Origin of the sequence: Nocardia aurea, assembly GCF_003123685.1 — a bacterium.
GTDB lineage: Bacteria > Actinomycetota > Actinomycetes > Mycobacteriales > Mycobacteriaceae > Nocardia > Nocardia aurea.
This window is the reverse complement of sequence record NZ_QCYJ01000107.1, coordinates 57672-98697: the sequence shown is the minus strand read 5'-3', so window position 1 is coordinate 98697 and position 41026 is coordinate 57672. Positions and strand designations below refer to the sequence as shown.

Sequence of the window (41026 nt, the reverse complement as noted above, 5' to 3'; positions counted from 1 at the left end):
CAACCGCACCGCCAACGCATCCACGACTGAACATCATGCAACACAGCCGATCTCGACGCGCAGGTACCGAATCACATCCATGTGAGACACGGTCTTAGACCGAAGAAAGGACACCGACCCCAAATTCCGCGAAGTAGACCACGAGACGGTCGAACTCACTTCAACCAACATTCGATGGATCACGCCTGAGCTGTGAGCAGCCACCCGAGACGTGGATCGCTGGTATCAGCAGGCGGCGGTTATATCCATGGAGGTGTACACCCGCGAGAGCAACGCGCGCAGTTGTTCTCGCTCTCCGGACTCGAGCGTGATGAAAAGACGGTCTTCGGCTTCGCACTGTGCTCTTTCGGCGGCGGCGAGACGTACTCCGCCGAGTTCGGTCAAAGTGACGAAATGGCGGCGTCTATCCTGAGGATCACGAGTTCGCACGATCAGCCCGTCTCCCTCCAAGGGATTCAAGTGCGTAACCAGAACACTCGCGGCCACATTCATAGAGGTGGCCAGTTCACTCTGGGGGATCGCGTTCGCCTGGTTCTTCAACAAAACCATCAGCTGGAACTGCCGAGGCGTCAATCGCTGCGCAGTGTGCGCCTCACGCAAGCGATTCATCGCAAGCTGACCTAACAGCGCCAGGAGCAACCCCGGTCGCACGTGCTCATCGACGCCGATGCGATCGACAGCTCGTTCGTGCGCCTCAGGATCCACACATCAATCATAGCGGAATATGAATCATGTAGGCTTCTACACGATTCGTCCACCGAAGGGTCAAACTGCCGACCGACGCTCCGCGTCGAGCGGACCCCTCCCACCTACTGGACGAACGGAAATCAGCGCTCGAAAAGGGAAAATGATGCGGATCACCGTCTTTGGAGGTACAGGTCCTACCGGACTGCTGTTGATCGACTACGCCCTCACCAGTGGACACGAGGTCATCGCCTTCGCTCGCACACCATCGAAGCTGCCCGACCATGACCGCCTCACCGCGATCGAGGGCCGACTCGATGACGATGCCGCCATCAACGAAGCCGTGCACGGGAGCGACGCGGTGCTCAGCCTGCTCGGCCCGGGGACCAAGACCGACGACGTCCCCCCGCTGATCACCGGCTACCGCAATATCGTGACGGCAATGCGCGATCAGAATGTCGACCGACTCGTCGCACTGGGCACGCCGAGCATGACGGACCCGTCCGACAGCAGAGACTTCAAAGTTGGATTAATGGTGAAGGGTATCCGAACCTTTCAGCCTGTTGCCTACGACGCCATTGTGAAGATCGGACAGATAGTCCGGGATTCCGAACTGGAATGGACGCTGGTGCGTGTCCCACTGCTGACCAATGGGCCCAAGACCGACACGATCAACGTGCGCGCGGTCGGCGACAGGGGCGGCGTACGTCTGTCCCGCACGAACGCCGCCGCGTTCATTCTCACGCAAGCCGCAGACCCCACCTACCTTCGCCGAGCACCATTCATCAGCGACAAATAAGGCGACACACGCTCAACACCTGTCACTCGTGGGCATCCATCGTGGCCACAGTTCGAGCATCGTCCATCACAGCACCGCGTTCGAGCGCCAGTGTGGAAAGTAGCTACCCCGACCGCAACTTCGGAATCGCGATATCGATCGTGCCGACTCGGGTGTCGAAATCGCGGTGCCGATATCCATTGCGGGAGTTGATCCTCTGCTCGCTGCGTTTCGCCGTATTCGGAGCCACACGCGGATGGTTGAGCAGACCCGCGGCGGGCGCCTCCGTACCAGCAGATCGGTGCCTGTCGGCGGAACGTGAAACTTGGCGTTCCGTTGACAGTGCCGAGGCGCCCGCCGGGTCCGCGCTCGTCCCAGCAAGCGACCCACGAGCGTCGATAGCCATACTCGGCCACCCGGCAGGATCGGGACTCGGCCTGGTTCATTTCACTTTCATGGCGAGATGGGTCGCGAAGAACTATTCGATGCGACGCCACGCGTCAACCGCGTAACGCCGCCCGCATGGTGGGCATCAGGCATCCCTGTTCCCGTCATCGGCGAACAGATCGGGTAGCAGCGCGAGATATCCTGCACGCGAGAGCCTTTCGGTCTGTCGCAGCATGATGGCGTCAACACCGGGAACGCCTCGTGCAACACCACCACACCAGGCCAGGCCAGGGCCCGTCCCCTTTCGGGCGTGGCGAGATTGCCCCACAGACGCCCCGAGCCGCCGGATTCGGCACTCGACCGGGGAAGGATCGATACGGTCCAGACCGTCACGGAAGCTCCTTGACCGAGGCGACCCATGGCGATCCCTTAATCATCTGAATAATTATATTTCCAATTACATCAATGTACGCATCGCGCGCGTCCGACCGACGACTCCAGAGGTGGGCCACCGCACCGGCATCCGACAAGGGTCTTGCGATATCCAGCGCCGGATTGATACTGACCATCACTCGACACCTGCGGCAGCGACATGGGATACCAAGGGGCACTGGTTCATTGACCAGCCCTGGCCGCCCTTCCTTATTGTCTATGCGACCTGTGTCACATACTATTCGACTAGTTAGTTGATCCCTACTGGTCCGGAGAGGAACAGCCATGGCCACGTTCTCGAGCTTCCACGAGACACGAAGTCGTCTGGAAAAGCTGATAGCCGACACCGAGGCACCGCGATGGCGGTTGGGACTCGAAGACTTCCTCCAACACTGGTGGGCCGAGGTCATCGGCGATCTCGACGCAGCGATGGCGGCGTTCGAGTCGGATGTGGTGTTTCGCACCTACGGCTCGATGGGCACCTCCGAGGAATTCACGCTGGAGCAGCGCAAGGCCGTGTACCAGGCCATACAGGATGCCGGAATGTGCGCGGGCGGATCCTGGGACAACGAGCGATTCTATTTCGGCGATGCCGGCATCTCGATGGACGCGACGTGGACCTTCGTGCACTACGGCGCGATGCTCGCGGATCATCCGGAGCCGGTGGACCCCGGCGCTCTGTACCTCGTACAGCGCCCGCTCAACCTGCAACTGCCGTTGACCGAGGAGGGCCATCTCGTGGGCGAGATCCTCTACGCCGGCCATCCGAGCTTGGTAGAGCCCATCGATCCCGCTCGCAAAGATGATCTCTTGGGGAGTCTGAAGTGACCCCCATCTCGGATCGGCTGCGTGATGACCCATCGCCCTGTCTACCCGATGGGACCGCCGTCTCCAGCCTCATCGATCCCGACCGGCGCGAAGTCTCGATGCGAACACTGGTCGACCCGGACGTGTACCGGCTGGAACTACAGCGACTGTTCGGTCGCACCTGGAGTGTTGTCGGACATGTGACCGAGGTTCCCGATACAGGCGATTTCGTTACTAGATACATCGGGGAGGACCCGGTCATCGTGGTGCGCGATCGATCCGGAGACATCCAGGTATTGTTGAACGTCTGTCAGCATCGCGGGATGCCGGTGTGCCGTTCCGAAGCGGGCACCGCCACCCAATTCCGGTGCATCTACCACGGTTGGGTCTACGACGAACAAGGCAAATTCCTCGGCTCACCCGTAGCCAAGCAGGAGATGCACGGCGATATCCTCTCCAAGAGCGAACTCGGTCTGCGTCAGGCACAGGTCGGCACGCACGCCGGGCTGATATTCGCCACTTTGGACAAGCAGGCACCGCCGCTCGACGAGCATCTCGGAGAGATGGGCTGGTACCTGGACCTTTTCTTCGGCATCAGCGAGTCGGGATTGGAAGTCGTCGGGCCGCCCCAACGGTTCACCATCCGTGGCAACTGGAAACTCGCCGCTGAACAGTTCGTCGGGGGCGACGGCTACCACGCGCTCTCATTGCATCGGTCGCAGTTCGACCTCGGATTGCTCGGCACCACGGAGGCCATCACCGCGACCACCGCACCGGGCATGGAGGGGCTCGATGTCTCCTTCGTCCACGGGCATGCCGTGCGGTGCTCGTATCTGGTCACGATGGACACCAGCATTCCAGCACTGGATCGGCTCGCGATTCTGCCTCCCGCCGGTATGACACCGGAAATGGTTCCGGCGCTGGGCCAACACCTCGACGCGGACCGGATAAGGGTCCTCGCGGAAGCACGACCGGTAGTCGGGGGCATCTTCCCGAACACCGCTCTGTTCCGCTTCCCATTCCTGAGTTCGGACGGAGAACTGGCCGGGGTAGTGGGTTTTCACACCTTTGTTCCCAAAGGTCCCGATGCGGTGGAATTCTGGCATTGGTCCTTGGTCGAGCGTGATGCGCCGCCGGAGTTCAAGGAGAAGATCCGGCGCACCACCGTGCAGACGGTGGGAACCAGCGGCCAGATCGAACAGGACGACGGCGAATGCTGGCCGGCCATGACCCGCGGCGCGCGCGGCGTTTACGCCGCTGAGCAGACCCTCAAATACCAGGCGCTACAAGGCGAAAGCAAACCGGCGGACTGGCCGGGGGGCGGCATCGTTTCGGAGGGTTTCACCAAGGACGACGGCCAGTGGTACTGGTGGCAACGCTACTTCGATTATCTGACCGGGAAAGTGTGAAACATGATGGCGACCGACACCTCGCTCGACACCCATCCGGGCATGACTGCGGACGAGCGAATCCGGGCGGGCGACCCGCTCCACGCCGAATTGCACGAATTCCTCGACGATGAGGCGGTACTGCTCGACAACGACCGGCTCACCGAATGGTTGCGCACCCTCGCCGAGGACCTGGTGTACCGAGCGCCGGTCAGGGTGACTCGCAACCGCGCCGAGGGCCCCGGCTTCTCGACCGGCATGGCTCATTTCGACGACACATACAGCTCACTCGTTCGACGTGTCAAACGCGCGACCGAATCCCCCAACGCCTGGGCGGTCGACCCGCCGTCCCGGGTACAGCGGCATGTGTCGAACGTTCGCGTCTATCGAAGCCGAGAGGCCGAGTACCGCGTCCTCAGTTACGTGCTCGCCGTCCGCAGCCACGCCGACGTCGCCACTCTCGACATCGTCTCGGCCGAACGCGACGATCTCGTGCGCCGCACGCTCCAGGGTTGGCGCCTGGCCCGACGGGACATCTATCTGGTTCAGTCGACCCTCGGAGTTCCCAATCTCGCATTCTTTCTCTGAATGACCAGACTGTCTCCGACGACGCCTACGAGACCGTGGCATCGTATACACGAACCGGCCGCCGCTGAATTTCAGCGGCGGCCGGTTCGTGTATCGTGCGGTACTCCCCGCTGGGTGGCGGCAGGGCAGCACAGCCAACCATCGATGCGTTCGGGTCCGCGGTCAGCGCCGCCTCAAAACGACCGGAACGCTCTTGTAGTCGTTGACGAGCACAGAAGGGTTGCGCGTGGGCGCGACAGGGATTTCCCAGCTCGAGAAGCGTTCGGCCAGGCCCTCGAGAGTGATTCGGATCTCGGCACGCCCCAGCGCGAGCCCGATGCAGCGATGCAGACCCCAGCCGAACGATAGGTGCTTGTGCGCATCTTTGCGGGTGATGTCGAATTCGTTCGCGTTTTCCCACACATCCTCGTCACGATTCGCTGCTCCGTAGAGCATCGCGACGAAGTCGCCCTCCGCGATCTCCTGTCCCCGGATGACAACCGGCTCGGTGGCCCGCCGTCCGAAGTGTGTGACGGGGCTGACCCACCGCAAGAGTTCTTCGGTCGCGCCTTGCGCCAGTGCCGGATTCTCGACCAACTTGGCCCATTGGCCGGGGTGCTCGGCGAAGGCCACCATAGAGCCGGAGAGGGTATTGCGAGTCGTCTCGTTACCCGCGGCCAGCACCGAGAAGCAAATGCCCAATTGGCTGGCTTCGGACAGGGGTTCGCCCTCCATCTCCAACTTTGTCACCTTGGACATCAGGTCGTCACGAGGATTCTGCTTGCGATCCGCCAGGCTCTGGATGAAGAAGGCATACATCTCCTGCATGTCCTTGGCCGCATTGGCGGTTTCCTCACCTTCGGCGAGCCCGCCCCCGATGAAGCCCATGAAGGAGTCGGTCCAACGACCCAGGTTGTCCCATTCCTCTTCCGCGACCCCAAGGAACTCTCCGATCACTTGGACCGCCAGCGGGACCGATACCGCGTCGACGAAGTCGACCGGTTCTCCCGCCGGAAGCTGGTCGAGCAGCTTGTTGACGATCGAACGCACCCTCGGTTCCAGGTCGATCATCAGCTTCGGTGTGAAGGCTGTGCCGAGAAGACGGCGAAAGGCGGTGTGGGTCGGCGGATCACTCATGAACGACACGCCGGTCTGCTGCGCCCCGCCCGGGTCCCGCTCTCCGATACGGTCCGTCCTGGCCGCTTCCGGAATGTGCAGGCCCTGGGTAGTTGTGAAGGGGGGGTTGGGCCGCAGTTCGACCCATGCGATGTCCTCGTGCTTGGACAACGCCCAGAACTGCCCGGCTTCACACCAGAAGACCGGCGCCTCCCGTCGCAGCCTCTGATATGTCGGATACGGGTCCCCCAGGAAGAACGCGGGGTCGTTCAACCGCGCCTCCGCAGCGAGATCGGCCGCAGTCGATTGAGTCTTCATCGTCTCTTATTTTCCCTTTTTCCGTGTGGACCGGCGACGAGCGGCACCGCGTGGACGCTGAGCTCGGCCATTCCGCAACTCCTGGCCGGAGATTCACCGGGGCAGTTCGAAGAACTGACACACCTGCTGCCACGTGCTCGATCCCTACGCGAGAGACACGTCACATATTGGCACGCCAATTATATACTACCGACAATGACAGAACCACCGCTCGACGACCACCGGACGAACCAGCTCGAACACGGAGATGAGCACCGCCCTCCTCCTCGATCCACAACAGACGCAAAGCATCCCATCCTCGGATAGTCTCGCTTCAAGATAATCTGCCAACTGACTAATTAACTGTATAGCGAGGTCCATATGACGAAGATCGACGACCGGAGGGTTCTGGTGGTCGGGGCATCCCGTGGCATCGGGCAGGCCATCGCAGAATATCTGGCGCGGGCCGGGGCGCGGGTCGCCCTGGCCGGACGGAACACCGAAGCACTCGTCGAGTCCGTCCGGGAGTTTCCCGAAACGACGATTGCCATCGGCTGCGACGTGCGTGACGCCGACGACTGCGCCGCGGTGGTCAGCCGAGCGGTACACGGTTTGGGCGGACTCGATGCCGTCGTCTACGCCGTCGGCGCGATCCAGTTCGGCGAGATGGCCGACGCCTCGGTCGAGGACTGGCACGCCGTCTTCGACACCAATGTCATCGGCGCTGCCTTGGTGACCCAGGCCGCGCTGCCGTATCTGACAGCCAATACAGGCAATGCCATCTACCTCTCGTCGGATTCCGCGTCGTACTCGCCGCCGTGGATCGGCATCGGCCCCTACATCTGCAGCAAAGTCGCGCTGGAACGGATGGTGCAGTGCTGGCAGCACGAACAGCCCGACGTGGCGTTCAGCACCATCGCGATCGGGCCCACCACGAGTTCGGTACGCGGCCGACAGCCGGAAGGTGCCCGCTTCGGCGCCGCCTGGCTGGAAAAGGGGCAGATGAACGGCCGCCAGCTCGATCCGTCGGAGCATGCCGCCATGGTCGCGCACGTACTGACCAGCCCCGCACGGATCAGCACGGCCACGATTGTCCCGCGGTGATCCCCTCGGACGCTATTCGAGGTGGTCGTAAGTGGAGACGGTCACTCCCTGTTCGTTTAGCGCGCGGTAGACCGGAGAGGCCCGGGAATACAACTCGGGCCTGAGGTCGCGGTTGTACGCGGTGTCGGCATACTCCCGGATACTCACGATGCGTCCGCCGACAATGCGCAGCACGAAGCAGTAGACCATGTCGTAGGACCGGCCATCGGGCAGTTTCCCGTCGTTGCGCAGTTCGACCACAACCTTGTCGCCCTGAGTCAGGAGATCGACGAGCACGAAGCCCATCGGCGTCGTGTGCACCCCTTGCTCCACCAGCCTCAGTTTCGCCTTGAAACCGATCATCGGATGCTCGCGGTAGGGGTGGGAGCTGCCCCAGTGGGTGCCGTCGTCGTCGAGCAGGTCCAGAGCTTCGTCGAATCGCCCCGCACGCAACGCGGCGAAGAATGACCACGCGATCTCACCGTTCGCCACAGCCGACAGTACAGATTCGTCGAGCCCGTCGGGGGAGGTCACCGAGCGCTCCCCTCCTCGGTCGGTTCCCAGATCGAAGACCGGCGCACATCGCGCGTGCCGAACAGCTCGTTCGAGGTCGGTGGCCGACGGACCCCACGCCCGTCGGCCACCGACCACACGGCGACTCTCACAACGGCGGCGCCGACAGCGCTTTCGCGAATCCCTGATCCGCTGTGGCTCCGAGTCCGCGTTGGGATCAATTGCCGCCCGGACCGGGCAGTACTGCCGTTGCACCTGCGCATGTTCTTTCCTCTGGCCGATCGACCCTCATTCGGGCTTACCGTCACACTGGACGATCAGGTCGCCGCCCCCTCGATCTTCAACTCGATGATCTTCTCCTCGCAGTACCCGAGTTCGCGCAACAGCTCATCGGTGTGCTCGGCGAACTGCGGCGCCCGGCGCAACGCCGGCGGCGTGCGGTCGAACTGAACCGGATTGGCGACCAGCTGGCGCGGATGCCCTTCGGCGTCATCGACGGTCACGATGTACCCGTTGGCGCGAAGCTGTTCATCCAGACCGACCTCCACACTGTTCTGGACCGGCGCCCACTGCCCTTCCAGTGTGCCGAACGCCTCGATCCATTCCGCGAACGATCGGGACACCAGTTCACCCCTCAGGATGTCGGCCGCTGCTGCTGCGTTTGCCATCAGCCCCTCGGCCGAATCGAAGCGAGGGTCATCGGCGAGATCGGCCCGGCCGATGTGTTTGCAGAAATCCCGCCAGTAGCGTCCCGGTTGGAGGAAACTGATGTTGATCCAGCGCCCGTCCGATGTGCGATAGTCACCGGCCAGCGGATTCGTCGGCGCGGTGGCCGGACCGTCACTCAGCGGCGCGATCGGCCGGGAGTTCCCGGTCAGCAACGAGATATCCACGGCCAGGCCCATTGCCCACGCTCCGACGCTGAGTAGCGATACGTCCAATTCCGAAGGCTCACCGGTCTGCGCGCGGGAGAACAGCGCCGCCGCGATCCCACCGGCAATCGTCGTACCGCCGATCGTGTCGCCGTACGCCGGCCCAGGCATCGACATCGGCCGCGGGCTGTCGGCCGGCGTCAACCCCGCGCTGCTGCCCATTCTCGCCCAGTACACATTCGAGTCGAACCCACCTCGAGACGCCTCGGGTCCGTTATCACCGAAAGCGCTGGCACGTACGTAAATGATCTGCGGATTGACCTGGCGAAGCGCATCCACATCGATATTCAGTCGCGCGCGAGAGTCCGGCAGGAAATTCGTGATGAACACGTCGCAGGACCTGGCAAGCTCATCGAGAACCTCACGCCCACCCGCCGTGCCGAGATCCAGGCCGATACTGCGCTTGCCACGGTTGGAATGTTCCATGATCGGATGGAACGAGCCGACCGACTGACCGTTCCACCCTGTTCGCAGCCCGCGTTGCGCGTCGCCGGTCTCGGCGTGTTCAACCTTGATGACATCGGCTCCCCAGTCCGCAAGCACTGCGCCGGCTACCGGCGCGAAGGTGAACTGCGAGACCTCGAGCACGCGAACACCCTCCATTGGGCGGTGGGACATGTCATCTCCTCGGTTTGCCGACGTCCGGCGTCTGAGCCGGTATACTATTTGACTGTATAATTGATTATGTCGATTAGTCCACTATGAACGGAGCAAGAGGCAGTGCACCAGTACAAGGGCCTCTACATTAACGGTGACTGGCTGGTCACACAGGGCGATGTCACCGAGGTGGTGAATCCGGCAACCGAGGAGATCATCGGCACTGTCCCGCTCGGCGGGAGCCGCGAGGCCGAAGCGGCGATCGCGGCAGCCCGCGCAGCGTTCGACAGCGGTCCCTGGCCCGATCTGACGCAGCACGAGCGATGCGACGTGCTCGAGCGATTCCACGATCTGTTGATCACGCGCCAAGACCAACTCGAAGATCTCATCGTGGCCGAATGCGGGGCGACCCGGGCCCTGGCCCGGCTCGCCCACATCGGCATCGCCATGGACCATTTCCGGTTCGCCATGGACGAGGCGCGTCGGCGTGAGGCGATCACTCCGCTATCCCCCCTGGTCAGCGCCGGTCCCGGTGGTCGCGGCATCCTCGGCTCCGCAGTTCTCGTCCGCGAGCCGGTTGGGGTGGTCAGCGCCATCACTGCCTTCAACTACCCCTTCTTGATAAATCTCGCCAAGATCGTGCCCGCGCTGCTGATGGGCAACACGCTTCTGCTCAAACCTTCGCCGTACACCCCTTTGCAGGCATTGTTCCTCGGTGATGTCGCCACCGAAGCTGGAATACCTCCAGGTGTGCTCAATATCGTCACCGGGGGCCCCGAAGTCGGCAGGGCGCTGACCTCCGACCCCCGGGTAGACATGGTCTCCTTCACCGGCTCCGAGCAGATCGGTGCCGTTGTCATGGCGCAGGCTGCGCCGACCATCAAGCGCGTGCAGTTGGAGTTGGGTGGCAAGTCGGCGTTGATCGCCTGCGACGACGTGGATGTCGAGCAGGTCGCCACCCAAGCGGCGACAGGTTTGATCGTGCAGGCCGGACAAGGCTGCGGGTTGTGCTCTCGACTCCTCGTACACCGTTCGATCCTCCCCCGGTTCATCGAGGTGGCGAAGACGGTCCTGGACGGCATCGTCGTCGGAGATCCTGCGGACCCGGCAACCCAGATGGGCCCGTTGATACGCGATGAGCAACGCGCCCGGGTCACCAGCATGGTAGACGCGGCCATCGGTGCCGGTGCCACCGTAGTCACCGGCGGTAACCGACCAGCCCATCTGGCCAAAGGGTACTTCTACTCGCCTACTCTGCTCACCGACGTCCAGAACAGCGACACCATCGCTCAGGATGAGATCTTCGGTCCGGTCGGGGTGGTCATCGGCTTCGATACCGACGACGAAGCCATCGCGCTGGCCAACGATTCCAGGTACGGCCTGTCCGGCGCGGTCTGGTCCGCGGATTCGGGGCGTGCGTTCTCGCTGGCGCGGCGCATACGCACCGGCGCGGTCCGGGTCAATGGCGGCAGTGCGGTGGAGGTTCCCTGGGGCGGCTACAAACGATCGGGCATCGGTCGCGAGTACGGCGCAGAGGGCCTGGACGAATACACCGAAATCAAATCGATCACCTACCGATCCTGATCCGAAGCGAGCAAACAGCATGCGATTAGAAGGCAAAGTCGCCATCATCACCGGCGCGGGGCAGGGCATCGGGAAGACCTATGCGCGCCGGTTCCTCGCAGAGGGCGCCAAGGTGGCGATCGTGGATATCGACGCCGAACGCGGTAAAACGGCCGTTGCCGAACTAGAGGAGTTGGGCGAGGTGACCTTCGTGGCGGCCGATGTCGCTTCGGAGGAATCCACCGAGGACTGCGTGCGCCAGGTGGTCGAGCGCTTCGGACAGGTGGATGTCCTGCTCAACAACGCGGGCCTCTACTACGACATGGACTATGGCGATCAGAGTTACGACTACCTGAAGCGCGTGTTCGACATCAACTGTCACGGTGCCTGGCTGATGAGCCGAGCCGCCACCCCTCACCTGGTCGAGCGCGGCGGCGGCTCGATCATCAATGTGTCCTCGACCGGTGCCTACCTCTATGTGAAGAATCCTCCCGCCGAGTTCTCCGGCATCAGCTCATACGCGTATGCCTGGAGCAAATGGGGCATTGTGGGACTTACCAAGATGTCAGCAGGCGAACTCGGCCGGTGGAATATCCGGGTCAATTGCATCGCACCCGGTGTCACGGTGTCGGACGCGACCAAAAAGCAAGTCCCCGAGGATCGTATCGCCGCGATCACCGCGATGAGCGCGATGAAGCGAACCCTGACTCCCGAGGATCTCACCGGAACCGCGGTGTTCTTCGCCAGCGAGGACTCGGCGCTGGTTACGGGGCAGGTGCTCGTTGTCGACGCCGGCGTCGTTATGCCAGGCTGAGAACAAGAAGTAGGATGCAATCTAATAACTGACCGCTGAATACATTCGGCCGACACTGTTCGAATGCTGTGTCGGCAGATCGGGAGTGCAGACGGTGCCACCAGGTAAACGCCCAGGCCGGCCGACCGGATCCGTAGGGGATGCTACACGTCGTCGAATCATCTCGATCACCATGAAACAGATCGGGGAGCACGGCTACGCCAAGGCGACGCTGAACGCGATCGCTGAAGATGGCGGGCTGACCAGCGGCGCGGTCTATTACTACTTCAAATCGAAGAAAGCACTGGTCAGTGCTGTAATTGCCGAAGTCACCGGCCAACTGCTCGAGCGGTTCGAACGAGCCGCCAATCGCGCGGACACTCTCCAGGGAAAGCTCATCGCCATTCTCGAGGAGACGATCGTGGTCACCGACGAGATGCCCGACCTCGCCAAATTCTCTGTCAGCGTTCGAGTGGACGGCCCGCGCTATCCGGAGTTGCGGCGCGCACTCAGCCACTCGACCAACAGCTATTACGAGTTCTATCGAAGTATCATCGAGCAGGGAGCCGAAGCCGGTGAACTCAGTCCAGGAGTCGACGCCCGCGATGTGGCGGACATGTTCGGCATCATCAGTTTCGGCGTGACGATGCTCACCGTCGAGGTGCCCGGTGAACGACATCGATCGGCCATCCGCACCATCGAGAAGCTTCTCACCGAAGGGGTTTTCGCCCCGACAACATCGGCCGTGCGTGCGGAGCCGGCCGCCAGCTGAGAGCGACTCGCTCCCGACACCCTTCCGGTAAACGGTGCTAGCACAAGGCCGAGTGCTGCCTCAGCACCGGCATTGACTTTTGCTGGTTTTCATAATTAAATTATCGTATAATTGATAATGGACCGCAGGTGAAGGACGGTGCAGATGGCCGGGGTGATCCGCAATGAGGACTTCTCCCTCAACGACGAGCAGGAGGCCCTGCGCGATACCTTCGCGTCGTTTTTTACGAAGGAATGCTCGACCACACGGGTCCGCGCCGCGGAACCGTTGGGATTCGATGCTCAGTTATGGGAGCGCTTGGTCGAACTCGGCGCGACTTCGATGGGTGTCCCGGACAAGCTCGGCGGTGACGGCGCAGACCTACTGGACCTGGTCCTGGTGGCGGAGGAATACGGCCGCGCGCTGGCTCCCGTTCCGTTCATCGAGACAACGGTCGCCGGCCGCCTCCTGGCTTCCACGGTCGATGAGCAGAGCCGACCGTGGCTGGACGCCCTGCTGGCCGGTCGACACGTCATCACTGTCGCCCTGCACGACACGCCTGCTGGACAACGCCAGTTGGTCCCGGCCGGTGCGGTATGCGACGCGGTGCTCGCTCTGGACGCGTCGACACTGGTCCTGCTCGCCGAGCCCGACCCGCCACCCCCGGTGGCCAACCAAGCGTGCGCGCCATTGGCGTGGTGGGCCACCGACGGTGAGCACACCACACGCTTGGCGCTCGCCGAGGGTGCCGACGCCCGTGCGCATTTCGGTCGCGCGCGCAGCGAGTGGAAACTGCTCACGGCGGCCGCGCTGGTCGGACTGGCCGACGCGGTACTGAGTCGGGCCGTGGACCACGCGAAGAACCGTGTCGCATTCGGCGTTCCCATCGGCAGTTTCCAAGCGGTGTCGCACCCCCTGGTCGACGTACTCGCGGGAATCGAATCGGCCCGCAGGTTGGTGAGAAAAGCCGCCTGGTTCGCCGACAACGAACCGGCCGAGGCGGCTCGACTGGTGTCGATGGGATGGGTGCACGCGACCGAGGTCGCCACCCAGGCGGTGCGGGTCGGCTTGCATGTGCACGGCGGCATCGGTTTCACGATGGAGAGCGACATCCAACTGTTCTTCCGGCGAGCGAAGGGATGGGCCACGATCGCAGGCGATCCTCGTCGCGAACTCCAGTCTCTTGCCGCGATTTTGATCGATGAAGGTGGGCGGTGAACTGATGGACTTCCGAGCGATCACCCTGGACCCCGAAACTGAGGCGTTCCGGGAAGAGGTGGTGCGATTCCTCGACAAGCACCTCACAGACGAAGTACTACAGGAAGAGCGGCGCACCGGTAACGGGCACCACCCGCTGTTCCACGCGGCTCTGGCGGCACGCGGCTGGATCCTGCCGATGTGGCCCGTCGACGAGGGGGGTGCCGGGCTCGACCCACTACGGGCACGCATCTTGGCACTGGAGCTCGCGTGGCGAGGTGCGATGTCGGTATCGATCTCCCGACTGATCACCACCACCGTGGCACTCGGACTTCGCGCGCACGCGAGTGATGAGCTGAAGCAGGAAGTCCTGCCCGCGGTCGCCCGCGGCGCCGCGCTGATGTGCTTGGGCTACACCGAACCCGGCTCGGGATCGGATATGGCCGCCGCGAACACCCGATCGATCCGCGAGGACGACCACTGGTTGATCCGTGGACAGAAGATGTTCACCACCGGAGCGCAGAACGCCGACTACGTGTGGCTTCTCACCCGCAGCGATCCGGACGCTCCGAAGAACAAGGGGCTCACCATGTTCCTGGTGCCCCTCGACCTACCCGGTGTCGAGATCACGCCGATCATCACCCTCGGCGGTGAACGAACCAATACCGTCTACTTCGACGATGTGCGGGTCTCCGATCACTACCGGGTCGGCCCGGCCGGACAAGGCTGGCAAGTGGTGGCCGGCGCTCTGGACGCCGAGCACCGAATGGGCAAGATCGAGGACCGGGGTATCGGCGATGACGGCAATCTCGGTACCTGGCAGGGACTTGTGCACCGGCTGACCGACGCCGGACTACGGTGGTCGGCCACCGCGCGGCATCCGGACGGCACCCCGGTGATCGATGACCCACTGGTGCGCGAAAGGCTGGCGCGAGTCGCGCTCGATGCCGAGATCTCATTCCTCACCGGCGGGCCGATGAGCAAGATCGTGACGGCTGAGTCGCTGATCCGCGGTGCGGCCGATCTGGTCGATCTGGTCGGGCCCGCCGGTACTTTGTCCGCCGACGCGGACGGCGCGGTATGCGACGGCGAGATCGAGTTCTTGCACCGCTTCGCGCAGGGCACGGCCATATACGGCGGCTCGATCGAGGTCTTCCACAACTTGCTGGCCGAACGCATGCTCGGACTGCCGCGAGCCCGAATGCGGCCGGCCTGAGAGCAATCGGATCAGAATCTCCCGAAAGGAGCAGGGATGGGCGAATACGAAACCATCCAATATGCCGAACGTGACGGGATTGCCTGGGTCACGCTCAACCGGCCGGCCGTGCTCAATGCCATAGATACCGCTATGCATCGCGAACTCACCGCAGTGTGGGCGGGGTTGCGCGCGAGTGACACCGTCGGATGCGTTGTGCTGACCGGAGCGGGCGACCGGGCCTTCACCACCGGGCGCGACCGTTCGGAGGCACTCGCGACCACCGAGGCGCGGTCTGCCATCGAGCCGCAACGTCGTAGCGGTTTCCAGTCGACCGTTTTCCACGCGGACGGCGACGACCATCGGATCGGACCGAAATCATCGGATCTGTGGATCCCGGTGGTGACAGCGGTCAACGGAATGGCCTGCGGTAGTGCGTCCTTCCTGATCGCCGAATCCGATGTCGTGATCGCCGCCGAAAACGCGACCTTCTTCGATCCACATGTCACCTTCGGTCTCACCGCCGCGTACGAATCCGTACAGATGGCGTACCGAATGCCCTACGGCGAGATCAGCCGAATGGCACTGCTCGGCAGTCACGAACGGCTTTCCGCTCAGCGCGCGCACACCATCGGCCTGGTCTCCGAAGTCGTACCGGCCGAGAAATTGACCGAACGCGCGAATTGGCTCGCGACGACCATTGCCTCGCAACCTCGTCTGCCTGTACAGGCGACAGTCCGGTCGCTGTGGATGGCCCAGGAGCTGACCCGCGCTCAGGCCCTGGACATGGGGTCATCGATGATCGCCCTGGGCAACGAGCCCGAAGCGCGCGAAGAGGGCCTGCGCGCGTTCGCGGCGGGCCGACGCATTCCATGGAGGTTGCGATGAATGAAACGGAAGCGACATCCGGCGGCTGGAACTTTCCCGTGGAGGCGGGTCACATCCTGCAGTTCGCCCGGGCGATCGGCGATCCCAATCCAATCTATTCCGACGCCGAGTATGCCCGTGACAGCGACCTCGGCCATGTCATCGCGCCGCCAACTTTCACCATGGCCGCAGCGCATTTCGACCCCGACTGGCCGCTGCGTCCGGTCCCCGGCCGACCATGGCTCGGTTCGGGCCGCACCCCCAGCGGGACGGCACGAGCCGATGACGACACCGCGGGCAAAGAGGTGCGTCTGCATGCCGAACAACATTACGAGTATCACCGTCACATTCGTCCCGGCGATGTGCTGACCGCGACCGAGCGTCCGGGCAGGAACTGGCAGAAGGACGGGCGCCGCGGCGGTCACATGAATTTCTCCGAAGCGGTCATCGAATACCACGATCAGAACGGTAACCTGGTGATCACCGTCCGTCGTGTCGGCGTCAGCATCGAACGATCAGGGACGGACGGCTGAGATGGTGCTACAAGCCAGCAAACTCACTGTCGGCGACACCGTCGAGCAGGTCGTAGTCGACGGACTGACCAGAACTCAATTGGTGATGTACGCCGGCGCGTCCGGCGACCTGAATCCGCTGCATACCGACGAGGTATACGCGAATCAGGTAGCCGGATTCCCGTCGGTATTCGGCCACGGCATGCTGACGATGGCCATGACAGGCCGCGCTGTCACGGACTACGTCGGCGACGGTCGGCTGCGCAAGTTCGGTGGGCGGTTCAGTGGTCAGGTATGGCCGGGCGATACTCTCACGACTCGCCTAGTCGTCGAATCGATCCACGGCAATGGCGACGAGCATGTGGCAACGCTCACCGTCGTCACTCTCAACGACCATGGCGAGACGGTCTTCTCCGGCTCCGCGGAAGCCCGCGTAGACCCCTAGCACCCCGGCGATCGGCGGATCTGGTCAGCGTGGGTCTCCGCACGCCGTCGCGTTCGAGAGGCGCATGGCTCATGCTGACCACCGCCTGCGGAGAAAGCTCCCCTGCCCGTGTTCGAACCCTAGGGTCGCGCGGCCCCCGCAATGCGCTCGATTGCGACAGGTTGCGGCGGCCGTGTCGTTTCGGAGGATGCAGAGCGTCTCGGTGATCAGCTGCGTGTGAGTCTGTCGATCCTGGAACAAGGGCAGCGAGACGGCCGACACAGGCAATGGCCACCGCGACTTGGGTCTACATCTGCGGCTCACTCTTCGGGACAACGTGGTCAACGAAGCCGGTTCGTCCGCGGTGAACTGCGCGGGGGCGACGGCAGTGACATCGTCCGGTTTGCCGGAACAAGGGATCCAGTGCCGCCCGCGGATGTCACGGAGCGCGGTTGCATCCAGCCACCGGCAAAGCCGAACATCGCCGGAGCGAGGGTGAGTGCGACCAGCACTGCGACGAGAACCGCGCTTGCGGCCGCCGGCCCCACGGTGCTCGAGAAATGGAATACCCACAGCGCATAGCGCCGCAGGTGCGATGATCACAGTGCCGCCTGCGAACACAACCGACGCCCCTGCGGTGATTGTGCTTGCTGAATTCAGCAAGCACAATCAGCGGTGCCGATAGCGATCCCGGCGGCGTCGATCCCACTGCGGCCATTCGACAGTGATCAACAGTTCCTGGCGTGAGGTCACCCGCGGTCACCAGGTCGCCCGGAGCCCGCGAGCGGCGGTGGGCTTCAACCGAGGTACTTCTCGAACACATCTCCAGATCGCAATTGTGCGGGCGTCCCGGCAAAGGTGAGTTCGCCATGAGCCAAGACATAGGCGTGGTCGGCCAGATCGAGCACCTGGCCGATGAACTGGTCGACGACCAATAGCGCGGCGCCCCGAGCGGCCAGCCGCTCCAGGAAACCGAAAACGGTCTCCACTACCTGAGGCGCCAGTCCAAGCGAAGGTTCGTCCACGAGCACTATGCGCGGATCGGTCGTGTAGGCCCGGGCAAGGGCGAGCATCTGTTGCTCGCCACCACTGAGGCTGCCTGCTGTCTGTCCCAGCCGCCGACCCAGAACCGGGAATGCCTCGGTCGCCTTCTCGACGGCTTGTGTCGCATCGCCGCGCCGGACCTGGAGCGCGAGATTCTCCCAAACCGACATCGATTTGAAGACCGCCCTGCCCTCGGGAATCAGGCATACCCCCCGCCGAGCCCGACGGGGCGGGCTTTCCGGTGTGATGTCTGTTCCGAACACCTCGACCCGCCCGTGCGAGACAGGGTTCAGTCCGACGGCCGTGCGCAACAGTGTTGTCTTTCCCGCCCCGTTCGCGCCCAACAGTGCGACCACCGATCCCGTGGGCACCCGCAGTGAGACGTCGCGCAGCACAGTAGTGCTCCCGTAACCGCTTGTGACATCGGTCAATTCCAGAGCCGCGACGTCCTCACCCATGTTCTGCCTCCACAACCAACGCCTGCGGCCGCGCCGGGACGGCGTCGGTGCCGAGGTATGCCGCCCGCACCACGGGACTGTCGCGCACCTGTTCCGGTGTGCCCTCGAAAATCAGCTCACCGAAGTCGAGGACGTAGATGTAGTCGCATAGTTCCATCACCAGCGACATGTCGTGCTCGACAAGCAGAATCGCATCGCCCCGCACCTCGTTGACCTGACGTAGCAGTCGGGCGAACCGAGCCCGTTCCACCCTGTCCAGGCCCGAGGACGGCTCATCGAGCAGCAACACGTCGAACCGCCCGGCCAGGCATCGAGCCAATTCGACAAGTCTGCGATCCCCAGTGGACAGCTCCCCGGCAGGCCGGTCGGCCAGGTGCCCGAGGCCACAGAGTTCCATGGCCCGGCTCGTCGCCATCGCGATCTGCGCGCGATCCGCCGGTCGGCTCAGGAGCTGCCATAGCGGGTTCGCTCCACCGATCGCCGCTTCACGGCCCAAGCCGACATTCTGCTGGACTGTCAGCGAGTCGCCCAGCTCGATGTTCTGGAATGTCCGTCCCAGCCCGAGCCGTCCCCTGACGGCCTGACCGCGTTTGGTGACGTCACGGCCGCGCAAACGAATTCGCCCCGAAGCGGGACGAACCAGACCGGTACAGGCGTTGAAGGTGGTCGTCTTACCCGCGCCGTTCGGCCCGATCAGGCCGGTGATCTGCCCCATTCGGGCACGCAGGGTGAGGTTGTCGATAGCGACCAGTCCACCGTGGCGCACCGTTAGCCCGGATATCTCCAGCGCGGGTTCTCCCGCGACTGCCGGGCGCACCCTGTCCGGAGTCATCGACTCGGCGCGGACCGCTACCCGCACGGCGGTGTCCGCCGCCCGGCGGAATGCGAAACGCTCGAAGAACCGCTGCACCGCCGGTGGCGTGCCGGGCGCACCACCCTGCGCAGCCACCAAGACGGCGAAACCTCCGAAGGCCACATTCAACCAGTTGGTGGCGTCGGCGGATGTGAAGTAGATGGGGACGATCGCGACTCCTGCCGCGGCGATAAACGCATACCACGGCGCCCCGAACGGCGCCAGCGCCAAGACTGCCAGCAATACCAAGGATTGGAAGGATGGATAGGATTCGGCAGTCGCGGTCGTCAACAGCACGCCGAGCAGAGCTCCGGCGATTGCGGCGAAGAACGCCGAAATACAGAACACCAATACCCTGGCCACGCGCAGATCCAGACCCATCGTGGCTATCGCGACCGGGGAGTCGGACATACCGCGCAGCAGACGGCCGAGTCGGGACTCGGTGAGTGCCACGACGATGACTGCGGTCAGGACAACGATGCCGAGAACCACGTAGTAATAGGAGCGGTCGTCTTCGGCGAACGGCGGATACGGCATCAGTCGGCCGAGAGGACTCGTGGTGAACATCCACCCCAGCGGGTACATCATGTATTCCACGGCGATGCCGAAGCCGAAAGTGGCCAGGGCCAAGAACAGCCCGGACAACCTGCTGGCCGGTATGGCGAGCAGAGCGCCCACCGGCACCGCTACCAACCCTGCCGCGAGCAGCGCCAGCAGCCATGGCCAGCCGTGGTCGACGGCGAGTTGCGAGAAGGTGACGGCGCCGACCGCGGCGAACGCCATATGCGCCAGCGAAACCTGGCCGGACGTGCGGACGAGCAGACCCAGCGACAGCAGCAGCATGACCTGGATCAGGCCGTTGGTATAGCTGGTGATGTCGTATCCGACGATCCAGGGCAAGAAGATCAGCAGCGTCAACACGGCGAGCGAAGCCACGATTCGCACGCCTGCCGGTGCCCGCCACGTCGCAGGCAGTTGCGCACGTTCCACTGCCGAAACCAATTTGCGCCGCGGCAGAATCAACAGGACGGCGAACAAGACATAGAAGGGTAGAGCCGAGGGGAACCCTGCCAGGATCGCGTCGAACGATGCCCATTTGGTGACCAGCGCGGCGGCGACGCCTATCACACAGCCGCCGAGGTAGGCCACCGGCAGGCTGGCGAACGCGCCGATCGCGGCCGCCCCGAAAGCCTGCACGATCAGGTAGGTCAGAACCACCGCGTCGAGGCTTATATTCGGCGCGATCAGCACACCTGCCAGCAGTGCGAGCATCGTTCCGATCACCCAGGCGATCCGGCGCACGGTCGCGGGGTCGCGACCGGTCAGCGCGAGCAACTCGGCGTCGTCGACGACGCTCCGCATCGCCTTGCCGACAGTCGTGCGACGCATGAACAGATACAGCACGATCGCGGCGGCCACGCCGACTGCCACGGTGATCACCTGCGCCCAGCTCACTGCCGCGCCCAGAACCTCGAACGTCCCGGTGGGTAGGAACTGCGGCACGGTGACCGAACCGGCCGGATACTTGATGGTGGCCAGCCCCTGAACAACCAGGATGATGCCGATAGTGCCCACGACTTTGAAGACGGTGCCTGCCGTGGCAAGCCGACGGGCGAGCAGTTCCATTCCCAAACCGAGAACCGGGCCGAGCACGCCGACCACGACCAGGACGGCGAGCCACCACGGCCAGTGGTTTGTGCCATAGAGCCAGTAGAAGAAGTACGCACCGGTTGCCGCCAACGCGCCATGGGCGAAGTTGAACAATCCCGATGTCTTGTAGGTGAGAACCAGGCCGAGAGCAGCCATGCCGTAAATCGAGCCGCTGGTCAGTCCCAAGACAATGTAGGGGAGATATTCGCTCATCTCAGACCGTCACATCCACACAGAGAGGGCGAATGTCATCGGGTATGACGTACTCGCCGTCATCGATACCTGCCGCGAAATAACAGTTGAGTGCAGGCTGCGGCCCCTTGCCCGCATTGAAGCCCCCCAAGGTGTTCGGGAGCAGACCACCGAGGTTCTCATCGTGCAGCGCCGCCATCGCGGCGAGCACACCAGCTGCGGTCGGCTCGGCGTCGGCCTGGGTCATCGCCTTCCGGAAAACCTCTAGCGCGGCGAACGAGGCGATCGAGGTGAATCTGCGCCAACTCTCCTGGGACACGTAGGTGTTCTCCAGTTTCTTGTACTCGTCCAGGGCGGGATGATCCGCGAACCAGGGCAACGTGTAACTGTCGCCGAAGACCTGCAGTCCGGGAATGCTGAGCAGAGCCGGGTCCCAGGCGAGGGTGTCGATACCGTATTTCGGCTGATAGCCCTGCTGCTGACAGTCTCGTATGACCCGCGTCGTCACCATCATCGGCAGACCCAGTTGCACGTAGTCGACGCCTGCCTGTTTGAAGGCCAGACACTGAGCGGCATAGCTGGGTGCTCCTGCTGCCACCTTGATCGAGCCGAAGTAGTCCAGGCCCAGTTTCGGTGACACGGTCGACCAGACATTCGTCACGTCACAGGCGGGCGATTCCGCGCAGATGAGGCCGGCCCACTTCTTGGCTCCACTCGCCTCGGCGGTCATTGCTTTGGCGATTACCGAGTTCGGGGGTGTCCGGCTCAGTGGAATGAAAACCGGGCTTTGTGTCCACTTGGGCGTGTTGGGAATCGCCGTCATACTCGGGATCTTGCGTTGCGCGAGAATCGGCTCGGCTCCATCACTGACCGAGGAGAAATTGCCGACCAGCGCGATCACCCTGTCCTTGTTGACGAGTCGGCGTACACGGGAGATGCCGGTCGCGGCCGAGGAGCCGTCGTCGGCCACGATCACCTTGACGTGGCGGCCATTGATCCCGCCCTGCGTTTGGTTGACCCAGGACGCCCACCCCTGGGCCAGCTCCGGCAGGCCCTTGGCGGTGGCGGCGAGCGCACCCGTCTCGCTCGCGACCAATCCGATGACGATATCGTCCGCGTTCTGTCCCATACCGTTTCCGCACGCCGTCAGCAGTACGGCGGCTCCAGTCACGACGGCGACGGATCCGTAGCGGCCGCGTAGCCATCGGCCTACCCGAGAGAGAGTCCCCATTCGATAACCTGCGCCTCACCGTGCCAGCTCGAGCGAGCATGAAACATACTATTCGACTTATTAATTGGTGTGCAGCAACATACTCGAGCTGTCCGGTTTCTTCGCGATACCCGGTCGGGCAAGTCACCGCGCGATCGATCTTCGACTCGACGGGCTCCTTCGGCGCGGTCCCATTTCGGCGGCCGACTCACCTCGTGTCCCAGAGCAGCAAGGGCCCGACACCGTCCGCTGAGCAACGGTCAGATCCCCATGGCACGCGGTTGATCCCCGCGGCCACAAGTTCTCCGGTACTCAGGCCTCACTTGGTCACTGACGGTCGCATCTACGACTCGATCTCCGACGCCCGAAACTTATACTCGGACAACATCTTCAACACCACGATGGCCGGAAGGCCGTCGGCACGCCCAGCCGAACAGGGCCTGTATCACGCCGTACGACGGCCTGTATCGCGCCGTACGACGTCGCCCCTGTGGATCGCGCTGAACGTGTCAGACTTCAGCCCCGGCGGACGCACCGAATTCTGCCCGCGGCGATCCATGGGCGTCCAAAGCCGCTTGGGCACTGTCGATCAGGTCTGCGATCTCCCCCATCCTGGACGTGAACCCGGGCGAACAAGCCGCGAACAACTCTTGGCCACGCGCCTGCAACTCCTCGATCTGCCATTGCCCCGGCTCGGCCCGTTGGATGACCTCGGCGGGAGTCCAGCCCTCGTAACGCTGCACAACGCCGCCGAACACTCCGAACACCTGTCCGGTGATGTCGGCCGCCGCGTCACTGCACAGGTACGCCACGAAGGGCCCGATGTTGTCGGGATGTTTGAGATGCCACCCGTCCGGCGCTTCCTGGTCGCCCAGCCGCCCGCCCGCCTCGGTGAGCCTGGTCCGAGCCGTTGGGCACACTGCGTTCACGCTCACTCCGTAGCGCGCCATTTCCATGGAGGTCACTTGAGTCATGGCCGCGATACCCGCTTTGGCCGCAGCGTAGCTGGTCTGTCCGACCATACCGAAAGCCCCAGAGGATGACGAGGTGTTGACGATGCGGCCCACTACCGGCCGGCCCGCCTTGTGTTCGCCACGCCAGTAGGCGCACGCATGTCGAGTCGTCCAGAGGTGTCCGTAGAGGTGGACCCCGATCACCGCTTCGACATCCTCAGGAGACAAGTTGTAGACCATCCGGTCCCGAAGGATGCCCGCGTTGTTGACCAGGATGTCCAGTCGGCCGAACTCATCGATGGCCTGACGAATCAGGTCGCCTGCTCGGTCGAAGTCCGCGATGCTGTCGTAGTTGGCCACCGCCCGTCCACCCGCCGCGACGATCTCGTCCACGACTTGCTGGGCCGGACGCTGATCGGTGCCGCCACCGTCCCCTGCCGCACCGACGTCATTGACTACAACCGCCGCGCCGTGGCCGGCCAGCGCCAACGCCTCGCCGCGTCCGATACCGCGCCCCGCACCGGTGACTATCGCCACCTTGCCGCTCAGCATTCCCATTGCCGTCTCCTTATATGATCGGGTCAGCCCGTTACATTCACGGGAACGTGGGAGTAGCCACTGACGTTGGCGGCGGTCACCCGCTTGCATCCGGCCTCGTCGACCGTGTGGTTCGGCCAGCGGCGGGCGATCTCCTCGAACGCGATTCGGCTCTCCAACCGGGCGAGCGCCGCACCGAGGCAAGCATGGATGCCGTGCCCGAACTGCACCGAGACCGGATGTTGGCGCGTGACGTCGAACTGGTCAGCGTTCGGGAACACGCGCTCGTCGCGGCAGGCGGATCCGGTGAGTAGCAGAACGGGAACACCGGCCGGGATGACCTCGCCGGCGTACTCCGCCTCCCGAGTGGTGTAGCGGCCCACGTACTGCGCGGGCGCCCAGTAGCGGATGACTTCCTCGACCGCCTGGGGGATCACGTAAGGATCGTCGATGACTTTCTGCCATTCGGCGGGATTGCGGTGGAACAACACCGCACCGTTGCCGATGGCCTTGGTGACGGTCTCACTGCCCGCCCCGCCGAGAAGCACCCCGAACGAGGAGATCTCCTGATCGGTGAGCCGGGTGGAGCCACCTTCCGCATCATCGCGGTCGACAGTGACCTCGACCAAGCGCGTCATCATGTCCTCAGCGGGATGGCGCCGTTTGTACTGGGCGAGTTCGTGGAAATACTCGTGCAGCGAAAGGTATGCGGCGACGCCCTCCGGCGAAGGGGTGTGCTCGCCGGGTTCCCGATGCACCACCAGGTCGAACCAGTGCCTCAGCTGCTCCCGGTCGGAGTGCGGAACCCCGAGCATCCCGGAGATCACCTGGATCGGAAACGGCGCGGAGAAGTCGGCGACGATGTCGAACGAGCCCCGATCGGTGAGCTCGTCCAAGTAGCCGCCGATGATCTCCCGGATCATCGGCTCCAGCTCGGCCACCGCGCGGGGCGTGAACACCCGGCTCACCAGCTTCCGCTGACGTGTGTGTTCCGGCTCGTCCATACCGATGATGCTCGACCGGTTCACGAAGTCGGGATTGAGTAGATCCCACAGGCGCACGCCGTGCGCGCTACTCAGCACAGCCGCGTCGCGATGCCCCCTCAAGACATCCTCGTAGCGGGACAGCGCGTAGAAGCCATAGCGCTCGTTGAAGTACACCGGCGAATGGTCGCGAAGTTCGCGGTACACCGGATACGGATCGTCGAAGAATTCCTCCGACAACGGATCGAACTCGATGTTGCCATTGGTCACCGCACTCGGCATCCGACCCACTCCTCACTCGTAACACCCTGTCGGGTCCTCAGGACAGGATAATATAACGGTCATCCAATTACTGCGGAACCGCACACGTACGTGTTTCAGCGGTCACGGAAAGGGGCGTCCCGATCGGACTCGGGCTCCCGAGGCAGTCCGAGCACCCGATCGCCGATGATGTTCTTCTGCACCTCGTCGGTGCCCCCGGCGATAGATCGCGCCGGCACGCTCAACAGCATGTCGGCCCACGCCGCCCCGCCCCGATCATCGTCTTGCTTCCACGCCGCGGTGCGAGCACCACTCATCTCGGCCGCGAGTGCGGCGAGTGCCTTGTCCGAGCGCGCCGTGGCCAATTTACCCACCGACCCCTCCGGCCCCGGCGCGGCTCCACGCAGGACAGCGTCACGGACGCGCTGGCCGATCAGCCCGACAATCGTATGCTCGATGTACACCCTGGCCAGCCGGTCACGCACGACCGGATCGTGGTATCTGCCCGCGGCCCGGGCAAGTTCGAAGAGGTTCGCCAGACCCGCCTTCCGTTCGGAGTCGCCCCCTCCACCGAGAGCAACCCGTTCGTTCATCAGCGTCGTGATCGCGGTCCGCCAACCTTCGTTGACCTGCCCCACCACATTGCCCGCCGGAATACGCAGATCATCGAAGAAGACCTCGTTGAAGTGCTCGGCGCCGTTCATCTGACGCAGCGGTCTGACCGTCACACCCGGTGCGCGCATGTCGACGATGAACATCGTCAGGCCACGATGCTTCGGCAGTTCGGGCGCGGTGCGGGCGAGAAGCAACCCGAAGTCGCTGTAATGCGCCCCCGAACTCCACACTTTCTGTCCGTTGACGACCCAATGGTCACCGTCGAGCACCGCACTCGATCCGATCGCGGCGAGATCGGAGCCCGCGCCTGGTTCGGAGAAGAGTTGACACCAGATCTCCGCACCGCGCAGCATCGGTTCGATGTATCGACGCTTCTGCGGCTCGGTGCCGTGAGCCAACACTGTCGGCCCGCACATTCCGAAAGTGATACTGAAGACGAACCCCGTGGGCAGATCGAACGGCGCGGCAGCCTCCGCCAGCGCGATCTCGTGCGAGACGGTCAGCTCGTGGCCACCGTAGGGCCGTGGCCAACGCAGCCCGGTCAGCCCCGCCGCGAACAGCTCGGACTGGAAAAGCTTGGCCGCGATGACCAGATCGCGTTCGCGTTCGCGGGTGACTTCCTGCTGGGCCACGGCCCAGCCCTCGGGCGACCGTCGCGGGGCATGCGCGTCCAGCCAGACCGCGGCCCGATCGCGAAACGCCTCAACACTTTCGACACCCAACATTTCTTGCTGCGACATCCAAGAATTATATCATCAATTAATTTTAGCAAAAGGTGGCGCCGGGTCAGCGAGTCAGCAGCAGACATCCTCCGAGCGGACCACCGCCCGCCGCTGCCACCGCGACCTCGACATCGGGCACTTGACGTAGGCCTGCCTGCCGCCTGACCTGCAGGCACGCCTCGTGCAACAGCCAATAGCCGTGCAACCGCCCAGCCGAGAGCTGCCCGCCGTATGTATTCAGCGGCAGGCGTCCACCCAATCGGATGTCGGCTCCCCCCTCGACGAACGGGCCGCCCTCACCGGCCGGGCAGAATCCGAGAGCTTCCAGCCAGTCGAGGGTGAGGATCGAGAAACCGTCGTAGAGTTCCGCGACGTCCACGTCGGTCGGCTTCAGATCCGTACGTGACCACATCTGCGCCGCGGCGTCCCACGCCGCGCCACGCGGGTAGTCCTTGCCCTGATCCCAGGACGGTCGGCCGCGCAATCCGCAGCCGACCGCCGCGAGCCGAACCGGAGGCGCCGCGCAATCCGGCGCGTAGTCGGCCGCCGAGACGACCACGGCCACGGAACCGTCGACGGGAACGTCGCAGTCGTAGAGGCCGAGCGGGTCACTGATGGGTCGAGCGTCGAGGTAATCGGCCATCGACATCGGCGCCCGATAAACGGCTTGTTCGTTGAGGGACGCGTGGTGCCGAGCCGTCAAGGCGATCCAGCCCAACTGCTCACGGGTCGTTCCATACTCGTGCATGTGCCTGCGCGCGATCATCGCCGCCATATTGACCGCCGAATACTCGTGGAACGGCAGCATCCACTCGCGCATGCCGGTCACTTCTCCCGACATCGTCACCGCACCGCCCTTCATAAGCACGGTCCGGTAGACCAGCACGTGCCGGACCAACCCGCTCGCTACCGCAATCGCGGCATTGACCACCGCGCCCAACTGTGCGCCCGACGCGTTGCCGTCCTCGGCCGAGCTACCGGTCACGCCCCAGCCGAGGCCGAGCCCCAGCGCGTCCTGCACCTCCGGCCGAGGCGTGTCTCCCACGGTGGCCAAGCCGTCGATATCGGCCGGGACGAGTCCGGCGTCGGCGATCGCCGCCCGCGCGGCCGCGATGGTCATCTCCAGCCCCGACTGACCGGTGCGTCGACCGACATGGGACATACCCAGTCCCGAGATGATGACCCGCTGCTCGAATCTCTCGCTCATATCGACCTTCCAGAGGCGTCGGGCCGGAACACCGGAACGAAGACCTCGCCGGTTCGCTCGAAGTCGACGTAAACCGGCATGGAGATCTCGATATCCTCGGGTGCGCAACCGACCAGGTTCGTGGTGAGTCGAAGTCCTTGCTGCTCGACCAGTTCGACGAGTGCGACGACGTAGGGCACCTCGACGCCGGGGCGCCACGGGTGGCGGTTGACGGTATAGGTGAGCACATGTCCCCGGCCGCTGACCGCCGCTACCTCCACCTTCTCCGAGAGACAAGCACGGCAGACCGGGCGGGGCGGATGGAGGTACAGGCCGCAGTTCACGCAGCGCAGAAACTGCAGCAGACCCTCGGCTCCGCCCGTCCAGAAATGCCGATTCAGGTCGGTGACCAGCGGTGCAATGCGATCCTCGCTCATTTTCGCCTCACCATCCTGTGAAGTGCGCGGGTCGACGCTCGCGGAAGCTGACGATGCCCTCGACCGCGTCCCGAGTGCCCTTGTTGATCTCCACCGCGGCCGCCTCGTCGCGCAGCGCCACCTCCCAGGGAGATTCGAACGATCGGTTGAGCAACGACTTGGCGAGACCGATCGCGGTTGTCGGGCCCTCGGCGAGCCGCTGCGCCCATGCCAGCGCGGCGCCTTCGAGTTCGCCCGTGGCCACCACGCGATTGACCAGCCCCAAACGCTCGGCGTCGCGCGCCGAGACGGCGTCGCCGAAGAACACCAACTCCTTGGCGCGTTGTAGACCGACCAGACGGGGAAGCAACCACAGTCCACCCGAATCCGGCAGGATCCCGCGGCGTACGAACACTTCGATGAAACGGGCCTCCTCCGTCGCGATCACCAGGTCGCTGGCGAAGGCCAGATGCGCGCCGATGCCGGCTGCCGTCCCGTTGACCGCGGCCAGTACCGGCTTCTCGCAGTTGAGCACAGCATCGATCATCCGCTGCGCACCTGTTCGCAAGCTGCGCATGGTCGCCCCGGCGGGTCGCTCCGGGGCCCCCTTCGGCGGATCCAACACCGGGGACGGCAGGGGCGCACGTAGATCGGCGCCTGTGCAGAACGCGTCACCCGCACCCGTGATGACCACCGCGCGTATCCCGGGCGAGGCATTGGCGTGCCCGAGCAGCTCGATGACACGGGCGCGATGCCGCGGACCGATCGCGTTGCCGACCTCGGGACGGTTGATCGTGATCCACGAGACCGAACCCGACATGTGGTGTCTGATCTCGTCGCCGCCCGACGGTGCCGAGTCCTCGTCTGTCATCACGACCGCTCTCTGTTGTCGAATAAATTAATTAGCTAATATCTTAACCATGACCACTGCGCGCTATGACCTTCCGACTCCCGACGAGACGACCGATGAATACTGGGCCGCGACGCGCGAAGGGCGCCTTCTCATCAAGAGCTGCCGGGACTGCGGCCGGAACCACTCCTACCCGCGACCGTTCTGTCCGTATTGCTGGAGCGACGCGGTCGAATGGGTACAGACCAGCGGCCGAGCCACCCTCTACACCTTCTCGATCGTGCGACAGAACGACCTTCCGCCGTTCCGCGACTGGCTGCCCTACGTCGCGGCCGTGGTCGAACTGGCGGAAGGACCTCGCCTGATGACCAATGTCGTGCACTGCCCGATCGAGGACGTGCATATCGGTATGGCACTGGAAGTCACCGTGCGGGACACGGAAGAGTTCGCGATACCGGTATTCCAGCCGGTGCCCGTCGCGGGACCGGCGAGCCTCGACGACTGACCCACCAATCCCGACCGGTTGCCCTAGCCCTTGTTCGCCGCAGCGTCGTTACCGGCACCGCCGGTAACGACGCTGCGAACCTTCTCCCACCGGCCTTCGGCTGCACGTCGGACCGGGGCGAAATTCCGCCGCAGCGAGTCATCGAGGCTGTCGAGATCCCAGGGCTCGAAGCGGTCTACCTGCCGCACGATCTGCGGGTCGGCGTACAGGCTGACCTCGCTGCCGGACACACCGAGGACGCGACCGGTGCACCAAGCCGACTCCTTGCTGGCCAGATAGGCGACGACGATCGCCACATCCTCCGCCCGGCGGGGCGTGGCGGCACGGGACTCGACGACCGCCTTCGGCGTCATCCGAGTGTCAGCGGACGGCGCTATGGCATTGGCCGTGACGCCGTACTTGCCCAGAGTGTTCGCGGCGACGTAGGTGAGGCCGACGATGCCCATCTTGGCCGAAGCGTAATTGGGCTGACTGGGCATGCCGAACAAACCGGAGGTAGACGCGAAATTGATGATCCTGCGGTGCTCGTTCTCCCCGCCCTGCGCACGCCACAACTCGGCAGCGTGCCTGGTGGTGTTGAACGTGCCCTTCAGATGCACCCGGATCACCGCATCCCACTCGTCCTCGGCCATGTTGAACAGCATCCGGTCCCGGATGATGCCCGCCGTGTTGACCAGGATGTCGAGCTTGCCGAACTTCTCGACCGTCGAGCCGATGAGCCCGGCTGCCTGCGCGAAATCCGCGATGTCACTGCCGTCGGCGATCGCGGTGCCGCCCTTCTCGACGATCTCGCGCACCGTCTCCCCCGCCGGGCTGGAATCGGTACCGGATCCGTCGACTGCCACCCCCAGATCGTTGACTACGACGCTGACCCCCTCGGCCGCCAACACCTTCGCCACTGCGGCACCGATTCCACGGCCCGCGCCGGTCACAATCGCGACCCTGCCATCGAGATCCACCACGTCGTCTACCTCTCATCGAACCAATCGTGTGTGGACAGTATTTTAACCAATCAGCTAATTTGTTTCTAGGCGGGTACGAAACACTAGAGAGACAGAGGTAAGAGATGACCAATCGACGGGTAGCCATCGCGGGTGTGGCACTGTCCGACTGCGGGCGAGTGCCGGACAAGACTCGGCTGCAGTTGATCCAGCAAGCATCTCGGGAGGCGCTGGCCGACGCAGGTCTCGGCCCCGCCGACGTCCAGGGTTTCGGCTCGGTGGGCACCACGCTACCGCCGATCGAGGTCTCCGAATACCTCGGACTGCGGCCCATCTGGTGCGATTCGACCAATGTCGGCGGCGCGGCGTGGGAGGTCATGGCCCAACATGCCGCCGACGCCATCGCCAGGGGCGAGATCGACGTCGCGTTGCTGGCCTACGGCAGCACCGCGCGCTCGGATGTCCGGCGAAAGCGGCGCACCGGCAACATGGCCATCGGTAGCGCGGGCCCGCTACAGTTCGACGCTCCCTACGGGCACACCCTCATCTCCAAGTACGCGATGGCGGCGCGGCGGCACATGCACGAGTTCGGGACGACCGTGGAACAGTTGGCCGAGGTCGCCGTGGCCGCGCGGCAGTGGGCCACGATGAATCCGCTGGCCTTCACCCGCGATCCGTTGACTGTCGACGAGGTGCAATCGGCTCGGATGATGGCCGATCCCTATACCCAATTGCACTGTTGCCTGCGAACCGACGGCGGCGGAGCGGTCGTGTTGGTCGCCGAGGAACTCGCTCGTGACAGCCGCAAGAAGCCGGTCTGGATCCTCGGCGCATCACATGCTCTGTCGCATACCACCATGAGCGAGTGGGAGGATTTCACCGAGTCCCCGTGTGCGGTCTCCGGGCCTGCGGCCTTCGCCCAGGCCGGGGTCACGCCCGAGGACATCGATGTCTGCCAGGTCTACGACTCGTTCACCGGAACGGTGCTCGTCACGCTCGAGGGTCTGGGTTTCTGCAAGAAGGGCGAGGGCGGTCAGTTCGTCGCCGACGGGCGGCTGCGTCCGGGGGGATCGTTCCCGATCAACACCGACGGCGGCGGGCTGTCCGCATGCCATCCGGGGATGCGCGGGATGTTCCTGATGGTCGAGGCCGTCCGCCAATTGCGTGGCGAATGCGACGAGCGGCAGGTACCCGACGCCCGGCTGTGCTGCGTGAACGCGACGGGTGGCTGGTTCAGTTCCGCGGCGACGATGATCCTTGGCACAGACTAGCTGTTCCGACCATGGACATGGCGGTGTGGCGAGCCGACATGACGAAAACCTCCGAATGAGATGTGAGCTGTCCAGCCACGCATTCATCGAATCGGAGGTTTTGGGGTTGATCAACGATAGACAGGTTTCGCTTCATGGATCGAAACGCTGATGCCGGAAGCATGTGTCCGCGGTCGGGAACCACCACGACCGCGGACGCGACGACTCATCCCAGCGCGCTGTACAACACCGACTTCACGTCCTCGTCCGGTCCGCGCAGCACCATGAGATCGACGATGGACGATTCCCACTCCTTCAGATCCTCGATGATCTTCTCCGTAGGACCGACCAGCGCGATGGCTTCGACCATCTCGTCCGGGATGAGCGCGGCCGCGGCGTCCGCACCGTCTTGCGCATAGGTCTTGCTGACCTGCTCGCACAGTTCGGCGTAGCCGAGGCGAACGAAGGTGTCGTAGTAGAAATTTCGGCCCGGCAGGCCCATTTTGGCTATGTAGAAGGCCATTGTGGGGCGCAACGGATCGGCCGCCGCGGTGACCGTGCGCCCGCCGCGGACGTCGATGATCGCCGCGACCTCGAATCCCGGTTTGCCCCCCGGGTGGCCCGCACGCTGGAAACCGATCTCCAATTGTTCGGCGTACCAGTCCGAGGCTTTGGGCGCGAAGAGCCCGGTGACCATGCCGTCGCCGATCTCCGCACTCAACGAGATATTCTTGGGCCCCTGAGCGCCGATCCAGATGGGTACTTCCCGGCGCAGCGGATGCAGATAGGACAGCAGGCCTCGGGCGGTCGAGTCGCGCGCGGGCACCTGGTAGTACTCTCCGTCGTAGTTCAACGGTTCGGTCCTGTCGAGGACTTGACGCACGACATCGACGTACTCGCGGGTGCGCCCCAGTGGCTTGCCGAACGACTGCCCGTACCAGCCTTCCGCGACCTTCGGCCCGGAGACGCCCAGGCCCAGCACGGCGCGACCGGCCGACAGGTGGTCCAGTGTCATCACGGTCATCGCGGTGGCGGTGGGAGTACGGGCGGGCATCGCGGTGATTCCCGTGCCCAGCCTGATCCGGCTGGTCTTCGCCGCCATCCAGGCCAGCGGCGTGAATGCCTCGCCACCATAGGATTCCGAGGTCCAGGCCGAGTCGATGCCCAACTCTTCGCCCTCGTCGGCTACCCAGTGCATGATATCGGCGACGCCGGTGCGCCACCTGGAGATCTGGACTCCGTACTTCATCACAATGCCTTTCTGAAAACTGAGGTTGGGTGGGTGCGTCGCCGATACCGACAGAAGACGCGCAGCGGGTGTGGTCCGCTGTGGTCATCTCCGATCGCTTGTCAGCGCAGCGCCGAAATGACGTCGTCGGCGAAACGGCACGCATTCGCCAGATACGAGTCGCGGTCCGCGCCCTCTGGGCGCACTCCGATCCAGGTGACGCCCAAGTCGGCCAGTGCTCGAAGATAGGACCGGCACCGTCCTGGGTCGTAGTCCGGACCGCCCGGCGCCGGAGTGAGAAGGCCCAGGCAGATGTCCAATGGCTCTCGCCGCCCGATCGCATCGATTTCTTTGTGCGCCAGAGCGATCCGTTCGGAGAGGTCGTCCAGTGTCGACACGACAGCGGTCCGCGGGGCACGCCCGGGCCGCGTCGGGAACGGCGACCAGCCCTGGGCAGACCGCACCGCGCGCCGGATGGCGGCCCGACTGTTGCCGCCCACCCAGATCGGAGGGTGGGGCCGAGTGGCGGGATGCGGAAGCATGGTGTTGCCCCTGGCACGGAAATGTCGGCCTTCGAACGCGACCCCCTCACGTGTCCACGCCAGTTTCATCGCCTCGATACTCTCGTCGAGCAACTCGTTGCGTTCATCGAAATCCACGCCGAGTGCGGCGAACTCCGACTTGAGGTATCCGGCTCCGACACCGAGGATGACCCGTCCACCGGCGAGCACGTCCAGACTCAGCACCGATTTCGCGGCCAGGAAAGGATTGCGGTAGGGCAGCACGTAGATGTTGGTGTGCAGCAGGAGTTCGGTGGTGGCGGCGGCCGCGAAGGACAGCTGGACCAGTGGCTCGAGCGCGTGATGACCGCCTGCCTGTAGCCACCGGTCGTCGGCGAACGGATGGTCCGTGACGAAACAAGCGTCGAAGCCCGCCGATTCGACGGATTTCGCGATGTCGGCGACCGCTGCGGCGGTCAGAAAATCGTCTGCCCGATCGACCCGGTCGTTCGGTAGCGCTATGGAGTACCGCATCTCAGTCGTGCGTCCTGTCGAAGGCGACCGTCGCGTTCCCGGTTGCCAGCATTCGACCGGCAGCCGAATCCTGTGTCCAGATATCGAGATCGACCAAGACTTGTTCGCCCACGGTCCGTACATCCGTAATTCGCCCACCCGCCGCGACGGTCTGTCCCTTGGTGTTCATCGACCGCAGCTGACAGGAGACCGACATGATCCGTCCCCGTCCGTCCAGCCAGTCTCGCATCATGTTGTGTAGATAGGCCCATTGCATATTGCCCATTCCGAACGCACCGGTTCCGCCTGCCGCCCGCCCCGCCTCGTCATCCATGTGGATGCCGACGAACTCGTCGTTGACGGCCGCGTACCGGTTCCAATTGGCCGCGTCGGTGGTACGGACGAAAAGCGGGATCTCCGCGCCGACGTGCAGATCTGCCATGTCGAATCCTCCGGTCAGTATCGGATGAAGGTGAACTGGAAGTTCTTGACGAACTCCCCCCGCTGGTTGGTCCAGACGTCGGCGATCGTGGTGAACAGCATCGGACCGCGCCGCCCGTCGCGTTCGTCGTAGCCTTCCAGTGAACGCACCGAGGTGATAGCCTCTCCCGAGCGGATCGGCACCCCGTACTCCACCGCCATCCCGCCCCGCAGCCGCGTGTCAACCTGCGGTCCGGGGATACCGAGCAGTTCCTCCGGATCACGCAGGACAAGGGGGCGGCCCGGCGGCTGGGCAACCAACCACGCGAACGGGTTGAAATCCTCGGGCGCTACGAGGTCGGCGTCCGGCGCATCCCAGAACCGTCGGGGCGGCATTTCGGGATAGTAGGCAGCCACGGCCCATTTGCGGATGTCCGAGGCCGCGACCGGGTAGGAGACCCGCCGGTCGAGTTCGCGTCCGACAACCTCCCGCATCCGCTCCGTCACGAAACCGGTCGGGGCCGATTGCCGCGATGTGGTGTCGGTCATCGACCCAGCCCCGCGACCGACCCTCGCCCCTGCTCCACCTGTAGTTCCACGGGATGTCTCCTCGCCGAGTCGGCCTTCCGCTGTGACCAGCGCTTCTGTTTCGATATCAGGACTCTAGCAAATTATCGGACCAAATAATTAAATACAGTCACCCAGTTCGGCCGACCGAGCACTCCGCTCACCAATCGCGGGTCACAGGCTCAGAACCCGCGCGTTCGCGCCCGGTCGGCTCTGCCGAACCTCGCTCCGACATGACTCCTTAAATACAATTATTAATCTATTACGCGGCGAGGGTGATTGCGACGAGACGGGAGAAGCCGTGCACGAGCCGCTGCGGATAGCGACGGAAGGAACATGCGACTTGTCATGTCGTTCTTTCGTGCTCCTGCACGACGGAGATGTCGAGGGAGCGTTCGCACTGCGCTATCCCGGGGAACGATCCAGCGGATGTTGCACCGCAAATTCTGGCCGACCATCGGCTGGCCGATACCCCCGGACTCGGATCCCTACCCCGTCATGCCAATGGAAGCCTTCCGGGCTGAACTCCGGGCCCTCGGTGAGGCTTATGACTGCGAGACCCCTCCGCGTCGTCGACGAGGTGATCGCCGCTAGCGACCGAGGTGGTGCTGACAGTCCACAGCCAGGGCCGATACCCCGACGCAGCCCATACGAGATGGACTACTGCTTCATCTTCACCATCCGGGACGCCGAGATCATTCGGGTGATCCAGTACGCCGACACGCACTACGGCTTCGCCAATCGTGAAGGCGGCACCCAGAACATGACGATGGCGGCGGAGCGTCCGGAGCCGGCAGACACTGTCCGGGGCGCGATCGCCGACGGGAGACCGTAGTCCGTGAGTGGCGTGGATGGTTTCCTCGCCGCCGAGCCACCCCCTGGGCCGACGATCCGAGCGGATTCAAATGGCCACTACCGGGGCGAGCAGGCACCCGAGTTCGCTGATGCGCTCGGGAGTGTTGTGCGCGGCCGGAAGCTGGACGATCACCCCGTCGATCCCCTCATCGAGCAGATCTCGTATGTGCCCGGCGACATCGTCGGCCGACCCGATGACGAACCCGATCTGGTCGCAGTGCTCACGCTGCCAGAGCGTCATCAACGCCTCGGCCTCCGATCTGGTCTTCGCCATGACGACAGGTGTGAACATCGTTCGGGTGATCGCCGAGGGGGCACGGCCCACCTCCGCGCAATGGTCGTCGAGCACGGCGTTGAGTTCGGGAACGCGCCTACGGCTCCCGGTGAAGTTGGCGACGTCGGCGTAGCGCGCCACCAGGCGTAGCGTCCGCCGCCCCGTTCCGCCGATCAGCACCGGCGGGCCGCCGCGAGTGATCGGCGCGGGCAGGTTGACGGCTGCGGCGGTGCGCACCCACCTGCCCGCGAAGGTGGTCGGACCACCATCGAACATCGCGATGGCGAGCTGGACGGTTTCCTCGAGAATTTCGAGCCTATCGGCGGGTGGCGGGAAGTCGTAGCCGTAGGCACGGTGCTCGCCCTCGTGACTGCCGGAGCCGATGCCGAAGATGGCGCGACCGCTGGAGATCACGTCGAGACTGGTCACCGTCTTCGCGAGAAGCGCGGGGTTGCGCAGCAGCACGGCACCGACCAGTGCGCCGAGCTTGATGTCACTCGTGCGGGCGGCCAGTCCCGACAACGTTGTATACAGCTCAAGCCAGTGGCCGCCGGGCGCGGCTTTGTCGGACATGAGGTGGTCGCCGGCGAAGAACGAGTCGAAGCCCGCCCGCTCCCCCGCGCGCACGAGGCGAACCAGCCGCTCGAACGCGTTCCACGGCCCGTCACCCCGGTAGTCGGCGATATTCAGTCCGAGCCGGATCACCATCGTGTACCTCCGCAATAATAAAATGACTGTCACATTAGGTCATTGGACGAACGATGCGGAAGACACCGGATCCGGCACGGAATCTCCCGCACGCATCGAAGCGGGGATGGGGCAACCCGCGGTACCACGGCCGATGGTCGCACCGCGAGCGGTGCGACCACACAGCGAACAACGTGGCCGCGAGTGGTTGCCGCCAAGTCTACGATGGCCCTATCGTACATACTGATCAGATAGTTTATTTCTCAGATATGAGGTGAGCCGATCATGACAGCCGATTCGTCGGACAACGACGCATCGACCAGGGGCCGGACCACGGAGATGCGGGTCCGTCGGGTGGATCACGCCGGAGTCGAACTCGTGGTCGCCGAAGTCGGCGAGGGGGGCCCTGCCTTGCTGTTCCTGCACCCGAACGCGGCGGACCACACATTTTTTCGTCCACAAGTAGAGGAGTTCAGCGATCGCCACCGGGTGGTGGCGATCGACCAACGCGGCTACGGCGAGAGCGGTAAGCCCGAAGGTCCGTACACGCCTGCCGCGTTCGCGGAGGATGTCGCCTTCGTCATCGATGAACTCGGCTTGGACCGGCCGGTGGTCCTCGGCTGCAGCATGGGCGGTGCGGTCGCTCTCGAATTGGCCGCCCGCCACCCGCACGCTGTCCGCGGGCTGGTGGTGCTCAATCGGTCGATCGTGAACAACCCCGCGATGGGTTCCACGATCGCCGCGCTCGCGGCCCGATTGCGCGGAGACCAGGGCGAGGCGGCACTTCAAGCGCTGGTCGGCGCGCAGATCGGGGAAATGGACGCACCGGAGTTGCATGCCGAGTACACGCGGATGGCCAAGAGCGTCCCACCATGGGTGCTTGCGGCGACGATGGAAGGTTTCGTCGACTGGGACGGCGAGGCCGCGTTGCGACGCGTCACCGTCCCGACGTTGTTCACGTTCTCGCACATGACGGGGAACTACGCCGAATTGGATCGACTCGTCGAGTTGTCGCCCCATGTGGTGATCGGCCATACGGTCGGCGCGGGTCACTTCGACCACCTGACAGTGCCGGAGCAAGTGAACCCGATGCTCCGCCGGTTCCTCGACATCTATGTCGAGGAACGACGGGCCTGAAACCCTCACCACTTCTCTCGCGTCATCGATTCCGCATCGCGCGAACGGCGACCGTCGCCTCGTCTCGGTTCGAGTCAACGACGACACCCGGGTTGGAGTGCGGCAATCGGCGCCCGAGCGCTATAATTAATCAGCCATTCAATATAGAATTGTTCGAGCAGATGAAAGGTGCAACTGATGCGCATCGTGGTCGATTGGGGCAGGTGTGAGAGCAACGGCATATGCACGGGAATCGCGCCGCACATCTTCGAGCTCGACGACGAGGACATGCTCCAAGTGCTCGCCGACGCTCCCGACCCGGCGGAGCGTCCACTCCTCGAACAGGCCGTAGCGAACTGCCCCAGGCAGGCATTGAGCATCTCCGACTGAGTCGCGGGCCATCGGTTTCCGCTCGGCGGTGCGCCGCTACCGGAGAATATTTATTAATGGAACGTTATATTTTAGCTTTTGCCACAGGAAGGTAGTCGTACATGAGTTTCACTCTGACCGAGGAGCTCGTGGAGCTGCGCCGGACGGTGCGTGGCTTCTTCGAGAAGGTGTCACCCGAGGCCACGGTCCGTCAGCTGATGGAGACCGAGAACGGCTTCGACGTGGGTGTTTGGAAGCAGATGGCCGACCAGTTGGGGTTGCATCAACTGGCGGTACCCGAGGAATTCGGCGGCGCCGGTTACACGTTCGTCGAACTCGGCCTCGTCTTGGAGGAGGCCGGACGGGCGCTGGTGTGCACGCCGTTCTTCTCGACCGTCGTGCTCGCCACGAACGTGGTGCTGTTCTCGGCCGACGAACAGGCGAAGAAGGAAATCCTTCCCGGCCTGGCCGCAGGCGAGAAAACCGCCACTCTGGCATTCACCGAGGAATCGGGCCGGTGGGACGAAGCAGGCATCACCATGCGCGCAACCGACACCGGGTCCGGCTGGACACTGACCGGCGAGAAGACGTTCGTGCTCGACGGGCATACCGCCGACCTGGTGTTCGTAGCCGCCCGAACCGACGTGGGCGTTTCGCTGTTCGTGGTGGACGGGGACACATCGGGCCTGACCCGCTCCCCGATGTCAACTCTCGACCTGACCCGCAAGCAAGCGCACCTGGACTTCGCCGAGGTTCCCGCCCGGCTCATCGGCTCCGAAGGCAGCGGCGGCACCGTGCTGGCCCAGGTACTCGACCTCGCAGCGGTCGCCTTGGCCGCCGAGGCTGTCGGCGGTGCCCAGCGCTGCCTGGACATGGCGGTCGAATACGCCAAAACCCGAGTGCAGTTCGGGCGGCCCATCGGCTCCTTCCAGGCGATCAAGCACAAATGCGCCGACCTGCTGATCGAAGTCGAGTCGGCACGCTCGGCCGCGTACCACGCGCTCTGGGCGGCTGCCGAGGACAGCACACAACTCCCGGTCGCCGCGGCCATGGCCAAATCCTACTGCGCCGAGGCCTTCACCCACGCGGCCACCGAGAACATCCAGATCCACGGTGGCATCGGCTTCACCTGGGAACACCCCGCCCACCTGTACTTCCGTCGCGCCAAGTCGACGGAGCTGATGCTCGGCGACCCCGCCTACCACCGAGAACTTCTCGTCCAGCGCCTCGGCCTGTGACTGGCGATCGGAGAGACATGACTCAGCTGCTCGGATACGGCGCATACCTCCCGTACAACCGGCTGCGGCGCGACGCCATCGGTGCCGCACTCGGTGGGGGTGGCGGCCGCGGACATCGGACAGTCGCCTCCTATGACGAGGACACCACCTCGATGGGTGTCGAGGCCGCGCGAATCGCATTGCGAACCAACCCCGGATCTTCACTCCCGGCACGACTCTATTTCGCCACCGCGACGCCGGCCTACATGGAAAAGACCAACGCGACGGTCATCCACACCGCGCTCGGGCTGGACACCTCGGCGCTGGCGGTGGATATGGCCGGGTCGGTGCGGTCCGGTGTCGGAGCGATGATCGCCGCGATGGAAGCGCCGGAACCGGCGCTGGTCGTCACCTCCGACGTCCGCACCGGCCTGCCGGGCAGCGCAGACGAGCGAGACGGCGGCGACGGCGCCGCCGCACTGTTGTTCGGCGATTCACACGACGGTGCCGCGATAGCCGACGTCCTCGCGGTCGGGTCCGCGACAGGCGAGTTCCTCGAGCGGTGGCGCGATCCGGACGCACCCAACTCGCAGGTGTGGGAGGAACGCTTCGGTGAGCACGCCTACCAACCCCTCGCTCGCGCGGCGTTCGACGACGCGCTCAAACGGGCCGAGATCACTGCGGCTGATATCGATGTGCTGGTCATCGCCGGGCTCCCGGCTCGCGCTGCCCGGCGCTTCGGGTCCGAGTCCGGCGTAAGCAAAGAGGCTATAGCCGACAACCTCGCAGGCAATGTGGGAAACACCGGCACCGCCCATCCCGGCATCATGCTCGCGGATGTTCTCGATCAGGTCGGCCCCGACACCACGATCGCGCTGGTCGTGCTTGCCGACGGCGCGACAACGTTCATCCTGCGCACAACGGCCGCGCTTCCCCTGCACCGCTCGTCGCGTCCGGTACAGGCCCAGTTGGCCGCCGGAAACGACACGCTGCGCTATACCAATTTCTTGACCTGGCGGAATATGTTGCGCCAGGAACCGCCACGTCGGCCGGACCCCGATCGCCCTGCCGCGCCACCATCCCACCGACGCGCCGACTACAAATTCGGCTTCGTCGGCAGCCGGTGCACCGAATGCGACACCGTCCATGTGCCGCCGGGTCGAGTCTGCGCGACATGCCACACGCTAGACCGGATGACACCCCACCCCATGGCCGACGCAGCCGGGCGAATCACCGCCTTCGTCGTGGACCACCTGGTTTTCACCCCGCAACCGCCTGCAGTGCTGGCCGTCGTCGATTTCGTCGGGGGCGGCAGATTCCGTTGCCAACTCGCCGACGTCGACCCGAAAACGGTCTCCGTCGGCGACGCGGTGGAGATGACCTTTCGCAAGATCCTCACCGCGAACGGTGTGCACAACTATTTCTGGAAAGCGCGGCCGGTGCCCACTACAGAGAGCGCGAGGTGACCTCATGGCTTCCCGAGGTATTCGAGACAAGGTAGCGATCGTAGGAATGGGCTGCACCCCCTTCGGCGAACACTGGGACCGTTCCACGGAGGATCTGCTGGTCGACGCCACGGCCGAGACGCTGGCCTCGGCGCGACTGTCGATCGATGAGATCGATGCGTTCTGGCTCGGCACCGCGGGTTCCGGCACGTCCGGCCTGACGCTGAGCCGTGCGCTGCGCAGCCGCAAGCCAGTCACCCGGCTGGAGAACATGTGTGCCACCGGGTCGGAGGCATTGCGCAACGCGTGCTACGCGGTGGCCAGCG

At 64.2% G+C, this 41026-nt stretch carries 41 protein-coding genes and 2 pseudogenes (1 of these 43 running past the window's edge); 21 read left to right on the top strand and 22 right to left on the bottom strand.

Annotation, left to right across the window (positions count from 1 at the left end; translation table 11 throughout):
- Positions 1-225 precede the first annotated feature (225 nt).
- Positions 226-705 carry a MarR family winged helix-turn-helix transcriptional regulator gene (locus DAT37_RS25990; protein WP_198654432.1) on the bottom strand — a complete coding sequence of 160 codons (480 nt, stop codon included), beginning with the start codon at positions 703-705 and terminating at the stop codon, positions 226-228.
- Positions 706-850: 145 nt separating this feature from the next.
- On the opposite strand from DAT37_RS25990, the gene DAT37_RS25985 reads away from it, so the two are divergent.
- The gene (locus tag DAT37_RS25985) at positions 851-1483 is read left to right on the top strand and encodes an NAD(P)-dependent oxidoreductase (protein ID WP_157978702.1); all 633 of its coding nucleotides are present in this window, start codon (positions 851-853) and stop codon (positions 1481-1483) included.
- An 87-nt stretch (positions 1484-1570) separates the two neighbouring features.
- Here the strand turns inward: DAT37_RS25985 and DAT37_RS25980 are convergent.
- Both DAT37_RS25980 and DAT37_RS44325 read right to left on the bottom strand, forming a co-directional pair.
- Positions 1571-1673 (bottom strand): annotated as a pseudogene (locus DAT37_RS25980) (transposase); the annotation flags it as partial.
- Between the two features lie 565 nt (positions 1674-2238).
- Entirely contained in the window at positions 2239-2418 is a 180-nt protein-coding gene (locus DAT37_RS44325; protein WP_157978701.1) for a hypothetical protein, read from the bottom strand.
- Positions 2419-2566: 148 nt separating this feature from the next.
- Here DAT37_RS44325 and DAT37_RS25975 point away from each other — a divergent pair, with 148 nt between their 5' ends.
- From DAT37_RS25975 to DAT37_RS25965, 3 genes are all read left to right on the top strand, one after another.
- Positions 2567-3109: a hypothetical protein gene (locus tag DAT37_RS25975; protein ID WP_109527497.1), complete on the top strand. Its 543-nt coding sequence runs from the start codon at positions 2567-2569 to the stop codon at positions 3107-3109.
- Between the two features lie 98 nt (positions 3110-3207).
- On the top strand, positions 3208-4497 hold the full coding sequence (locus tag DAT37_RS25970; protein WP_109527496.1) for an aromatic ring-hydroxylating dioxygenase subunit alpha: 1290 nt from the start codon (positions 3208-3210) through the stop codon (positions 4495-4497).
- A gap of 3 nt (positions 4498-4500) precedes the next feature.
- Positions 4501-5064 carry a 3-phenylpropionate/cinnamic acid dioxygenase subunit beta gene (locus DAT37_RS25965; RefSeq protein WP_109527495.1) on the top strand — a complete coding sequence of 188 codons (564 nt, stop codon included), beginning with the start codon at positions 4501-4503 and terminating at the stop codon, positions 5062-5064.
- 162 nt (positions 5065-5226) lie between these two features.
- Here the strand turns inward: DAT37_RS25965 and DAT37_RS25960 are convergent, their stop codons facing one another.
- Positions 5227-6477, bottom strand: a complete 1251-nt coding sequence (locus DAT37_RS25960) for a cytochrome P450 (protein ID WP_109527494.1) — start codon at positions 6475-6477, stop codon at positions 5227-5229.
- Between the two features lie 360 nt (positions 6478-6837).
- Between DAT37_RS25960 and DAT37_RS25955 the strand changes: the two genes are divergently transcribed.
- On the top strand, positions 6838-7560 hold the full coding sequence (locus DAT37_RS25955) for an SDR family oxidoreductase (RefSeq protein ID WP_109527493.1): 723 nt from the start codon (positions 6838-6840) through the stop codon (positions 7558-7560).
- 12 nt (positions 7561-7572) lie between these two features.
- Here the strand turns inward: DAT37_RS25955 and DAT37_RS25950 are convergent, their stop codons facing one another.
- Positions 7573-8073: a nuclear transport factor 2 family protein gene (locus DAT37_RS25950; RefSeq protein WP_157978700.1), complete on the bottom strand. Its 501-nt coding sequence runs from the start codon at positions 8071-8073 to the stop codon at positions 7573-7575.
- Between the two features lie 296 nt (positions 8074-8369).
- Positions 8370-9602, bottom strand: a complete 1233-nt coding sequence (locus DAT37_RS25945) for a CaiB/BaiF CoA transferase family protein (RefSeq protein WP_232839996.1) — start codon at positions 9600-9602, stop codon at positions 8370-8372.
- Between the two features lie 102 nt (positions 9603-9704).
- On the opposite strand from DAT37_RS25945, the gene DAT37_RS25940 reads away from it, so the two are divergent.
- From DAT37_RS25940 to DAT37_RS25905, 8 genes are all read left to right on the top strand, one after another.
- Positions 9705-11165, top strand: a complete 1461-nt coding sequence (locus DAT37_RS25940) for an aldehyde dehydrogenase family protein (RefSeq protein ID WP_109527490.1) — start codon at positions 9705-9707, stop codon at positions 11163-11165.
- 19 nt (positions 11166-11184) lie between these two features.
- On the top strand, positions 11185-11958 hold the full coding sequence (locus DAT37_RS25935; RefSeq protein ID WP_109527489.1) for an SDR family NAD(P)-dependent oxidoreductase: 774 nt from the start codon (positions 11185-11187) through the stop codon (positions 11956-11958).
- An 85-nt stretch (positions 11959-12043) separates the two neighbouring features.
- Entirely contained in the window at positions 12044-12709 is a 666-nt protein-coding gene (locus DAT37_RS25930; protein ID WP_332873356.1) for a TetR/AcrR family transcriptional regulator, read from the top strand.
- A gap of 144 nt (positions 12710-12853) precedes the next feature.
- The gene (locus tag DAT37_RS25925) at positions 12854-13906 is read left to right on the top strand and encodes an acyl-CoA dehydrogenase family protein (RefSeq protein ID WP_157978699.1); all 1053 of its coding nucleotides are present in this window, start codon (positions 12854-12856) and stop codon (positions 13904-13906) included.
- Positions 13907-13910: 4 nt separating this feature from the next.
- Entirely contained in the window at positions 13911-15101 is a 1191-nt protein-coding gene (locus DAT37_RS25920; RefSeq protein ID WP_198654430.1) for an acyl-CoA dehydrogenase family protein, read from the top strand.
- Between the two features lie 36 nt (positions 15102-15137).
- Positions 15138-15968 carry an enoyl-CoA hydratase/isomerase family protein gene (locus tag DAT37_RS25915; protein WP_109527485.1) on the top strand — a complete coding sequence of 277 codons (831 nt, stop codon included), beginning with the start codon at positions 15138-15140 and terminating at the stop codon, positions 15966-15968.
- The gene (locus DAT37_RS25910) at positions 15953-16480 is read left to right on the top strand and encodes an FAS1-like dehydratase domain-containing protein (RefSeq protein WP_198654429.1); all 528 of its coding nucleotides are present in this window, start codon (positions 15953-15955) and stop codon (positions 16478-16480) included. Before DAT37_RS25915 ends, DAT37_RS25910 begins: the two co-directional genes overlap by 16 nt.
- A 1-nt stretch (position 16481) precedes the next feature.
- Complete coding sequence (locus tag DAT37_RS25905; RefSeq protein WP_109527483.1) at positions 16482-16904, top strand: MaoC/PaaZ C-terminal domain-containing protein; 423 nt, start codon at positions 16482-16484, stop codon at positions 16902-16904.
- A gap of 443 nt (positions 16905-17347) precedes the next feature.
- Here DAT37_RS25905 and DAT37_RS46480 read toward each other — a convergent pair.
- From DAT37_RS46480 to DAT37_RS25855, 10 genes and pseudogenes are all read right to left on the bottom strand, one after another.
- A pseudogene (locus DAT37_RS46480) lies at positions 17348-17522 on the bottom strand (MMPL family transporter); the annotation flags it as partial.
- A 158-nt stretch (positions 17523-17680) separates the two neighbouring features.
- Positions 17681-18385 carry an ABC transporter ATP-binding protein gene (locus tag DAT37_RS25895; RefSeq protein WP_109527509.1) on the bottom strand — a complete coding sequence of 235 codons (705 nt, stop codon included), beginning with the start codon at positions 18383-18385 and terminating at the stop codon, positions 17681-17683.
- The gene (locus tag DAT37_RS25890) at positions 18378-21101 is read right to left on the bottom strand and encodes an ABC transporter permease subunit (RefSeq protein ID WP_109527482.1); all 2724 of its coding nucleotides are present in this window, start codon (positions 21099-21101) and stop codon (positions 18378-18380) included. Before DAT37_RS25890 ends, DAT37_RS25895 begins: the two co-directional genes overlap by 8 nt.
- A gap of 1 nt (position 21102) precedes the next feature.
- Entirely contained in the window at positions 21103-22311 is a 1209-nt protein-coding gene (locus DAT37_RS25885) for an ABC transporter substrate-binding protein (RefSeq protein ID WP_109527481.1), read from the bottom strand.
- 488 nt (positions 22312-22799) lie between these two features.
- On the bottom strand, positions 22800-23801 hold the full coding sequence (locus DAT37_RS25880) for an SDR family NAD(P)-dependent oxidoreductase (RefSeq protein WP_408637438.1): 1002 nt from the start codon (positions 23799-23801) through the stop codon (positions 22800-22802).
- 23 nt (positions 23802-23824) lie between these two features.
- Complete coding sequence (locus DAT37_RS25875; protein WP_109527480.1) at positions 23825-25045, bottom strand: cytochrome P450; 1221 nt, start codon at positions 25043-25045, stop codon at positions 23825-23827.
- Positions 25046-25140: 95 nt separating this feature from the next.
- Positions 25141-26379 carry an acyl-CoA dehydrogenase family protein gene (locus DAT37_RS25870; RefSeq protein ID WP_109527479.1) on the bottom strand — a complete coding sequence of 413 codons (1239 nt, stop codon included), beginning with the start codon at positions 26377-26379 and terminating at the stop codon, positions 25141-25143.
- A 46-nt stretch (positions 26380-26425) separates the two neighbouring features.
- Complete coding sequence (locus DAT37_RS25865; protein WP_109527478.1) at positions 26426-27568, bottom strand: thiolase family protein; 1143 nt, start codon at positions 27566-27568, stop codon at positions 26426-26428.
- The gene (locus tag DAT37_RS45675) at positions 27565-27984 is read right to left on the bottom strand and encodes a Zn-ribbon domain-containing OB-fold protein (RefSeq protein ID WP_109527477.1); all 420 of its coding nucleotides are present in this window, start codon (positions 27982-27984) and stop codon (positions 27565-27567) included. The genes DAT37_RS25865 and DAT37_RS45675 overlap by 4 nt, the downstream gene beginning before the upstream one ends.
- Before the next feature lie 7 nt (positions 27985-27991).
- Positions 27992-28834, bottom strand: a complete 843-nt coding sequence (locus tag DAT37_RS25855) for an enoyl-CoA hydratase/isomerase family protein (RefSeq protein ID WP_109527476.1) — start codon at positions 28832-28834, stop codon at positions 27992-27994.
- Between the two features lie 49 nt (positions 28835-28883).
- On the opposite strand from DAT37_RS25855, the gene DAT37_RS25850 reads away from it, so the two are divergent.
- Positions 28884-29318: a Zn-ribbon domain-containing OB-fold protein gene (locus DAT37_RS25850; protein ID WP_109527475.1), complete on the top strand. Its 435-nt coding sequence runs from the start codon at positions 28884-28886 to the stop codon at positions 29316-29318.
- Between the two features lie 23 nt (positions 29319-29341).
- On the opposite strand, the gene DAT37_RS25845 is transcribed toward DAT37_RS25850, so the two are convergent.
- Complete coding sequence (locus DAT37_RS25845; protein WP_109527474.1) at positions 29342-30280, bottom strand: SDR family NAD(P)-dependent oxidoreductase; 939 nt, start codon at positions 30278-30280, stop codon at positions 29342-29344.
- A gap of 104 nt (positions 30281-30384) precedes the next feature.
- Between DAT37_RS25845 and DAT37_RS25840 the strand changes: the two genes are divergently transcribed.
- Positions 30385-31530, top strand: coding sequence for an acetyl-CoA acetyltransferase (locus DAT37_RS25840; RefSeq protein ID WP_109527473.1), 1146 nt, complete (start codon positions 30385-30387; stop codon positions 31528-31530).
- Positions 31531-31735: 205 nt separating this feature from the next.
- On the opposite strand, the gene DAT37_RS25835 is transcribed toward DAT37_RS25840, so the two are convergent.
- The 4 genes from DAT37_RS25835 to DAT37_RS25820 form a co-directional block, all read right to left on the bottom strand.
- Positions 31736-32758, bottom strand: coding sequence for an LLM class F420-dependent oxidoreductase (locus DAT37_RS25835; RefSeq protein ID WP_109527472.1), 1023 nt, complete (start codon positions 32756-32758; stop codon positions 31736-31738).
- Between the two features lie 101 nt (positions 32759-32859).
- Entirely contained in the window at positions 32860-33771 is a 912-nt protein-coding gene (locus DAT37_RS25830; protein ID WP_109527471.1) for an LLM class F420-dependent oxidoreductase, read from the bottom strand.
- 1 nt (position 33772) lies between these two features.
- A complete protein-coding gene (locus tag DAT37_RS25825) occupies positions 33773-34192 on the bottom strand; it encodes a hotdog family protein (protein WP_232839994.1) in 420 nt (139 codons plus the stop codon).
- Positions 34193-34206: 14 nt separating this feature from the next.
- The gene (locus DAT37_RS25820; protein ID WP_232839993.1) at positions 34207-34719 is read right to left on the bottom strand and encodes an FAS1-like dehydratase domain-containing protein; all 513 of its coding nucleotides are present in this window, start codon (positions 34717-34719) and stop codon (positions 34207-34209) included.
- Positions 34720-35392: 673 nt separating this feature from the next.
- Here DAT37_RS25820 and DAT37_RS25815 point away from each other — a divergent pair.
- A complete protein-coding gene (locus DAT37_RS25815; protein WP_109527469.1) occupies positions 35393-35572 on the top strand; it encodes a hypothetical protein in 180 nt (59 codons plus the stop codon).
- A gap of 66 nt (positions 35573-35638) precedes the next feature.
- On the opposite strand, the gene DAT37_RS25810 is transcribed toward DAT37_RS25815, so the two are convergent.
- Positions 35639-36574: an LLM class flavin-dependent oxidoreductase gene (locus DAT37_RS25810; protein ID WP_157978697.1), complete on the bottom strand. Its 936-nt coding sequence runs from the start codon at positions 36572-36574 to the stop codon at positions 35639-35641.
- Positions 36575-36838: 264 nt separating this feature from the next.
- On the opposite strand from DAT37_RS25810, the gene DAT37_RS25805 reads away from it, so the two are divergent.
- The 5 genes from DAT37_RS25805 to DAT37_RS25785 form a co-directional block, all read left to right on the top strand.
- Positions 36839-37690: an alpha/beta fold hydrolase gene (locus DAT37_RS25805; protein ID WP_109527467.1), complete on the top strand. Its 852-nt coding sequence runs from the start codon at positions 36839-36841 to the stop codon at positions 37688-37690.
- Between the two features lie 177 nt (positions 37691-37867).
- Positions 37868-38059, top strand: coding sequence for a ferredoxin (locus tag DAT37_RS25800; protein WP_109527506.1), 192 nt, complete (start codon positions 37868-37870; stop codon positions 38057-38059).
- 101 nt (positions 38060-38160) lie between these two features.
- Positions 38161-39276, top strand: coding sequence for an acyl-CoA dehydrogenase family protein (locus tag DAT37_RS25795; protein ID WP_109527466.1), 1116 nt, complete (start codon positions 38161-38163; stop codon positions 39274-39276).
- A gap of 17 nt (positions 39277-39293) precedes the next feature.
- Positions 39294-40721: an OB-fold domain-containing protein gene (locus tag DAT37_RS25790; protein ID WP_109527465.1), complete on the top strand. Its 1428-nt coding sequence runs from the start codon at positions 39294-39296 to the stop codon at positions 40719-40721.
- Positions 40722-40725: 4 nt separating this feature from the next.
- Positions 40726-41026 carry the 5' end (the start) of an acetyl-CoA acetyltransferase gene (locus DAT37_RS25785; RefSeq protein ID WP_109527464.1) on the top strand. 899 nt of this gene lie beyond the right edge of the window, so only the first 301 of its 1200 coding nucleotides appear in the window; it begins with the start codon at positions 40726-40728; its stop codon lies off the right edge, out of view.

Bases quoted from the DNA above. Each gene is read 5' to 3' on its own strand.
- DAT37_RS25875 (WP_109527480.1), bottom strand. From the start codon at position 25,045: ATGCCGAGTGCGGTGACCAATGGCAACATCGAGTTCGATCCGTTGTCG.
- DAT37_RS25955 (WP_109527493.1), top strand. From the start codon at position 6,838: ATGACGAAGATCGACGACCGGAGGGTTCTGGTGGTCGGGGCATCCCGT.
- DAT37_RS45675 (WP_109527477.1), bottom strand. From the start codon at position 27,984: ATGAGCGAGGATCGCATTGCACCGCTGGTCACCGACCTGAATCGGCAT.
- DAT37_RS25975 (WP_109527497.1), top strand. From the start codon at position 2,567: ATGGCCACGTTCTCGAGCTTCCACGAGACACGAAGTCGTCTGGAAAAG.
- DAT37_RS25800 (WP_109527506.1), top strand. From the start codon at position 37,868: ATGCGCATCGTGGTCGATTGGGGCAGGTGTGAGAGCAACGGCATATGC.
- DAT37_RS25855 (WP_109527476.1), bottom strand. From the start codon at position 28,834: ATGACAGACGAGGACTCGGCACCGTCGGGCGGCGACGAGATCAGACAC.
- DAT37_RS25905 (WP_109527483.1), top strand. From the start codon at position 16,482: ATGGTGCTACAAGCCAGCAAACTCACTGTCGGCGACACCGTCGAGCAG.
- DAT37_RS25925 (WP_157978699.1), top strand. From the start codon at position 12,854: ATGGCCGGGGTGATCCGCAATGAGGACTTCTCCCTCAACGACGAGCAG.
- DAT37_RS25810 (WP_157978697.1), bottom strand. From the start codon at position 36,574: ATGGTGATCCGGCTCGGACTGAATATCGCCGACTACCGGGGTGACGGG.
- DAT37_RS25885 (WP_109527481.1), bottom strand. From the start codon at position 22,311: ATGGGGACTCTCTCTCGGGTAGGCCGATGGCTACGCGGCCGCTACGGA.
- DAT37_RS25935 (WP_109527489.1), top strand. From the start codon at position 11,185: ATGCGATTAGAAGGCAAAGTCGCCATCATCACCGGCGCGGGGCAGGGC.
- DAT37_RS25910 (WP_198654429.1), top strand. From the start codon at position 15,953: ATGGAGGTTGCGATGAATGAAACGGAAGCGACATCCGGCGGCTGGAAC.
- DAT37_RS25895 (WP_109527509.1), bottom strand. From the start codon at position 18,385: ATGGGTGAGGACGTCGCGGCTCTGGAATTGACCGATGTCACAAGCGGT.
- DAT37_RS25965 (WP_109527495.1), top strand. From the start codon at position 4,501: ATGATGGCGACCGACACCTCGCTCGACACCCATCCGGGCATGACTGCG.
- DAT37_RS25970 (WP_109527496.1), top strand. From the start codon at position 3,208: ATGCGAACACTGGTCGACCCGGACGTGTACCGGCTGGAACTACAGCGA.
- DAT37_RS25840 (WP_109527473.1), top strand. From the start codon at position 30,385: ATGACCAATCGACGGGTAGCCATCGCGGGTGTGGCACTGTCCGACTGC.
- DAT37_RS25825 (WP_232839994.1), bottom strand. From the start codon at position 34,192: ATGGCAGATCTGCACGTCGGCGCGGAGATCCCGCTTTTCGTCCGTACC.
- DAT37_RS25920 (WP_198654430.1), top strand. From the start codon at position 13,911: ATGGACTTCCGAGCGATCACCCTGGACCCCGAAACTGAGGCGTTCCGG.
- DAT37_RS44325 (WP_157978701.1), bottom strand. From the start codon at position 2,418: ATGGTCAGTATCAATCCGGCGCTGGATATCGCAAGACCCTTGTCGGAT.
- DAT37_RS25815 (WP_109527469.1), top strand. From the start codon at position 35,393: ATGGACTACTGCTTCATCTTCACCATCCGGGACGCCGAGATCATTCGG.
- DAT37_RS25870 (WP_109527479.1), bottom strand. From the start codon at position 26,379: ATGTCGCAGCAAGAAATGTTGGGTGTCGAAAGTGTTGAGGCGTTTCGC.
- DAT37_RS25890 (WP_109527482.1), bottom strand. From the start codon at position 21,101: ATGAGCGAATATCTCCCCTACATTGTCTTGGGACTGACCAGCGGCTCG.
- DAT37_RS25795 (WP_109527466.1), top strand. From the start codon at position 38,161: ATGAGTTTCACTCTGACCGAGGAGCTCGTGGAGCTGCGCCGGACGGTG.
- DAT37_RS25945 (WP_232839996.1), bottom strand. From the start codon at position 9,602: ATGTCCCACCGCCCAATGGAGGGTGTTCGCGTGCTCGAGGTCTCGCAG.
- DAT37_RS25805 (WP_109527467.1), top strand. From the start codon at position 36,839: ATGACAGCCGATTCGTCGGACAACGACGCATCGACCAGGGGCCGGACC.
- DAT37_RS25865 (WP_109527478.1), bottom strand. From the start codon at position 27,568: ATGAGCGAGAGATTCGAGCAGCGGGTCATCATCTCGGGACTGGGTATG.
- DAT37_RS25985 (WP_157978702.1), top strand. From the start codon at position 851: ATGCGGATCACCGTCTTTGGAGGTACAGGTCCTACCGGACTGCTGTTG.
- DAT37_RS25790 (WP_109527465.1), top strand. From the start codon at position 39,294: ATGACTCAGCTGCTCGGATACGGCGCATACCTCCCGTACAACCGGCTG.
- DAT37_RS25820 (WP_232839993.1), bottom strand. From the start codon at position 34,719: ATGACCGACACCACATCGCGGCAATCGGCCCCGACCGGTTTCGTGACG.
- DAT37_RS25850 (WP_109527475.1), top strand. From the start codon at position 28,884: ATGACCACTGCGCGCTATGACCTTCCGACTCCCGACGAGACGACCGAT.
- DAT37_RS25830 (WP_109527471.1), bottom strand. From the start codon at position 33,771: ATGCGGTACTCCATAGCGCTACCGAACGACCGGGTCGATCGGGCAGAC.
- DAT37_RS25835 (WP_109527472.1), bottom strand. From the start codon at position 32,758: ATGAAGTACGGAGTCCAGATCTCCAGGTGGCGCACCGGCGTCGCCGAT.
- DAT37_RS25960 (WP_109527494.1), bottom strand. From the start codon at position 6,477: ATGAAGACTCAATCGACTGCGGCCGATCTCGCTGCGGAGGCGCGGTTG.
- DAT37_RS25880 (WP_408637438.1), bottom strand. From the start codon at position 23,801: ATGGGAATGCTGAGCGGCAAGGTGGCGATAGTCACCGGTGCGGGGCGC.
- DAT37_RS25915 (WP_109527485.1), top strand. From the start codon at position 15,138: ATGGGCGAATACGAAACCATCCAATATGCCGAACGTGACGGGATTGCC.